Below are 57671 nucleotides of genomic sequence, written 5' to 3'. Positions count from 1 at the left end.
GATGCTTTATCACTTGCCAAAAAAACAATAGCATTGGCAACTTCGCTGGGGCTGGCAAAACGTTTAGCAGGAGTGCTATTTTTCATTGTCTCAACGACCTCCTCAACGGTAATGTTTTGCTGCTTAGCTTTGTTTTCAATAATTTCATGTAGACGTCCTGTTTCTGTAAAACCGGGCAATATATTATTAACTGTAATGCCAAAAGGAGCTACCTCTAAAGCTAGTGTTTTACTCCAGTTTCCAACAGCTCCTCTTGTAGTATTACTAACGCCTAAACCAGGAATAGGCTCTTTCACTGATGTAGAGATAACATTAACAATTCTACCAAACTCCTCTTTTTTCATAAATGGAATGGTGGCTTGTGCTAAAATATGGTTGCATTTGAGGTGCATGGTAAACGCACTTTCAAATTCTTCTATTGAAGCACTTAATAGGGCACCACCTTTAGGACCGCCTGTATTATTAATTACGATATGAAAGCCGTGATTGTTATTAATAAAATCTTGAATTTTTGTTTTTAAATCTCCTGGGTTTGAAAAATCGGCAACGATATAACTATGAGATCTCTGTTTTGGTAATTCCTCCAATACAGCCTTTAACTTTTGTTCATTTCTCGCCATAAGGGTAACGTTTACGCCTTCTTCCGCAAGGGCTATGGCTGTTGCTTTCCCAATTCCCTGTGTGCTGCCGCATACAAGCGCATATTTATTGTTTATGTTAAGGTTCATTTTCTTAAAGTTTTTAATGCTAATTAAATAAAAGTGTTGCTGTAGAATTAGAATTTGGATCCATAGTGTAAAATCAATATTTAATACAAATATTTTTTTGTTGGGTAAAAAAACGTAGCGCTTCAAAACCACCTTCACGACCAACACCACTTTCCTTTATTCCTCCAAAAGGAGTTCTTAAATCGCGTTGCATCCAGGTATTTACCCATACGATACCAGATTGTAATTGTTTACTCAGTATCATTGTTCGTTTTAAATTATTTGTCCATAGGGTTGCCGATAACCCATATTTAACATCGTTAGCTAGTTTTAGAGCTTGTTCTTCCGTTTCAAACGGCATTATTGTTACAATGGGACCAAAAATTTCTTCCTGATTAAGTTTACAATCGTTTGAAGATACCTCAATTATTGTGGGCTCAAAATAGTATCCGTTTTCATAATTTTCTAAAGAAACTTTATTACCTCCACAAAGGATAGTGTGTCCTTCGCTTTTGGCAATTTTAATATAACTTACTACTTTTTCCAGATGTGATTTAGAAACTAGTGCTCCAATAGTCGTTTTAGAGTCTGCTGGATGCCCAATAACCAGTTGTTTTGTTTTTTCAACAAAATCATTTTTAAATTTTGAAAAGATACTGGCTTCAACAAAAATTCTACTTCCGCACAGGCATATTTGACCTTGATTGGAAAATGAAGAACGCAAAGTAGTTTCAAGCATATTATCATAATCGCAATCCGCAAAAATGATGTTGGGGTTTTTTCCTCCTAATTCAAGGGATAGTTTTTTAAATAGGGGGGCAGCGATTCTAGCAATATGAGCACCTGTTGCCGTTCCTCCTGTAAAAGAAATTGCTTTAATTTCTGGATGTTCAATTATGGCTTGTCCTGCTACATTTCCTAAACCATGAACAATATTTAAAACGCCTTTAGGTAATCCAGCCTCGTTACAAATTTCTCCTAAAAGATAAGCTGTTAATGGTGTAACTTCACTTGGTTTAGCAACGACACAGTTCCCAGCAGCTAATGCAGGGGCAATTTTCCATGTAAACAAGTACAACGGTAAATTCCAAGGTGATATACAGCCCACAACGCCAATAGGTTGTCGCAATGTGTAGTTAATAGCGTTTAAACCGGGCATTTCATGGCTTTCACTGGCAAATTGAGTTATGGCATGACCAAAAAAACGAAAGTTATCTGCTGCTCTAGGAATGTCAACTGTTTTGGCTAAACTAATTGGTTTGCCATTATCTTTACTTTCTGCTTCTGCAAAACGTTGTAAATTAGATTCTAACAATTCGGAAATTCTGATAAGAATCTTGCTTCTTTCTTTTAACGTGGAGTTAGACCAGTATTGGAAAGCCGACTTAGCTGCATCATATGCCAATGCTATGTCTTCTTTTTTAGAATCAGGAATTTGTCCGTAAACTTCACCATTTGCCGGGCAATAGTTATCTAACCATACGTTTTGTATTGGGTCTACAAACTTTCCGTTAATGTAGTTTTTAATTAGTTCCATTTCTATTTGGCTACAATTAAGCCGCAATTAAGAATCACTCAATTTTTTATAGGCTGTAACTTTAATTTCTATTAATAAATCAGGATGTGGTAATTGATGTACTGCAACTGTTGTTCTAGTAGGGCCTGTTTCTTTATCAAAGAACTCTGCATAGGCTTTGTTATAGCCTGCAAAGTCATTCATGTTAACCAAAAAGGTAGTAACATCTACTACATCTTTTAGAGAAGCTCCTTCATTTGCTAAGTTCTTGTCTATATTTTTTAAAACTTCTCTGGTTTGAACTTCTATATCCAGTTTTTTAGTCCCCATATTGTCCAGCGTATCAGCTCCCGCAATTGTGTTATCTGGTCTTCTTGAGCTTGTGCCAGAGACATATATAAAATCGGCAACGCGTTTTGTATGAGGGTATGCACCTCTAGGTGTTACTTTTTTATCCATAATTATAGGCCTATTATTAACGTTATAAATAGAACGTATGCTTAGTTGAGTATGTAAGACTCGTTATATTTTTTTTTACCCTTGTTCTAAACAAGGAAGAAGGATGCTTTTTTATCTTAGCTTTGCAATAGTGTCTTCCTCAAGAATATTTTGCGTTTCCTCTTTTATCTTTTCTAAAACGGTTTTTAAATTTTCATTTAAAGAGATATTGCCATCCGAAAGCATGTTTAAAATTGCTTTATCTTGAGCTCTTCCTTTTAGCATTGCTTCCGAATAACTCAAATTTTCATTAAAAGTTACTAATGAGTATTTTGACGAATATTCCAGTGGAAATTCTTTTTCTAATGCCATCTCTAATTTACGCTTTTCCTGAAAAATAGGATTGGCAACATGATCTCTCATTTCGAAATAATTATCTATGGCCAAATCTGCAATGGCATCGGTGTCTTTTTTGCGCTTTGTTTCGTAAGCTTTTAAAGTCTCTTCCCAATTATCGAGTTTAAGGTCTAAGATCTGGTCAAATTCAACAACATCTTCAAAACTAGCATTCATGCCTTGACCGTAAAACGGTACTATGGCATGTGCTGCATCTCCCATTAACAATGTATTTCCTTTGAAGTGCCAAGGAGAACATTTAACCGTTCCTAAAGGCGATGTAGGGTTGTTATTAAAATCTTCTAATAGGTTCGGCATTTGTGCTAATGCATCTGGGAATTCTTTTTGAAAAAATTCAAGTACCTTTTTATCCGTATCTAAATTGTTGAAATTATACTTCCCATCCGCATAGCTTAGAAATAGTGTTACCGTAAAGCTTCCATCTAAATTTGGAAGTGCAATTAGCATAAAACTCCCACGTGGCCATATATGTAAGGCGTTTTTATGTATTCTAAAACTGCCATCTCCTTTGGGTAAAATACTTAATTCTTTATAACCATGAGAGAGGTAGTTCTGAGAAAAACTAAACAGAAACTTTTTACCTAAGTAATAGCTCTTTCTTAAAACAGATCCCGCACCGTCGGTACCTATGATCAAATCGGCGTCTTCTATAAATTCAGATTTGGATGTGTAATCTTTAAATAGGGCGGTGGTTTTTTCAAAATCTACAGAAAGACATTTTTTGTTGAAATGAATGTTAACGTTTTCATGTTGTTCTGCTTCATCTAATAATAAAGCGTTTAAATCTCCGCGCGAAATGGAATTGATATACTCATGTTCTCTACCGCTATAATTAGATAAGAAGGTATTGCCCTTGGTATCATGGATCATTCGTCCATTCATTGGAATACAAAGTGCTTTTACTTTGTTTTCTAGTCCAACTAATTTCATGGCTTTGATTCCTCTGTTAGAAAATGCCAGATTTATTGAACGTCCTGCACTGATATCTACTTTACGTAAGTCTGGACGTTTTTCATAAACCGAAACATTAAATCCTCTTTGGGCAAGTCTTAACGCTAATAGGGAGCCGCATAAACCTGCTCCAATTATTAGTATGTTTTGTTGTTTTTCTTTCATTTTTGTCATCCTGAACTTGTTTCAGGATCTTAGTTTATTGTTTATGCCTAAGTAGATTTTATGGCATTAATTTAATATTTTTTTGAGCTTCTGAATTTCTTCATAACTAAGTCTAAAACTTCTTAAGCTTAAAGATTTTGCCTTGTTTTCAGAGTTTTCAAATTTAATATTATCATTATTTGAATTAAATTCAATATTTGAGAAATTATTATATTTCGAATTTAGTACTAATCGGTTTTTTACTAGGCATACAATTCTCTTATTTGTAATTAAGAAATAGTCCTTGTCTTTGTTTAGGATAAAATACAATAATCCAATCAAAGAATTGTCGATAAAACCGCGTTCTGAGGCTTTTTTTAAGAAAAACTTTTGTTCTTCCTTTTCTAGAATAGAATTAATATACTTAAAACTATTCATTCAAAATAGTTTTCAATTTTTCGACCAACACGTACACATCCTCAAACGAATTATAAAGAGGTACTGGTGCGCACCTTATAACATCGGGTTCTCTCCAGTCTGTAATGACACCAGCTTCTGTTAATTTATGATGCAACGTTTTATCTGCATTTTTTACTTGAATGGATAATTGGCACCCACGTTCTTCCGGATGTTTTGGAGTAATTATTCTAATTATATCATCGCCTAATTCTTTTAATAAAAATTCGAAATACCCCGTAAGTTGTTTAGATTTTTCAACTAAAGCATCAATACCTACTTCATGAAAAATGTCTAAAGAAGCTTTTATTGCTGCCATTGATAAAATTGGCGGATTACTTAATTGCCAGCCTTCTGCACCTGGTAGCTGATCAAATTCATCTCGCATAGTAAAACGTGTTGCCTTATTGTGGCTCCACCAGCCTGTAAATCTATTTAAGTCTTTGTTATGCGCATGTCTTTCATGTACAAAACAACCTGCTAAACTCCCAGGTCCAGAGTTTAAATACTTATAGGTACACCAAACAGCAAAATCGGCTCCAGAGTCGTGTAAATTCAGTTTTACATTGCCAGCGCCATGAGCGCAATCAAAACCTACTTTGCATCCATGTTTATGGCCAAGTTCTGTAATCCGTTTTAAATTAAAATATTGTCCTGTGTAGTAATTAATCCCTCCAATCATAATCAGAGCAATCTCATCACCTTGTGTATCAAGAATTGCTTCTAAGTCTTCATATCGCAATAGCTCTTCATTGTCTCTTGGTTGCCAAAGTATAAGCCCTTCGTTATGATCAAATCCGTGGTGACGTAATTGTGATTCTACGGCATATTTATCAGAAGGAAACGCGTCACTTTCAATTAAAATTTTGTAACGCGTTTTAGTAGGTTTATAAAAGGAAACCATCATTAAATGAAGATTAGTAGTAAGGGTGTTCATTACTACAACTTCAATAGGCTTAGCGCCCACCACTTTGGCCATGCTTTCGGTTAAAAACTCATGATAGGGTAACCATGGGTTTTTAGCTTCAAAATGTCCTTCTACACCTAAAGCAGCCCAATCGGTTAATTCCTGATTTATATAGTGCTTTGTAGATTTTGGTTGTAGACCCAAAGAATTTCCGGTCATATAAATAAGATTGTTTCCGTGCTTGTCTTTGGGAATATAAAATTGATCTTTATAAGGTTTTAATACGTCTTTTTTATCTTGTTCTAGCGCAAAATCTAGCCCTAACATATATACTGGCAATGTGAAAAGTTTATCGGTTTCTAACAAAAATAAGAATTATAAAAATGACCTTATTATCAAATTCGAAGATAATTTTAAAGTGATTTTTTTGTATTTTTAGTAAAAACAAAAGGTATGGCAAAAACAAAAGAATATTCTAATGGTGAAGTTACAGTTGTATGGAAGCCTGAGATTTGTACACACTCAGCTATCTGTGCTAAAGGCCTTCCTGAGGTTTTTCAGCCAAGAGAGCGACCATGGGTAAAGGTAGATGCGGCTTCAACAGAGGTAATTGTTAATCAAGTTAAAAAATGCCCTTCTGGAGCATTAAGCTATTATATGAATGCATAGAAGTGCTTAAAACCTAATTTAAATGTAAAGGAAAAGGGCTTTAACCATTGGTTAAAGCCCTTTTCATATATATAGGCGCAAATGCGGAAAATTATTTTTTATTTTATATACGGTTTTGGTCGGACAAAAGATGTTTTCTTTACAACTAAAACCTATTTTTTTTCTTCAATAATTAATATGCAAATGCTATGCCAAAATTTATTCTAAAGTAACCTTTATTTCAGATAGTTTTACAATTGGTTTTCCATTTTCCCTTGTATGATCTGTTGCAATTTTTATCCCGTTGAAATCTTGAAGGTTTTCGAAGGTGTTAATTAGGTTAGGTTCTGGGCTATTCCCTCTTCTAAATATCCATTCTTTAATTATATAGTCATCATTATAAAAAATATCATAGGCATCTCCAGGTGTGTAACCTCCTTCATTGGAGTAGGTTATGGTTATTTTATGCATTGTAGTTTTAGCAACAGGAGCAGTAGCTTCAATAGGCTCTGAAATACTAGCTGAAGTATCCCAAACTAATTGAAACGGAATTAGTAGCCAAAACTTATCATTAATAAATGCTTGATCAGCTTTATAAGACGTTGTATCAACAGATTTAGTGTTATAGGCAATAGTATCGGTATCTGTAGTAAGTTTTACATCATTTGTTTTTGGGTTCCAGTTCCAAAGGCGTTTTTTTCCAAATCTAAACTGTATTTCAGAAACTTTATCCCAGTTTTGGAAGCCATGGGCATTGGCGATTTTTTCGGCTACTGTTAGCTGAGGTTCTGAGATAACTTTACGCTCTTTTTGTTTACAAGAAAAGGAAAGTGCTAATAGGCTTAAGATTAGTATGGTTTTTTTCATATTTTTAAAATTTTAGTAAAGATAAGATTTAGTAATGAGTAAAAATGAAACCTATTTTAAAACTAACAAAGCAACTTGGAATGAAAAGGTAAAAGTACATTCTAAAAGCGAGATGTATGATTTGGAGGCTTTTAAAAATGGAAAATCTTCATTAATGCCTTATGAACTAAATGCCTTAGGTGATGTAAAAGGTAAGTCCTTATTACATTTACAATGCCATTTTGGACAAGATACTCTAAGTTGGAGTAGGTTAGGTGCTAAATGTACAGGTGTAGATTTGAGTGATGAAGGTATAAGTCTAGCTAAATCTTTAAACACTGAATTAAAGCTTAATGCTGAATTTGTGTGTTGTAATGTTTTAGATACGTCCCAATTTGTAAATGACACCTTCGATATTGTGTTTACAAGTTATGGTGTTATTGGATGGTTACCCGATTTAAAACCTTGGGGGAAAATGATTGCTGAAAGGCTAAAAAACGGTGGTGCTTTTTATATGGTTGAGTTTCATCCAATAGTATGGATGTTCGATTATTTAGAAGGAAAACCTTTAATGCGATATGGGTATATGCAAGATGAGGTTATATATGAAGAATATGAAGGCACGTATGCCGATGAAAATTCAAGTATGATTAGTAAAGAATACGCTTGGAATCATGGTATGGGCGAAATAATAACAGCTTTAACGGATGCCGGCTTACATATTGATTATTTAAAAGAACATAATGAAAGTCCCTATAATGTATTGCCAGATTTAACTAAAAATAGTAGAGGCATGTACGAGACAAAAGATAAACTTTATCCACTTATTTTTGAATTAAAGGCAACTAAAGTTTAAAAAAACAAAAAACACCCTACTAAATGTGTTATACTAATACTTAATAAAGCCATTTCTTTCCTAATTGTGTTTAGATTTATTCCTAAGGTTGAATAGTTTTTATAATATTGTCCTCAATTTTCGTTAGGAGAAATTATTCGGCCTAACAATTAGCCTATTTTATGAGATTAAATAACTTTCATGCCCATTTTGTAAAGGTTTTGTTTCTTGGTTTTGTAGTGATTAACTTTTTTAACCTATCATGTAAACCAAAAGAATTTGAAGAACCTTTTATTGCTCTAGATGACTATCATGTTGAAGAAGGATTCAATCTTGAAGTTGTAGCTTCAGAACCATTTATTGAAGCTCCAGTAGCTATGGATTTTGACAATAAAGGAAGAATGTGGGTTGTTGAAATGAAAGGGTATATGAGAACATTAAGTGGCGCTGGTGATGATTTACCAAACGGCACGATTTCAATTTTAGAAGATTTGGATAACGACGGCGTTACAGATCATGCTAAGGTGTTTTTAGATAGTTTGATTTTACCGAGAGCCATAGCGCATGTATACGGAGGCCTGTTATACGCAGAACCACCAAATTTATGGTTTGTAGATATTGAAAACGACAAACCAAAAAATAGAGTTTTAGTTGATTCTCTATATTCTGATGGGGGCAATGTTGAGCATCAACCCAATGGATTGCTTATGCACATTGATAATTGGATTTATAATGCTAAATCTAATTTTAGGTATCAAAGAAAACAGAATAAATGGATAAAAGAACCAACCTCTTTTAGAGGGCAATGGGGCATTAGTAAGGATAATTTTGGAAGGTTGTATTATAATACCAATTCAGTGCAATTATTAGGCGATTATGTTCTTCCTAATACACTTATTGAGAATAAATTCTATAGACCTAAAGCAGGTTTAAACAAAAAGCTAACACCAACTCAAAGAGTTTACCCTTTACACGCTACCTCTGTTAATAGAGGTTATGTAAAAGGTGTTTTGGATGCCGATAGTATGTTGGTTAATGTAACTTCTGCCTGTGGACCATTAATTTATAGAGGGGATACCTTTCCTTCAGAATTTAATGAAAATGCCTTTGTTTGTGCTCCCGAAGCGAATATTGTAAAACGCAATATTTTATCTTTTGAAGCAGACAAAGTAACGGGACATCAAGCTAAAGCTAACCAAGAATTTATAGCTGCAACCGAAGAGGGGTTTCGTCCTGTAAATCTTAATAATGGGCCAGATGGAAATTTGTTTGTTGTAGATATGCATAGAGGTATCATACAAGATAAAGCATTTATGACACCATATTTGTATGACGCCTTAGAGCGGAAAAAAATGGACACCCTAATTGGTATGGGACGCATTTTAAAGGTTACTAGAAATGGTGTTACTAAAGTTTCTCAAAGCATTGATTTAGACGCCTTGAATACAACAGAATTAGTAGAATTACTTAAAGATAATAATGGCTGGTTAAGAGATAGAGGGCAACAATTGCTCATTCAAAGGGATGATAAGAAGTCAATTTCTAAATTAAAAGAACTACTTAAGACTTCCCAGAAAGAAGTTACACAGATGCATGTGCTTCATACCTTAAATGGATTAAATACCTTGACCTTTGAAGACATAAAAGCCTTGCTTTTAAATAGTGGCAATACAAAAACGAAATGTCATGCTCTTGTACTAGCTCAGGAATTTGCAACTAAAGAAAACGTGTCTATTTTTAAAACGGTATTGGAACATCTGATTAAGGAAAATAATCCTGAGGTTGATTTGTACGTGTTAAGTTCATTACAAAATTGGATGCAACTAGATACTAGTTCTTTCTTTCCATTAGTTTACCAATTATCGTCAAAATACAAAGAGAAAAAATTGTATCAAGAGGCATTAGTAAGTAGTCTTGGTGGTTTAGAATTGGATTACTTAGCGTTTTTAAAGGATAAAGAAACCTTGGTTTTAAAACCTATTTTAGACAATGTTGTTTTAAACAGAAAAAACAAAAAGCAAAATTATATTTATACCAGAAAAACCAATGGAACGGACTCAAGAACGGCTGGCTATAAAATTTACAAAAACATCTGTGCAACGTGTCATGGTATTGATGGAGAAGGTATTGAAAGTCTAGCGCCTCCGTTATTAAAGTCCGATTACATTACAGAAAATTCAGAGAAAAGACTAGCTCTAGTATTACTGCATGGGTTGTCTGGTCCTGTTCATGTAAATGGAAAACGTTATGAGTTAAATACAACCATGCCAGGATTGGCTAATAATGCAGATTTTACAGATAAAGATATCTTAGATATTATTAGATATTTAAAAAGTGCTTTTGCAGGAACTACTGAAAAAATTACTATTGATGAGTTAAAGATGCTGAGGAATCTTAAACCTAAAGATGGTACAGTGTTTACTGAAAAAGAATTGCACGAGCTAACTCAATAGAAACCTAGTTTTTAATCAGAAAATAATTAGGCATGTCTTCTTTAGATATACTGCCAAAAGTTTTCCCGTTAAAGGTCGCATTGGGATCAATTTTAAAGGTCATCGTTTTTTTAGTGGCAAAACCAGAAATAATTTTTTCTTCGGAATTGATGTTATTGTTGCCTTTTATTTTTAAAAAGCCTTTGCCATAACCAATTGCAATAGCGTGTTGCTTACTATGAGTAATGGTGTTTCCATCTAAGGTAATATTGCTTGAGCCAAAATCAATTTTCTCATCATTAGGGATTTTACGCCCATTGCCATGACCTGTGTAACCTGTTGAAAAAATAATAATAGCGTTTCCAACATCGTTTTTCATGGTGTTGTTTTTTATGAGCACATCTCTTGTGTCATGTTCAATATGAATAGCCTGAGAATATTTTTGTAAACCACCGTCCATTCTGGAATTGTTTTTTATAATAGCATTCCTTGTATTAGCAAGGGCTATATTAAAGCGTTCTGCAACGTAGAATATACAATCATCGATTACAATATTGGAATGGTCTATTAAATTGGTATCGGCAAATGCGTTGTCTATACTTATTTGATGATCACCACCTTCAAAAGTACATTGCCTAACTAAGAAGTCTTTTAGGACAACAGAATCAAAGGTCTGCAAACTAAATTTGCAGTCTTTAAAATAGGTGTTTTCAACATTTACATGGGTAAAGTCACCTCTGAAATCTACACCAGTGTACCTGCTGTTTAAAAAATAACATGCCTTTATAGTTATGTTAGAAAATACGTTTCCTTTAGTCTCAATTCTAAGTAAGTTGACAGCGTTTTCGAAACGGAGATTTTCGAAATGTGTGTTGCTAGCCTTTAGTAAAACTAAGTTGCCTTTTTTTTCGGTTTTATAAAGTCTGAATTTTTGATTTTTAGAACGGTTTTTCCCCTTAAAAGTGATACCCTCTTTAGTAATAACAAAAGGTTTATCGCCATTCTTAAATTCAACATCTAAATCGACTAAAATAACATCTCCAGATTGCGCTTGTTTGTAAGCTTTATAGAGTTTTTCCGAAGACGTTCCTTTAAATGAAGATACTTTTATGGTTTTAGCTTGAGCAGTAATACTGCCTATAATTAATAAAATAGAGGCTAAAAGCTTTAGCGTTGCATGCATACTTTAATTTTTATGTCAAAATTAAATACTAAGCGTCATATTAGATGTTACGTTTGAGTTTATGTTTAAGACAAATGATTTTTTTGAAGAGAAATAGGAGGGGTTGGGGAGTTTGTTTAGTGATTTGTGTATTGCATATTGGGACGCGCCCCAGGGAGAGCCATTGTTAGGACACGTTATTTATTCCAGTTATTAATTGTTTTATTTACAAATTCGGAGATATGCTTCGAATCGCTATTCTTGAAAGTTAGAATATATTTCTTTGCTTTAATCCCTTTTAATTTTGATAATGCTATTAGATAGTAATAACAGTTTCCATCACTTCCTTCTCTTTCTTTTTCACTTATCTCAATAATTCGGTCAATTGAACTTTTATCATTCAAGCTTGCAAGTCCAATAGATGCATTTCTGTTCATTGAAAAACCCGAATCTTCATTGTAGATAACATCTTTGAAAATTCCTTTATGTTCTTCTCTTGGAAAATTAGACAAATATTCAATCGCAGTTCTTTTCCATTCAGAGCTTTTATATGTATTGTAAATATCTACATAAACAGTTTGAAGTGAATCGACATTATTATTGACTAGGATTTCCGTAATGGGTGAGACGCGTTTTCCTGGTTTTTTAAGTAATTCGACAAGCTTCGCTATTACTGTTTTGGATTTAGTGTTTCTTAATGCATCTACAGTCCAATATCGAACAGATGAATCCTCGTTGTCCATGTAGTTCAGAAATATTTCTTCTGAAATAGAATCTTCTCGATTTTCAAGAACTCTAATTAATTCTTTTTGAATAGTTAGATGTTTTGTCGTTTTCAAAGCAGTTTGAATATCACTCAACAAATCATCAGAAAATAAAAGAGGCTTTCTTAAAGTATTGAAATAGTATTTTTCAGGGATTTCTCTGCTTGAAATAAGATTAAGCCAATATTTGACACTTTCAGGGTTCTTTGATTTTAAAAATCCATTTAAAATGTCTTTGTTGACAGTTTCTTCGGAATTAGCAAGTTCTTTTAAATAGTCTACATCTTCTTTTGTAGGACTATTTGCTAATGCTTCGATAGCAATAGCACGAGTTTTTGTACTGTCTAACAAAGGAATAAAAGTTTCCTTTAGATTTCCCATTTGTAATTCTTTTACAGAATATATTGCATAGCCTTTTTTGTTATAGTCCCAATTCTTTACAGCATCGAGTAATAGTTGTTCAGTTTTTTCATTCTTTCCAGTTTTTGAAAGTAATTGTGCGGAGAGAACTTTGGCTTTTAAATTCGTATTATTTATTCTGCTGTAAGCTGTATTTTGAAGGGAGTCCTTGTTTAGCTGGAAATACATAGGAATCATATGACTATCTCCAAAATTCTCGTTCTCAATTAAGAAGTCAAAAAGAGGCGTTGTATGATTTGTTTGTAAATACATTAGCGCCATTCCACACCAAATTAGGTTTCCTTTAGTTTTTTCTGTTTTCAATTTTTCTAAAAGTACCTTTTCGAAACTTTTATCCCCAGCTCCTGCAATTACGAGGTAAGAAAGCAACCTATGGTTTGGATTGTCTGAATTTAGTAAAGTTGTGATACTGTTTTTATAATCATCAGTATTTTTAAATTCCGAAAGCGGATATTGGACTATTTGTTCGTTTTTTATACTTGCAGTTAGTTGAGTTATGTCACTATGAGGCGTTAGTAAATTAGAATAAGTTCTAAACATTTTATTCAAATCGGATTCGCCAAATTCTGTTTCTGTAGCATTTATAAAATCCCTTTTAAAATCGTCAATATTCTGTCCGAATGAAGCGATTGAAATTAAAAATGTCACTAAAATTATGATGAGTTTCTTCATTACGTTCTAATGTACTCTAATGATCTTATGTACATAAACAATTGTATACTATTTATATCCAGCTACAACGAATGTAGTTGAAAATATTTACAAAACAAAGAAAGGTACTACAAAAAAGGCTTAGTATACACTAAGCCTTCAATCTAAGTTCTAACAGGAATCATGTTAGACGTGTCAACAGGAAAGCTGTCGTATTTGTTATAGAGCTTTAAGTATTTTTCTGGATTAATGGGGACTTCGCCTAAGGTTTCATGAAGGCCTCTAAAGAAACCCTCTCTTTTTTGCGAAGGATTAAACAATAGGGTAAGTTCTACCTCTTCATTAGTGTCATTTTTAAAACCGTGAGGTGTAAATCGTGGTACGTAAGCTATAGTTCCAGCTTTAGCGGTGTATTCTTTATCTGCTACTTGAATGGTAAGCGTACCTTTATCTACAATAAAAGTCTCGTCCATAAATCTATGATAATGCAATTTTGCTCCAATAGCCATTGGCGCCAGTTTAATTTTGTAAACCCCAAGTTCATCGTTAGAAAGTTCACTGGTTACTTTAAATGTTAAAGAGAGTCCATTCATAGAGAACGTTTCTCCCTCATTAGGTTGCAATATTGTTGCGTTATCTTCTAATTGATCGTTAAAATAATCGGGTGTCATAAGGCAAAACTTTTAAAGGTGTTTAAAATATTATCTTGTTGAATCTTTAAATTGTTTTCTGAAATATCTGGATGAGCGGTACCTTCTAGAGAGAACAAAGCTTTTAACTCAATACCAAGAAAGCCCAAAATAGTTTTTAAATACGGTTCTTGAAAATCTAAGGATTCCATAGGTGTACCTTTATAAACAGCGCCTTTTGTTGTGATGGCATAGGCAGATTTGTCTTTTAACAACCCTACATAACTACCATCAGTATCAACTTTAAAAGTTACTCCAGAGCGTATTACATGATCTAAGTAAGCCTTTAATTTTGACGGAACATTTAAATTGTAGAGCGGACTACTAATTAAGATATCATCTGCAGATTTTAGTTCTGCAATTAACGCGTTTGAAAATGCGAGTGCTGTTTTATGCGTTTCAGAAATGTCATTTTCTGGTATGTAAAAGGCGGTTACTGTTTCTTGACTTAAATGAGGCATGTTTTGTTTGGTAAGGTCTCTGTGTATTACGTTGCCATTTGGGTTGACTTCCTTCCATTGTTTTACAAAGAAATCTGCTAAAGTTTTAGACTGAGAGCCTTCAGTCCTTAGACTAGAGTCTATTCTTAAAAGTGTTTTCATCTTGTATTTGTTTTGTTCAAGAGTAAAACAAATAGACGTTTAAAAATGTGACTAATTTTAATTAAGAAATGCGTTTTATTTTTTCAGGGTCTAAAATGGCATATATATTTTTAATGACTTGATTCTGAATTTCAAAAACTTGACAAGCCACAAGTTTATTGCCAGAATAGAATAATAACGCAGGTTGAAAATTTATTCTTGAAACTTTAATACGTTGCTTAGATTGGAAGGTTTTAAAGACGTAAAACAATAGATCTGATGTTTCTTTTTTACCGAGCGTCTGTTTTTTAACCACTTTAATTGATGCGCCTCCATCTGCAACTAGAGATACGTCTTTTGACAGTAATTGTTCTAGTTTTTTAGCATCACCATTTTTTATGATTTCAATATAATTGCCCATAAAATTGGTATAATCTGGAATTACATTGGCATCTCTATTAATGTTTTGCGTTTCTAATTTTTGTTTAGCCCTACTAAGTAGTTTTCTTGAGTTTTCTATAGAAATTTTAAAAATGTCAGCAATCTCTTTATGAGAATAGTCAAAACCATTTTTTAAAATGAAAACGGCACGTTCTTTTGCATTTAGTTTTTCTAATAGTATTAGAAGTGAATAGGATAAGGCTTCCGTTTTACTTATATCTTTATCTGCATTTTCGGTTGAAATTGGTTCTGGTAACCAAATGCCATACCTAGTATTTTTATTGCGTTTTCTTTTTAGGTTGATGGCACTATTTATGACTGAGCGAATAAGATATCCTGTTTTGTTTTGAATATCTTTTTCTTGTAGTGATAGCGATTTTACAATAACATCCTGAACGATGTCTTTAGCATCATCAACCGAACCTAAGATGTTATAGGCGTATGGAAATAGTTTCTTTTGATAGTTTTCCAATGTTTATAATTTAAGATTTAAATTATAACAAACAAGATATGGAAAACGTGACAAGATTTTAAGATTTAATGTTTCGTTTTAGAAATTTCCTAAGGAACTTAAATGTAATTCTGTTATTAGTTACAGTTTAAGGCATACGAATCATCAGAATCTTTAATCCAATTATCGGGTATATCATTTAACTGCGTCTGATTTACTTTAATACAGGTCAAAGGGTTCTCGGAGGACTTAAAAGATATCAAACGCGTTATACCACTAATATCAATGTGAGCAAGAAGATTATCGGAAAAAAACAAAGTGCCTAAATTTAAGTTGTTACTAACATCTAAACTTGTTAATTGATTCTTATCACAATACAATTCTTTGAGTAAAACGTTGTTACTTATATCTAAACTTGTAAGTTGATTGTCAAAACAAAACAGATGTGTTAAAGCGGTATTGTTACTTATGTCTAGACTTGTAAGTAAATTGTCGCCACATCCAAGTGTAGTTAGTAGAGGGTTATGGGTAACATCCAATTCTGTTAATTCATTTTGCGCACAAGTAAGCCAATATAATTCGGGGTTATTAGATACATCTAAACTAGAAATACCGTTTGGGGAACATGATAAAACGCTAAGCAAAGTGTTTTTGGTTACGTCTAACTGCGTTAAAAGATTGTCTCCACATCCTAAATTTGATAAATCAGTGTTTAAACTCACGTCTAAATTTGTTAGTTGGTTACCTGCAACAGCTAAAACACTTAGGGCAGTATTAGAATTCACATCTAATTTGGCTAATTGATTGTAACTACAATTTAGCCATGTTAAACTTAAATTAAGACTTACATCTAAACTGGGTATGCTATTAAAACTACAATCAATTTTAGTTAAGGCAGTATTCTTTGTTACGTCTAAATACGTTAGTTTATTGTCATTACAGATTAAGTGGGTCAACGCCGTAAAATCTTCAATGCCTCTTAAATCGCCTATGTCCAGAAACGCTAAGTTCATTTCCGTGACATCCTTAATGTTTTCGGTTAAAACATAATTGTCTAAAACATCATCAAAACCTAATTCAATTAATTTAGTCTCAAAATTATCATCAGGGACAAAAGTTGTTTGTAAATCGGGCTTGTTGTTGGCAGAATCATCTTCATTACAGCTATAAGTGCTAATTAATAAGACTGAAAGTATTAAATATTTAAGATGAAAAGGACGAAATGGTTTCATGAAACACTTAATAATTTAGTTAGTGGCTTTTGCAGGTATTGTTAAAGTTTATCTTTCAATATAGGTGAAAAATTTTACAAAACAAAATAGCAATGCTCACTATTCCAGCCGTTTATTCTGAATGGGAAAACTAAAGTAATGGATTAAGGCGTTTCGTTTTGAAGTGTATTTTCGATACTCCTCTTATGTTTTAAAAGTAAATTTCCATTATTGTTGTTGCTGTTGCTGCTGTTGGATGAACTCCAAGTTTTGGCGGTAGCTGTTTTTTTCAGTATTTCTTATTTGGGCCTTTGACTTTTCGGCATCTGTTGTTGGGCTAATAACTATAGTACCATTAGTTTTGGTAGTGCTTACATGTACTTTTACAAAAAGACTATCTGTAACACTACCTTTATATACGCCTTTAACAGGAGTACAATCTTTATAATTTCTACCTACGGCCAATTTTACGTGGAATTCTGAAGCTATTAAATTATTAGTGGGGTCTAAACCTAGCCAACCGTAGTAAGGAATATACACTTCAATCCAAGCATGGGTGGCACCTTCACCTCGGGTTTTAGAATCACTTGGGCAAATATACCCGCTAACGTATCGGGCTGGAATACCTGCCATTCTAACCATTTGCAACAGTATATTTGTAAAGTCTTGACAAACCCCTGCTTTAAGCTCCCAAACAAGATCCAGTTTAGAATCTACATTGGTAATACCCTGAATATATTTGAAATTGGTATATATGAATTCGCAAAATTCTAATGCTAGTTTATATGGTGAAATATTGGTTTTGTCTTTGGATTGGATTAGGTCTAATATTTCAGGAGTACCATCAAAAGTGATGTATTTAAAGTAATCTATAAACTGGGTGTCCTCTCTTAATGAATCTAAAAGGTCCCACTGGTTTTCTGGTGTAGCCGTGTCCTCTGGAAATTGAACTGGGTGTGTAATAACTTCAATATCCGATTCAATAGAAAGAAAGTTATGAGGCTCAACCAACATAAAAGTGCCGACCATATTCCCAAAAAAATCTTGATAGGAGTTCACATTTGGACTGCCATTAATTGTTATTCTTTGGGAGGTTACTTTTTGATATTCGTTGTTAAATGGATATAGTCTAATTTGGTTAGCACCATCAATAACGGTTCCACTGTAATTATATTTGGTGATGTGTTTTATGTAAAATAAAGCCATTAACTTAAGTGCTTTGGGTAGAAAAATACACGTTGTTTATACTCATTGAAATATCTCTAATGTCGCCTTTTATGCTTTCAATAAAATTTTCTAATCCTTGAGCGTTAATATTATCTGTTGTCGTGTATTTTATAGTACTTTCCAGTTTACCTAATAAAAACTCTAAATCGTTTTTTACAAGCTCATTGGTAAGTATGAGATGATTAATATGTCTGCTTAATTTGTTAATGCAATAATACAGGGATTTTGGAAATAATTGCTCTTTAAAAATAACCTGAATGATCATGTCTGATTGAAATATAGGCTTATATTTCTTGGTATAAAGCTGATAGGCTCCAACCGAATGTAGCAGATTTTTCCAATGAAAACTTCGTTCTAGGCTATCGGAGGTCTTTGCAATTTTCTTGAGTTTTATAGAAGTAATATCTGAAATTTGAATAACCCGTTCCAAAAACTTACCAACATCCATAAAATAATAGGCTGGTCCACGCTCTTGGGTAATATCTATATTTCCATAATATAACAACTGATACATAAGAAGTTGATCCAGAAAAAAGACGGGGTCATTTTGCTTTAAATCTCTTCTAGTCCTTGAGTCATTGAGATAGAGGTAATAACTGTTTATGGCAAACCAGATTTCCCTGGGTATATGCTCTTGAACACTTCGTGCATTTTCTCTAGACTTTGTGACTAAATTGGTAATGGAGTTAGGGTTGTCATTATCAAAAACCATATACTCAATACAGCCAATTGTGTCTTTATAATCTACACTACTATTTGGGTCACCGTAATTGGTTATTATAGGTTTCCAAGAAAACATATCTGGAGAATCTTGATATGCCGAATAGTTTGTTTTTAAAAGGCTTAAAATGTTATAACCGCGTTCCATATAACGGTTCATCCAAATCAGATTATTTGCTACTCTACTTAACATGATTTTATTTTATTACCCAAGTATCCTTACTACCACCACCCTGAGAACTATTTACAACTAAAGACCCTTTTTTTAGCGCTACTCTGGTTAAACCACCAGGACAGATTTCAATACCATCTGGTCCGTAAACGGCAAAAGGTCTCAAGTCAATACATCTTGGGGTTAACTGTCCGTCTATAAAACAAGGGGTTGTAGATAATTTGAGTATAGGTTGTGCTATAAAAGCGGAAGGGTTTTTGTCTACATTTTTTAAATAATCGCTAATTTCTTCATCAGTTGCTTCATGCCCCATCAGCATACCATAACCACCGCTACCATCGGTTTTCTTAATGACCATTTTAGATATATTCTTCTTAACATACTCCAAATCTTCAGGTCTTCCCAATTGGTAGGTCTCTATATTTTTTAGAATGGGTTCCTCGTTGAGGTAATACCTTATCATATCGGGAACATAAGTGTAAACGGCCTTATCATCGGCAATTCCAGTTCCAGGTGCATTGACTATAGTTACATTCCCCTTTCTATAAGCAGACATGATTCCTGCTACACCCAAAACACTATTAGCGTTAAATTCCATAGGGTCTAAGAAGTCATCATCTACTCTTCTATAAATAACATCTACACGTTTTAGCCCAAAGGTGGTTTTCATATAAACTATATGATCCTTAACAACTAAATCTGAGCCTTCAACCAGTTCTATGCCCATTAATCTGGCCAAAGTGGTATGCTCAAAATAGGCCGAGTTGTAAATTCCGGGTGTTAGTAAAACGACATTAGGATTATCCTGGTTGCTACACAAGCGTAACTTTTCATAAAGGATATTCGGATAGTCGGATACCGAAAGTACACTGCACTTTGGCAAAATACCAGGGAAAATTCGTTTGGAAATTTCACGATTCTCTAGCATATAGCTTACGCCAGAAGGTGTTCTTAAATTGTCTTCTAGAACATAAAATTCGCCATCAGTATTTCTAATTAAATCCACACCAGTGATGTGTACATAGATGTCAAAAGGAGGTGTTACACCTTTCATCTCCCTAAGAAAGTAGGGACAATCATAAATTAATTTAGCAGGTATTATCTCATCTTTAAGGATAAATTGCTCGTTGTAGATATCTTTAATAAAGAGATTCAACGCGGTAATGCGTTGTTTAATACCATCCTCAATTTTTTTCCATTCTTCTGAAGTGATAATCCTTGGAATGATATCGAAGGGGAAAATTTTCTCAATACCTTTTGAGTCGTTATAGACAGTAAAGGTTACTCCTTCTTTTATAAATAATTGTTTAGATAGTTCCTCCTTTTTCGAAAGTTCTTCGATAGAGGTATTGTTTAAATAATTACTTATTGTTTCGTACTGCCTTCTTAACTTTAGGTCTTTGGTATACATTTCATCCCAAGTGCCAGAAGATAAGTCGTATGAGGAAGCGATTAGTGAATTATGCATACTTTATCCTTTGAGAGTCATTCAACCAAATTTAATTATTGTTGAATTATTTTCAAAGAATATTGATTTTGTATGAATAATAATTATCAATATGCGTAAATATGTAAATATTTTGTATGTATTTAATAATTTACGTTTGAGAAATTATGATTTTATCATTTTTTTAATAGAATTTCTTTGGATTAAACTGAAAATAAGGACTTAATGAGCCGTCTTAAGTAATTCTTTAGGGAATTTAGCTTTAAATCGATTTAATCTTGGTATTGAAATTCGTCTTATATAGGGATGATCTGGATGAAGACGTTCAAAATTTTGGTGATAGTCTTCGGCAATCCAAAATTTTTGAAACGGGTATACTTCAGCAGCAATTTCTGCATCAAGCTGTTTCGCTAAGGCTTCTTTTTTCTTAAGAATAATAGCTTTTTGTTCATCATTTTGATAAAAAATAATTGAGCGATATTGAGAGCCCTTATCAGGTCCCTGACCATTAACTTGGGTTGGGTTTTGAGAGGCAAAGTATACATCAACCAGCGTTTCAAAGCTTACAACCTTAGGGTCGTATATAATTTCTACAGCTTCGGCATGTCCTGTACGCCCTGTATTACTTGCTTCGTAAGTAGGTCTTTTGGTATGTCCACCAGAATACCCAGAGATAGATTCTTTAACACCTTTAACACTTTCATAAACGGCTTCTACACACCAAAAACATCCACTGGCAAAATAGGCTTTTGCTAAACCATTTTCTAAAGGAACCTCTATGGGTTTCGCATCAAGAACTTTGGCTTTTTGTTTTTTTGTTTGCGCTGAATTTTGACAACTGAAAAAAAGCGCTAAGGCTAAAAGTGTTATTACTTGCTTCATAAGATATTTTTTTAATAAGACGTATAAAATTACAAAACCTTAACGGGAGATGTAAATAAAAAAAGCCTTCACAACGTGAAGGCTTTCAGTATATATTATTTTAATGGATTTAAAGTTTAGCAAACATTTTTTCCATTTTAGCTTTTTGTTCTTCAGCTAAAACAGCGTCAACTAAAATTCTTCCACTATGTTCATCTGTAATTACTTTTTTTCTTGAAGCAATTTCCACTTGAATTTGAGGTGGAATAGTGAAGAAAGATCCTCCAGAAGCACCTCTTTCAATAGGTACAACTGCTAAACCATTTTTTACACTGCCTCTAATTCTTTCGTAAGCAGAAACTAAACGATCTTCAATTTGAGTCTTGTAAGCCTCAGATTTTTCTATTAAAGCTTGTTCTTCTTTTTCAGTTTCAGCTAAAATATCATTTAATTCACCTTTTTTGTGTTTTAAATGTGATTCACGTTCTTTTAAACGTTCTTTAGTTTCAGAAATAACTTGTTTTTTCTGTTCAATTTGTACTTTGAATTCTTTAATATGCTTTTCAGCCAATTGAATTTCTAATTCTTGAAACTCAATTTCTTTAGATAAAGAGTTGTATTCTCTGTTATTTCTAACATTTTTTTGCTGCTCGTTATATTTTTTAATTAGAGCTTTAGACTCTTCAATTAAATTTTTCTTAGAACTAATATCATTGTCTATTACCTCTAAACTAGCAACAAGTTTTTCTAATCTTATGTTTAGTCCAGCTACTTCATCTTCTAAATCACGAACTTCTAAAGGAAGTTCTCCACGTACATTTCTAATTTCGTCTATACGAGAATCTATTAGTTGTAAATCGTATAAAGCTCTTAAACGCTCTTCTACAGTTACTTCTTTCTTTTTAGCCATACTTTAAAAATACTTAACAGGATTGGTGTTGGTGTTTGATAAAACGACTGCAAAATTAGTGATTTTTTTTGTAAGATACGTTACTAAAAGGTTTTTTGTGAACTGTTCGCTTTCATAATGTCCTACATCTGCTAGTAATATTTGGTTTTCGGCAGTAAAAAAATCATGATATTTAAGATCTGCAGTAACAAATACGTCTGCCCCCGCAGCCTTTGCGGCATTTATAGCAAAACTACCAGAACCACCTAATACAGCTACTTTTTTTACGGTTTTATTCAGTAATTTAGAATGTCTCACACAGTCCGTTTGCATAGATGTTTTTAAATGAGATAGAAAATCGGTTTCGTTCATGTCCTTTTCGAATTCACCAATCATGCCCATGCCAATATCCTTATTTTTATTTTCGATAGTTATTACCTCATAAGCAACTTCTTCATAACTATGTGCGTTTAATAAGGTATTAATTACCTGTGCTTCTAGGTGTTTAGCAAAGATTACAGAAATTTGCGTTTCTTCTTCACTATGCATTGTACCCTTTTCTCCTAAAGTAGGATTGGCATTGTCATTACCTTGGTATGTACCTAGACCATCTGTATTAAAACTACAATTACTATAATTTCCAATATGTCCTGCGCCGGCATCAAATAAAGCTGCTCTTAAATCTTCCGCTTCATTTTTTGGAACATAAGTGGTAAGCTTTTTTATAGTTTGCGATTGCGGCATTAAGATCTTTTTATTGGTCAATCCTATTGTATTGCAAATCATATCGTTTACACCTTGAATTGCATTGTCTAAAGCGGTATGTATGGCATAAATGGCTATATTATGTTTTATAGCTTTGAGAACCACACGCTCTACATATGATTTACCAGTAATTTTTTTCAAACCTTTAAAAATAATAGGGTGGAAGCTAACAATAAGATTACATTCCTTTTCAATAGCCTCGTCTACAACGGTTTCTAAAGTATCTAGAGTAACAAGAACACCTGTTAGCACCTCATTTTTATCACCTACTAAGAGTCCAACGTTATCAAAGTCTTCTGCATATGCTAAGGGAGCAAGTGCTTCTAGATGATTAATGACATCTTGAATAATCATATTTATTTTTGCGATTTGATTATTAAACAAATATAAAATATTTACTTTGCCTTGGTAAAACATCTCATGATAAACTTAATAGATGAGTACTTGCAGCGATTGTAGTGTTGCATTGAACTTGTAATAGTTGAGAAACAGTAAATACATGACATTATTTAGATATATAGCATTTCCTTTTGTGCCATTTTATTATCTAGCCACTTGGGTTAGGAATAGATTGTATGATAATGGTATTAAAAAGTCTTTGTCTTATGAATTTCCTGTTATTTGTGTTGGAAACCTAAGTGTTGGCGGGACGGGAAAAACGCCAATGATTGAATTTTTAGTTAATGCTTTAAAAGATGACTATAAATTAGCAACATTGAGCAGAGGTTACAAGCGTAAAACAACAGGTTTTCAATTGGCAAATGACAAAAGTGATGCTGAAAGTATTGGAGATGAACCTTTTCAGTTTTATTCAAAATTTAAAGAAGCTATTCAAGTAGCTGTTGATGCAGATAGAAATAATGGCATTAAAAACTTAATGTCTCTTAAGAATTCTCCTGAAGTGATTTTGTTAGATGATGCCTTTCAGCATAGAAAGGTAAAGGCTGGATTTTATATTCTGTTAACCACTTATAATAACCCGTACTGTGATGATATTCTTCTACCGACAGGAGATTTAAGGGAGCCAAGAAAGGGCGCCAAAAGAGCTGATGTTATTATAGTTACAAAATGTCCTGATACTATTAGTGAAGTTGAAAAAGAGACTTTAAGACAAAAACTAAAGCCAGAGAAATATCAAGATGTATTTTTTAGTTCTATTAGTTATGCTGACAAGGTGTACTCTCAAAAAGACGCTATGGCGCTAGAAGGGTTAAGGGAGTTTACTTTAGTTACGGGAATAGCAAATGCCATGCCTTTGGTAAACTTCTTAAAGGCTAAAGGATTAAAGTTTCGGCATTTGAATTATAAAGATCATCACGATTTTTCTAATTTGGAGATAGAAAGCCTAAATAAAGAAGCTTTGATAATTACTACCGAAAAGGACTTTATGCGTTTAAAACAATATGAAGTTTTAAAGTCTAAGCTTTACTATTTACCTATTGAGGTTAACATAGATAGGGAAGCAGTTTTTAATGATTTGATAAAAGCCTATTTAACTAAGCACTAGCTGTTCTATCTTGTTTTGGAGCTAAGGCATTATACAGTTTTTTCTCAAACTCTTCTTGCTTAAAAGGTTTCGGAATGATATCTGTGAAACCAGCTTCTTCAAATTCATGCATTTTATCTTCAATGGTAACAGCTGTAAGCGCAAATATGGTTAATTCTTTATCAAAAGATCTAACACGTTTTGTGGCTTCTATACCACTAATACCTGGCATATGAATATCCATTAAAATGAGATTGTAGCCATTAGTTTTAATCATTTCTACGGCATCTGTACCATTATCTATGATATCACATTTAAGTCCCATTTTAGTCAAAATCTTTTTGGTAATCATTTGGTTGATTTTGTTGTCTTCAACCACCAAGATTTTAACATTAGTAAGGTCTAACTCCGTATTTTCCTTATCAAAGTAACTCGATTTTTTCTCTTTGGCTTCTTTCTCACCAGTGAATTCTAATGGTATGTCAAAGAAGAAGGTTGTTCCCACTTCTAACTTACTTTTTACATGAATTTCGCCTTTTAAAATATCTATTAAACCTTTTACAATAGATAGACCTAATCCCGTACCACCATATTTTCTGTTGATTTGAATTGAACCTTGATTGAAACTTTCAAACATGTTATCCTGTTTCTCTTGGCTAATTCCAATTCCATTATCTTCAACTTCAAACCTTAAGGTATACATTTTATCCTTAATTTCCATTTGGTATACTCTTATCCATATATCACCATCTTTAGTGAATTTGATAGAGTTACCAATTAAGTTAATTAGGATTTGCGAGATTTTAATTTGATCCGCGATAAAGTTTTCAGGAAGATTTTTATCGTATTCAAAATGAATTTTTACGTTATTATCTTCTGCCGAATTATTAAGCGCTAGAATAATATTATTAATCTTCTTTCTTAGATTAAATGGTTCTGGCTCTAATTCAACTTTATTAGCTTCAATTTTATTTATTTGAAGGATATCATTAATGAATGTTAATAGATAATCTCCAGAGAATTTTAAAGATTTTAAATGCTGAATTTGCTCTGGCTTAGGGTTTTCTTCTAAAAGCATATTACTTAAACCTGTAACAGCATATAGGGGCGTTCTTAACTCATGAGTTACAGTAGATAAAAAGTTAGCTTTAGTTTTTGAAGCAAGTTCTGCTTTTTCTTTAGCAATAATAAGTTCTCCATTCTTTTTATGAAGCATATTATTGGTTTTCAATCTTATATTATTGTTCTTATATAAAGATAATGTTAAAAGGGAAAGAATAGTAATAAGCGCAACGCTTAAAATTGTTATCAGATTTCTTACACCATCGTCTTCTTCTTCAGCTTTAGCTTGCTCTTTCAATTTCTCATTTTCTGCTATGGTTGTTTGCAAAAGGTCTTGAGTTTCTTGATCTTTTGTAGAGCTAAACCTTGTTAAGTCTCTAATAGAATCTTTTAATTTTACATGGCTTTTTAAATAGTTTCTAGATAACTGATAATTCCCAATATTGTTATGAAGATTACTAGACATTAAGTAGCCTTCATTAAGTATGGCCATGAAGTTATTAGCTTTGGCTATTCGTAGTCCTTCATTAGAAAGCTCAACAGCTTTTTCGTTATCTCCTAATTTGTTATACACAAAGGCATGAGTTAACAGACCTTCACTTTGTATTTTTAGTAATTCGGATTTTTTTGCATAGGCTGTAGATTGTTCTAGCACCGACCTAGCTTCTCTGTATTTTTTTAATAGGATATACGTTTTTCCCTCAAGTAACAACGTTTCAGCAATACCTTTATCGACACTTTCTTGTTCGTATAGGTTTTTAGAAGATTTTAAATAGTCCAACGCCTGGAAGTAATCTCCTTTACTAATGAAAACTTCACCTAAAGTTCTATAGGCATCTGCTAAATGAGCATCGTCCTTAATTTCACTTAATATTTTTATAGCTTTATTTAAAGTGTTAAAGGCGTTATCTTTTTCCTCTATTATAAGTTGTAGTTTACCTTTAAGTGTATAAATAATACCTAGATTTTTCTTCAAGTCATTCTCCTCAGCAATTCTAAGCGCTTCATCTAAATTTCTTTGAGCTTCCTGGTAGTTAAACTTTTCTAGGTAGTTAGCAAACTGTTCAATGCGACCATTAATGTTGCTTTGAACTATTTCGGGATCATCGTTCATGCCCTTTTGCGCCCAAGTAAAGGCACTAAAAAGGAAGATAAAAACGAGAGTATATAGTTTGGTTTGGGACATTTTGGTTCAATCTTGTCAACAAATATAAACATTTTATCGACAAAAAGTGCTTTTTGTCCGATTAATTGCATATTAAATCAATAATTCTCTGAGAATATCCCGTTTCATTATCATACCATCCTATAATTTTCACCATATTATTAATTACCGATGTCATTTGAGAATCAAAAACGCATGAATGTGTATTCCCAATGATATCTATGGATACTATTGGGTCTTCGGTATACTCTAAAATACCTTTATAATTAGTTTCTGAGGCAGTTTTGAATGCATTATTAATGTCTTCAATAGAAACGCTTCTTTTTACATTAAAGGTAATGTCGGTTAAGGAGCCATTTATAACTGGTACTCTAATACCACACCCACCAATTACATTGGATAAATCTGGAAAAATTTTTGTCAAAGCCTTGGCGGCTCCTGTTGTAGTGGGGACGATAGATTGTCCTGCAGCCCTAGATCGTCTTAAATCTCTATGAGGTTGATCGTGAAGACTTTGATCTGTTGTATACGAATGCACTGTTGTTATATAGGCTTGATCGATGCCACATAATTCATTGACAACATCTATCATTGGAGCGGCATTATTAGTAGTACATGATGCGTTAGAAATTATAGTTTCGCTACCATCTAACTGATGGTCATTAACACCTAGTACTATGGTTTTGATGTCATCTTCAATGGGAGGAACACTTAAGATTACTTTTTTTGCACCATTTTTTAAATGATATTGAAGTTCTGAAGATAATTTGAATTTTCCCGTAGATTCAATTACATAATCTACTCCAAAAGGCGTCCAATCAATGTGTTTTGGGTGCTGTTCTCTTAATAGGGCAATTTTTTCATCATTAACTATGATGTTGTTTTCCTCTGATGATACAGCGCCATTAAAAAGCCCGTGAATACTATCATACTTAAGCAAGTGACTAAGAGTTTTGGCATCGGCTAAGTCATTGATAGCAACAACTTTTATGTTTTTGTAATTTTGAAGTAATCTAAAAACACGTCTTCCTATTCTACCAAAACCATTTATGGCTACAGTAATCATGTTCTAATGAATATGTTTTTGAGCTCTATAAGATGAACGCACTAAGGCACTACTTTCTACATGCCTGAAACCAAGACCAAGTCCTACTTCTTCAAATTCTTTAAACTCATCGGGAGTAATGAATCGTTTTACGGGAAGGTGTTTCTTGGAAGGTTGTAAATATTGCCCAATGGTAACCACATCTACATCATTTTCTTTTAGGTCATGTAGTGTCTCTATGACTTCTTCTTTAGTTTCTCCTAAACCAAGCATAATTCCAGACTTGGTACGTCTTTGACCTGCCTGTTTTAAATATTTTAAAACTCCCATACTTCTGTCATATTGCGCTTGTATCCGCACTTCTCTGGTAAGACGTCTTACAGTTTCAATATTATGTGATACCACTTCTGGTGCTACATCTACAATTCTATCAATATGTTGTTCTATACCTTGAAAGTCTGGTATTAAGGTTTCTAATGTCGTTTCCGGGTTCATGCGTCTTACGGCTTTCACAGTCTCAGACCACATAATACTTCCCATATCTTTTAAGTCATCTCTATCTACACTGGTTAATACCGCATGTTTGATTTTCATAATCTTAATGGAGCGCGCAACTTTTTCTGGTTCATCCCAGTCCACAGATTCTGGTCTCCCAGTTTTTACACCACAGAAGCCGCAAGATCTTGTACAAATGTTACCTAAAATCATAAAGGTTGCCGTTCCTTCTCCCCAGCATTCTCCCATATTAGGGCAACTACCAGATGTGCATATTGTATTAAGTTTATACTTATCTACTAAACCTCTTAACTCGGTGTATTTTTTTCCTGTTGGAAGTTTTACACGAAGCCATTTTGGTTTAGGTTTTCTTTCTGGTAATATATTAGATGAAATTTCTTTTTGCATAGTCAAAAAATGAAAAGCAAAGATACAAAGTATTCTTTATAAAGTAGTGAGATACCAAACACTAAAACCAACTAGAAAAGTTATGCCGCACCAACTTAAAATCTTCATGTTTTTGTTAGGGTGCCATTCTTTTGGTGTATGCTTTCCTGATATTAGTTTAAAATTTATATAGGCAAAAAACGGCGCTGTTATAAATGAAAGAATCGTAGCAATTCTTATAAGTAACCCCATTTCTGAGGCAAGAAATAAAAAGATTAAAATGGTACCGAAAAATAAAACGACAATCCAAAAGCTATATTTAGAAAATGTGTTTTTGTTAAAAAGCAATTCACTTGCTTTAGCCATTGTTCTTGGAGAAGCATCTAATGTTGTTAAGGTGGTACTAAACATAGTGGTAAAAGCAGCTATGGCAATTATAATATAAGCCCAATCTCCTAAGCTTTGTTTGTACATATTAATTAACTGACCTGCAAATTTACCTGCAGAATTGCTAAATGTTTCACCGCTGTTAAACATTACTAAAGCCCCTAAAAGCAAAAAGCCAATTCCCAAGATAATCGTACTGATATAGCCAATATTGAAATCAAATAATGCCGATTTATAGTTCTTGTTTTCTTGTTTTTTCTCTACAGCCCAAAGTGAATGCCAAACAGCAACATCTAAAGGTGCAGGCATCCAGCCCATAAAAGCAATTAAAAAAGTAATTTCTAATGTGTTTTTTGGTAAGATTTGTGAAAATGAAAGTGGTGCTTCGTTATTACCAAATGCAAAACTCACAGCAATAATTGTACTAATAGTAAGGGTAATTATTATGAGCTTCATTAGTCTATCTAAGAGGTTATATTTACCAATAATGAGAAGCAATACGCAAACCAATGAAATAACAATTGTCCAGGATTCTATACTTGTAATGGTTCTGTTACCTACGGTGAAGGGCGCAATATTTCCAAATAAATTAGAAGCTAAACCGGCCGTAACAATAGTAACAGCCGTTTGGATGGTAAACATCGTGCCAATACTCAACACATAGTATATGCCCAAAATGCCTTTGCCAAGTTTTTTGTAGCCATCAATTAAACTTTCTCCTGTGGCCGCTACATATCTTGGGCCGTACTGAAAAAATGGATATTTAAATAAATTTACAAGTAATAATGCCCAGAGGAGACCTAAACCAAAATCGGCACCAGCCCTAGTAGATTGAACAAGATGAGATACTCCAATGGCGGCGCCAGCAAATAACAGACCTGGACCTAAATGTTTTAGTTTAGTAATCAAAAATTGATGCTGTTTTAGTTCTAAATTTACTTCTTATGATGCTAAGATGTAAATTGTCAATGTAATAATATTCTAAGACTTTAGTAACATCTCGTTTGCCTTTTCCTCTTTGAGTAATTACAATGTTATCTATTGTAATTAAACTTCTGGGTTCTGTTTCAGAGCTAAAAACGGAAATTTTGGAATGCCTTAAACCATCACCTCTTTTTAAGTTTAATATCGCCTCAGATGGATTTTGGAGTAACTCTTCAACAAAACTCTTTTTATAAACTACACGTTCAAAGTCAAAATCTAAAAGCTCTTTTTTAAACCATTTATTATCTTTTTCAGAAAAAGGAATAGTTTCAAAATTTAAATAATGCTTAACAGCTATATAGATGATTATAGCAGCTTCACCTAACCAAATGGCCCATAATAAAACGCCTTTAAGTGTTGTTCCGTTTGAAGCACCAATAGACCATAGACCAACGTTACTAATATCTATCATTGTAGAAACAAAAATATCGGGTCTTATTAATAGGTTGAAGAAAAAATCCCATTCTTTAAATAGGAGCGCAGGATCTAGTTCATCGAAAGAAATAATAAAGATATAGCTTATCCATTGAAAGTAGATTGCTAATAGAGCTAATATAATGGTTATAACTATAGATTTTTTTCGATTTCTTATTTTAAAAATCATATTGAAGGCTCTACTGGTATAGCATACTATAAAACCGTAGGCAGCAACAATTAAAAAATTTAGATAGATAAAGGAAAGGTTTGCAATTAGAAGGCTGTAAAAGAAACTACAAAAAAGTAGTATTATGGCGCCGGAAAGAATAGAAAGTGATATGCTTAGGGGAGAAGCAATGCCTGATTCTTTATAGTAAAGATTTAGGGTACTCATAGTTTATTTACTTTCCTGAATAATATCGGCTAGTAGCTTTTTTGCTCTTAAAAGCTTTACCTTAATATTATTAATAGGCTCATTAAGTTCGGCTGAGATTTCTTTATAGCTTAACTCTTGAAAGTAGCGAAGGTTTATTACTTTTTGATAATGAGGTTTAAGCTTCTTAATATCTCTTAGTAGTTTTGCTAAGTGCTGCTCTGTAATGAGTTTGTCCTCGGCTGAAGGTGATTCATCTAAAATTTGATAAACCGATTTGTCATCATTTGAGATAACTTGGGTTATAGATTTTTTCTCTTTTCTTAATAAGTCTATATGGATGTTTTTAGAAATGGTGATTAGCCATGTTCCAAATTTATAGTTTTCGTCAAAAGTTTCAATTCTATCAAAGGCTCTCGAAAACGTTTGTATGGCAATATCTTCAGCATCATTTTCATTTTCAATGCGTCTTAGCTGAAAGCCATAAACATCATCCCAAAAGGTATCTAGTAAGAAGTTAAAAGCTTTTTGGTCGTTGGATTTAGCGCGCTTAATGGCTTCGTTTATTTCCAATGGTTAGGTTTTGAAATAAGATTGTTTATAAATATAGTTAATTGAATGATAACTAAAAAGACTTCTAAGACAGGAAGTAAATAAACAAGATCTTTTTCATGTAATTTTTTTGCAGAATAGTTGTAAACGATAATCTGAAGTATTGTTTTAAAGAGGAATATGCCTAATACTATTTGCCAATTAAATGTAGTTACAAACAAAATAGTAGCAAGTAGCCAAAACAAAAAGTTACAAGAGTAAATTAAGCTTAATAAAAACTTATGAATGAACTTATAATGCTTAGCAGTAGATACATGCCTTCTCTTTTGTATAAACCAAGATTTAAATGTTGTTTTGGGGATGGAACTGGTAAAGCTTTCTTCCGAAAAACTAAGGGCAGTATTCTTTTTTGTCGCGATTTGATTTATAAATAAATCATCATCCCCAGAACGCACTTTCATATGGTTTACGTAACCGTTAGCTTTATAAAACGCTTCTTTGGTATAAGCCAAGTTTCTACCAACACCCATATAGGGGAGACCTATTTTGGCAAAAGAGAAATATTGAATAGCAGTTACTAAAGTTTCAAATCTTATAAGTTTGTTTAAAAATGACTTTTTGATTTTTTGATAAGATCCATAACCCAAAACAATGGAAATCTCATTGTTGAAGTGGGAAGTCATTTCACTAATCCAAGAATTTGACACAGGCTTGCAATCGGCATCTGTAAAAAGCAAGTAATCATGAGTTGAAGCCTTAATTCCTAGTGTTAGCGCATATTTTTTATTGCCCCAAAAAGCTTCAACATTTTTTACATCAACAATTTTAATGTTATCGTGTTGTTTTGCAAATTGTTCCATAATTTCTGGTGTATCATCATACGAGGCATCATTAATTAAGACTACTTCAAAATTTGGGTAATCTTGATGAAGTATTGAAGGCAAAAAACTTTTTAAATTTTTGGCTTCATTCTTTGCGCAGATAATAATAGAAACAGGAACTTTTTTACTAGGTTTTTTTTCAATTTTGGAAAAAGAAAACCTACCAAAGAAAAAGGTGTAAAATATAACTTGAATAAAGACTACAGCAATAAATGCATAGTAAACTATTTCAAGTAAAATCATATGATGTTAAGAGTGTTGTGGTTCACTACAATCGGCGTATTGATCTGGAGTTCTTCCACAAAAGCCACAATTTTCGCCTTCTTTATTTAAGGCAGGGTTTTGGCTAGCACAGGTACCAGCAAACTTACCATCTTTTTTTGCCCAAATTTTTATAGCTATTCCAGCAATAGCAACGGCTAAAAACGCAACTGTAATTAAAAAAAGTTTCATCTTAAAATTTTATACAAAGGTAACACTTTTATAGATTTTAGATTTAAATATTAAAAATAAAATAAATGTGACAAAAAAATAATATTGGTGTCGTACTTTTAATTGAAAATCAGAATACTAACTAATTAAATTGAAAATTATGAAAAAATTATTTGCAGAGTTTTTTGGAACATTTTGGCTCGTTTTTGGTGGTTGTGGTAGTGCAATATTCGCAGCTGGTTATCCTGATCTGGGTATTGGTTTTGTTGGCGTTTCTTTAGCTTTTGGTCTTACTGTATTAACTATGGCTTATGCTGTAGGTCATATTTCTGGAGGGCATTTTAATCCTGCGGTTTCTTTTGGATTATGGGCAGGTGGAAAATTTAGTGCTAAAGATTTATTAGGTTATATTGTTGCACAGTTAATAGGGGCCATTACAGCTGCTGGAGCCTTATATGTAATAATTTCGAATAAAGCTGATTTTACTTCTGTTGGTGGATTTGCAGCTAATGGTTTTGGTGATTTATCACCAGACGGTTATTCCATGACAGCAGCTTTGATAGCTGAGTTTTTATTAACAGCGTTCTTTTTATTGATTATATTAGGAAGTACTAATGAAAGAGCTCCAAAAGGTTTTGCTCCGATTGCCATTGGTTTAGGTTTAACCTTAATTCATTTAATTAGTATTCCAATTACGAACACCTCTGTTAACCCTGCTAGGTCTACAAGTCAGGCATTGTTTGCAGAAGGAGAATTTGTTTCACAATTATGGCTGTTTTGGTTGGCTCCAATAGCTGGAGCTATAGTTGCAGGTTTTATACATAAAACATTATTTGATAAAGAATAAGTGTTTATGCTTTAAAAAAGTAAAGCCTCATTTTAATTTAAAATGAGGCTTTTGTTTTAAGTGTTATACTATATTACTGAAGGCTTACTTCAGCAACTTTATTTTCTAAAGAGGCAATGTCATTTCCTCCTTTTGGCTCAATTGTAATGTTTAATGCTAGCGCATTTTCAGTGTATGGAATAGATCTTAACTGTCTGTCAGCTTCATTAAGTACGCCTAAATTTATCATTTCCCCTTTCATCTCAGCCCAAATTTGATAGCATTGTTCTTCGGGCAATTCTGGTAAAGAGACTACATCTATCATCGATGTCTTTTCTTTAGGGTTAATATAGGCTACAGTTTTTAAATCTTTAGCTCTGTCATTACCATTAATGATGTACTTAGCAGTTTCTGGGTTGTTAAGCTTCATTAATTGACGCATTACTTCATCTAGAGTTTTTCTGTTTTCAGCAATGTCATCACGTAAATCAAAAATTTCTTCATCAACTACAACAGTATCGCCTTGTAGTTTTTGATTTTCACTGTAAAAGTAAACGGAGGTTGCAGCAAAAAATAGAGCAGCAACGCTTGCTGCGATACTAAACTTATACCATTTTTTGTATCTATTAGTATCAGCAATTTTTATTACTGGCGCATCATCTAATTCATCTAGAATGTTATCTAGAAGATTTTTAGGAGCTTCAATAGCATTACTTTTTGCTACAATTTCTAAATTGTACTGTAATGTGTTATACGTATTCTGTACTTCGGGGTATTTGGCAATATAAGTTTCCACCATTTCCGTTTCGCCAGAAGTAGTTTCACCTATTAGATATTTTTCTAAAAGGCCAGAATTTAAGAATGTGGTAATCTTATCATTCATGACTTTATTGGTTTTGCGGATCGTAAATCTTTTTTAACTCACGTAATCCTATTTTTAATCTCGATTTTATAGTACCTAGCGGAATATTTAATTCATCACTAGCTTCTTGTTGTGTCATGCCCTCAAAAAATAGGGCGTTAATAACAATCTGATATTTTTCATCAAGTGTTTTAAGGTGTTTTCTAATATCTAAAACGTCTTGATTAATACTATCAGCTGTAAAAGTATATACGGTAGAAGTCTCGATTTGGACTTCTTTTCCGCTTTTATTTTTTTGCGATCTAACTTTATCTATAGCTGTATTATAGGCAATTCTATAAAGCCATGTAAATAATTTTGCTTTAGCTGGATCGTATTTTTTGGCGTATCTCCATATTTTAACAAAACATTCTTGAAGTACATCTTGGGCAGTCTCGTCGTCTGTAATGACCTTTTTTATAACACCAAATAGCGCGTCGGCGTAGTTTTCGTAAAGCAAAGAAATGGCTTTTTTATCTGCTTTTTGCAGTAGGGCAACGATTTCTTTTTCAATTGATGTTATCAAGGTTAATTAGTTTATAAGCCAGTTAGTTATTCCAAATTTAGACATTTCTTTTAGATTAGAGTAAGTTTACTTCAGCTTCAATATGGATATTGAATAATCTAAAAATCGTTTTCTGTATTAATTTTGAAAGCTTTAAAATATCTTCTCCTTTGGCATTACCATAATTTACCAAAACTAATGCTTGTTTTTTATGAACGCCATATGCACCAAAACGTTTACCCTTGAAACCAGCTTTTTCAATTAGCCAACCAGCAGGAACTTTTACCTCTGCATCTGAAACTGGGTAACTCGGTATATCTTCAAAGTTATCTTTTAAGCTTTCAAATAAGGTTTTGCTTATTACCGGATTTTTAAAGAAGCTTCCACTGTTTCCAATATCTTTTGGGTCTGGTAATTTACTTTGGCGAATAGCAATTACAGCTTTAGAAATATCTTGAATAGAGGGTGTATTAACCCCCATTTCATTTAGTTGAGATGTAATAGCGCCGTAATTAGTGTTTAATAGGTGTTTCTCCTTAGTTAATTTAAAAGTCACGCTAGTTATAACGCGTTTTCCTTTTTCTTCTTGTTTAAAAATGGAATTTCTATATCCAAAATTACAGTCCTTTTTATCGAAGACTTTTTCTGTTTGATTTTCAATAGAAACGGTTTCACAAGACACAAATACATCTTTTAGCTCAACACCATAAGCCCCAATGTTTTGAATAGGAGCAGTGCCAACATTTCCCGGAATTAAAGACATGTTTTCAATCCCTCCATAATTATTAGCTAAACACCAAAGCACGAATTCGTGCCAGTTCTCACCCGCAGCTGCTTTTACGAAAACATGATTGTGATCTTCCGAAATAACTGCGATTCCTTTAAGGTTTAGGTGAATAACAAGTCCGTCAAAATCCTTTGTCAGCAACATATTGCTTCCGCCTCCTAAAAGTAATTTATTAGGGTAATTAGAAGAATTAAGAACCTTTTTTAGTTCAGAAACATTAGAAATAGAAACAAAATGCTTAGCCTTAACATCAATACCAAATGTATTGTAAGGCTTTAAAGATGTATTTTGTTCAATGTGCACTAGTCTTTGTAAACTTTTAAGGCTTCCTTGATTATGTTAGCCGCTTTAACCAAGCTTTCTTTATTAAGTACGTAAGCAATCCGTATTTGGTTTTTTCCTATACCTTCGGAAGAATAAAAACCACTAGCCGGTGCTACCATAACAGTTTCATTATCAAGGTGAAAATGCTCTAATAACCATTGTGCAAAATTATCTGCATTCTTAATAGGTAATTCAGCAATACAATAAAAAGCGCCCTTAGGAGTAACTACTTTTACCCCTTCAATTTTATTTAATTCCGCTATTAAAGTATCTCGTCTTGTAATGTAGATGTCCTTTATTTCTTCAAAATAACTCGATGGTGTTTCCAAAGCCGCTTCACTCGCAATTTGTGCATATGTTGGAGGGCTTAATCTTGCTTGAGCAAATTTTAAAACAGTATGTCTAATGGTCTCGTTTCTAGTAACCAAGCAACCAACTCTTGCTCCACACATACTATAACGTTTGGAAACTGAATCTATCATAATGGTATGTTCATCCAGTCCATCCAATTCCAAAATAGAAAAATGGGAATGGCCATCGTAAGTAAACTCACGATAAACTTCATCAGAAATTAGAAAAAGATCATGACGTTTTACAATATCAGCCAATTGTCTTATTTCTTCTTCAGAATATAAACATCCCGTTGGATTCCCCGGATTACAAATCATTATAGCCTTTGTTCTAGGGGTAATTAATTTTTCAAATTCCTCTATAGCTGGTAAAGCAAAATTATCTTCGATGCTCGAAATAATAGGAACAACTTTAACACTAGCAGCTGTTGCAAAAGCAATATAATTGGCATAGAAGGGTTCACAGATGATTACTTCGTCATCAACATCCATAATGCTACCAAAAATAAAGGCAATGGCTTCGCTTGCTCCAGTAGTAACAACGATATCTTTATTTGAAACAGAAATGTTATGCTTGCTGTAATAATTAGCCAGCTTATTTCTGTAAGTCTCGGAGCCTTCTGAACGCGAATAGGACAAAATCTCAACATCATTCTCTTTCACCGCTTTTAATGCCACCTCAGGAGTCTTAATATCGGGTTGTCCAATATTTAAATGGTAAATATGCTTACCGTTTTTCACAGCTTGTTCTGCAAACGGTACCAATTTCCTAATAGGTGATTCTGGCATTAATTGCCCTTTTTTAGATATTGTTGGCATCTAATTTTAATTTAGTGTGCAAAAATGAGAAAATTATCTTAAAGTTTTTTTAAAAAAAACGCTTAACTGGTAAGCATTATCAAAAGATTTGTAAATTCATCTAAATGATACATATCTTTTAATGAAAAAGTTTAAATTTTTCTTTTTTCTATGTTTTTGTTGGCTTAATTCAATATCTGCACAGAACAAATTCATCTTTCAAAATAAAAAACAATCGGATAAGATAAACTTCAAACTCATTAATAACCTCATGGTTATTCCTGTTGAAGTAAATGGTGTAGAGCTTTCATTTATTTTAGATACCGGAGTTAGTAAACCAATTATATTTAATTTTTTAAATGTATCGGATACTCTAAAAATAAAAAATACAGAAACCATATACATTAGAGGTCTTGGAGATGGCGAAGCTATAGAAGCACTACGATCTAGAAATAACATTTTTAAAATAGGAGATGCCATAAAATTACGGCAAGATTTATATGCAGTTTATGGTTTAGATATAAATTTTGGACCCAGATTAGGGATACCAATTCACGGTATTATAGGATTAGATTTGTTTAAAGATTTTATTGTTGAGATTAATTATGCTGCTAAATATTTGGAGTTACATGACCCCAATACCTATAAATATCGGCGTTGTAAAAACTGTGAAGCCTTTAGGTTGGAGTTTTATAATGATAAACCTTATTTGAATGCCCATGTTAAATTGAGAGAAAAGAAAATACCAATTAAGCTTTTAATTGATAGCGGAGGTAGTGATAGTTTGTGGTTGTTCGAAGATGATTCGTTAGGGATTAACTCTGGGGATCGGTTTTTTAATGATTTTTTAGGTCATGGATTAAGTGGTAGCGTCTATGGTAAGCGAGGCAAAGTTGCGTCTTTTTACTTAAAAAGTTTTGAGCTTAAAAAAGCCAATGTGGCTTACCCTGATTCTACGTCTATTGTATTTGCAAAGAAAATTAAGGATAGAAATGGCAGTATAGCCGGAAATATATTAAAACGTTTTAACGTAATTATGGACTACCCAAACTCTTTAATAACACTACGGAAAAACTCAAATTTTAGAGAACGTTTCAGTTATAATAAAAGTGGTATTGAAATAGCTCATAATGGTGTACGCTTTGTTAAAGAATATGAACCAGCCAAGTATAGAACACTAGGCAATGAGGAGAGTAGTTTAAATAGAAATGGTGTAAGTGTAGTATTGAATAGAAGGTATAAAATGACCTTAAAACCTGCTTATGCCATAGTAGAATTACGAGAGGGATCTCCAGCACATAGAGCAGGCTTAGAAAAAGGAGATGTAATATTGAGTGTAAACGGAAAGTCTACGCACCAATTAACACTTCAGCAAATAATGGTTATGTTTTATGGTAATACGGGAAAGTTAATTAAACTTAAGGTAGAACGAGGAAATAAAGTCCTAGGTTGTAGTTTTAAACTGGAGAGCTTATTGTAAAAAATAAAAAAAGGTCTAAACAATTGTTTAGACCTTTTTTTATTTTTTTAAGTACTGTTACTGCTGAACTATACTTTTAGATTTTTTTTCTAGAATACTCGCTTTGTTAGCATTAGAATCTACAACTAAACCTTTTATCTTTAAACCAATAGTCGGTCTTTCTGCATTAGAAATTACCGTAATTGTTTTTCTAATTGGGTTTACTCTATTCGTATCATACTTAACTTTAATCTCACCAGTTTTACCAGGCATAATTGGTTCTTTAGGCCAATTAGGAACTGTACATCCACAAGATGATCTAACATTACTTATAATAAGAGGAGCTTCTCCGTTATTTGTAAATTCAAACACGCGCACACCATTTGATCCTTTTTCAATAGTGCCGTAATCTATAGTTTCAGCTTTAAATTTAATTTTTGCTTTTTTCTCTTGTGCGTTAATAGATAAACTTATTAACCCGATAAATAAAATTGTAATTAATTGTTTCATTACGTTATTACTTTTTTAATTCTTGGTAAACATAGCTACTTTTTCCATAATCTGCAAAAATAACAGATGAAATGCATGTATGTTAACATATTTGACTTAGTTAAAGGTACGTATAACTTTTTCAGGTGACTTTAAAAAATCGTTAAAATATTAAGCTTCCAAATGAGCGCAATAGTTTTCACAGAAAAAGAAATATAAGTACTTTTGCAAACTATAAGTCAAAAACTGTTCCAAAGTATGCAAATTCCTTCTAAATATAATGCTAATAAGGTAGAGACTAAGTGGTATGATTACTGGATGAAACATAACTATTTTCATTCAACGCCAGATGAAAGAGAACCTTATACAATTGTAATTCCACCACCAAATGTAACTGGGGTTTTACATATGGGGCATATGCTTAATAATACAATTCAAGATGTATTAATTAGAAGAGCGCGTTTACAGGGTAAAAATGCATGTTGGGTACCTGGTACAGACCATGCTTCTATTGCTACAGAAGCTAAAGTTGTAGCTAAATTAAAGGAGCAGGGTATAGACAAAAACGATTTGTCTAGAGATGAATTTCTTAAACATGCTTGGGATTGGACGCACGAATATGGAGGTGTTATTCTTGAGCAATTGAAGAAATTAGGATGTTCATGTGATTGGGAACGTACCAAATTCACCATGGACGATGATATGAGTGAAGCGGTTATTAAAGTGTTTGTTGATTTGTACAACAAGGGCTTGATTTACCGTGGGTATCGTATGGTAAACTGGGATCCTGAGGCAAAAACAACCCTTTCTGATGAAGAAGTAGAATACATTGATAAGCAAGGGAAGTTATACCATATTAATTATAAAATTGAAGGTTCTGAAGAGGTATTAACAATAGCTACCACGCGTCCTGAAACTATTTTAGGAGATACAGCTATTTGTATCAACCCTACAGATGAACGTCATTTTAACTTAAAAGGAAAAAAAGCTATTGTACCAATATGCAACCGTGTAATTCCTATTATAGAAGATGAGTATGTTGATGTGGAGTTTGGTACAGGGTGTTTAAAAGTAACGCCAGCGCATGATGAAAATGATAAAGTTTTAGGAGATAAACATCAACTAGAAGTTATTGATATCTTTAATGAAGATGCTACTTTAAATAGTTATGGTTTACATTACGAAGGTAAAGACCGCTTTGAGGTTAGAAAAGCCATTGTAAAAGAACTAGAGGAATTAGGACTAATTTCTAAAATTGAAGACCATAATAACCGCGTGGGTATTTCTGAAAGAACTAAAGCTATTATAGAGCCAAGGTTGTCAGACCAATGGTTTTTGAAGATGGAAGATTTAGTAAAACCTGCTATAAAAGCGGTTTTAGGAGAAGATAATGATATTCAATTATTTCCTAAAAAGTTTGAAAATACCTATCGCCACTGGATGGAAAACATTCGCGATTGGAATATTTCACGTCAGTTGTTATGGGGACAACAAATTCCTGCATACTACTATGGTGACGGAAAAGAGGATTTTGTTGTTGCTGAGTCTATTGACGAGGCTGTTAAACTAGCACAGGAGAAAACTTCTAATTCTGAGCTTAAAGCTTCTGACTTAAAACAAGAAACTGACGCTCTAGATACATGGTTCTCATCATGGTTATGGCCAATGAGTGTATTTGATGGTATTAGAAACCCCGAAAACGACGATATCAAATACTATTACCCAACCAATGATTTGGTAACAGGACCAGATATTCTGTTCTTCTGGGTTGCTCGTATGATTATTGCGGGTTACGAGTATAAGGATGCTAAACCTTTTAAGAATGTATATTTAACAGGTTTAGTTAGAGATAAGCAACGTCGTAAGATGAGTAAGTCTTTAGGTAATTCACCTGATGCTTTAAAACTAATTGAAGAATACGGTGCTGGTGGTGTACGTGTTGGTCTATTATTAAGTGCGGCAGCTGGAAACGACTTATTATTTGACGAAGCACTTTGTCAGCAAGGAAAGGGTTTAGGAAACAAAATTTGGAGTGCCTTTTATTTAACAACCTTATGGGAAGTGTCTGAGACTATTAAGCAGCCTCAATCTAGTAAAATTGCCTTAGAATGGTATGAAGCTAAGTTTCAGAAGGCATTAGTAGAAATTGAAGACCATTTTAGTAAATACCGCTTAAGTGATGCTATAATGGCTATTTACAAATTAATTTATGATGATTTCTGCGGATGGTTACTAGAAATTGTAAAACCTGCGTATCAACAACCAATTGACGCTACAACATATAATGGAGTTATCAAGTTGTTAGAAGATAACTTAAAGATATTACATCCGTTTATGCCATTTATTACTGAAGAAATTTGGCAATTAATAGCAGAAAGAACTCCAGAAGAAGCTCTAATAGTAGCGAAATGGCCAGAATTAAGGTCTGCTAGTGAAGATTTAATTGCTGAATTTGATTTTGCAGCCGACGTGATTTCTGGTATAAGAACCATTAGAAAAGAAAAGAATATTGCCTTTAAAGATGCTATTGCATTTTCAGTTATTAATAACGAAAATGTAGCAAATACCTTTGATAAGGTTATAAAGAAACTGGGTAATCTTGAAGGTATTGCATACGTTTCTGAAGCTATTGATGGTGCTTTAACTTACCGTGTAAAATCTAATGAGTATTTTATACCAATGGCTGGTGCTATTGATGTTGAAGCTGAAATAAAAAAGCTAACAGAAGAGTTAAACTATACCGAAGGTTTCCTTAAGTCTGTACAAAAGAAGTTATCTAACGAGCGTTTTGTAAACAATGCACCAGAACAGGTTGTGGCCAGTGAAAAGAAAAAGGAATCTGACGCTTTAGCTAAGATTGAAACGTTAAAGGCTAGTTTAGCAAGTTTGGGATAAGCTCACAATTCACAATTCAAAAGGGATTTTGGAATGCTAATCCTTTCGTTTAGATGCTCTCCATTGGCGTAGTTTCTTCTGAGCCGGAATTTCCACATAATTGTAGGTTATATAGGATGATGCTACGATTAAACTAAAGAGTATTAAGAACCATAAAGTTCTTTGTGCTAAGTCAGGTGTTGTTGTGGTGGAAGGTATAAAGTATAAATCTATCCACATTACCCATGTATATATCCAGAAAAGATGGATTAAATAAATGGAGTATGAAATATTGCCAATAAAAATTAACGGTTTCGTATTTAGTAGTTTATGCGGTAGGCCTTTGTTAAGCGCTGCGCAAAGAATAAGCACTGCAAAAAGAGGGATGATGATAACATCATATAAGCCAAAATGCAACACTAAAATAGAGCTGACTAATATTACAAAGAAAAGCCAATCTTTGGTCCATATCGTTTCTTTATAGATAAGATATTTGTAAGCTTGGTACACAACAATACCAACAGTAAATCCAAAAACACATCTAAGCGTGCCCAATGCGTAAAACTCATCAAGGGTAAATTTTGGATTTTGACTTGTAATGAAAATGTATCCTAACAAGGATAGTATTACCGAAATAATTCGCAATACCATGTTGCCCTTATTTAATAGTGGTATGAGTATAATGGCTAATATGTATGTCCACCATTCTGCAGCAATAGACCAAGAGCCTACGTTCCAAACAGGACGATCAACAATACCACTGGTTTGTAAGAAGAACAAATGATAAAGGAAATCGGGTAAAGATCTTGTCCACAACCATTTTTTTTCTGCGTATTCCGGAAATAACCATAACAATACGATTATTTGCAATACAAAGAGTAGCATTATAAAAACATGCAAAGGGTAAAGTCGTGAGAATCTCGCCCATAAATAGTTCTTTACCGTTGTTTTGGTTCTATGTTCTAGCTTTTCGCTATATACATGACAGATTACGAATCCGCTTAGAATAAAGAAAAAATCTACCCATACATAGCCGTTATTAATTATAGAAGAATATTCTAAATCAATTAATCTAGGAAACCCACGTAACATTAACCAAATGTCGAAATGAAAAAACACGACCAGAATTGCAGCAATTCCTCTTAAAGGTGTAAGTGAAGGAATATATCTAGTTAGTCGTTGTTTCATGGTCTTGCCGTTGTTAGAAAGAAAATCAATCAGGTTTAAAGTGCTTTATTATAAACACTGAAAATAAATCAATATGAACGACAAAAGAGTTGAACAAGTTCAATATGGGATGAGATTAAAGTTTTTAAGGTTAGTTTGGGGTGGTTTTGTTTAACGGTAACTCATAAGAATAGTAGCGGATTTTTACGCACTTACCATTCCGTTTGGTACTGTCTTTTGATTTATAAATTTTACTTACGTTTTAGCGATTAAACCGCTTTTATTTTTCTACAATGTTGTGCGTTGCATTTTTTAATCGCTCGTGCTCCAACCGTGCTCAATTCCATTCCAACCGTAATGTTTATTGTGATATTGTTCCATAGCTGCTTTAAATTGAGCAATAATTAATACAGCGTCACTATTGGTTGGTAAACTTTCTTCATCAAGTAAATCAAGAAACTCAACAGTTGGGTCATCTTTCAAAATTGTCTTGACTTTACTTAATATTCTGTTAGTCATTTTTACCTTAAGTGCATTTAGAGCACCATCTTGTTTTTTCTTTGATAATTCTTTAATCTCTTCATAGACAGAGTCTAAAATTGGTGATAGCATATCAAATTGTTCTGCATTTGCTTTTGTTGGTTTACCAGTTGTTGGAAATTTCTTTTTACTCATTTATTTTTCTTTAATAATTTTAGGCATTACTGTTCTAATATCAGATAGCTTTCCATTAACTATCCAAAACCAATGTTGAGGATAAGAATCTTGTTTTTTGACGTTATCTGACCTTAATTTCTCAAAGCAATTTATATATTGAGTTAACATCATTGCAACATCACTATTTGTTGGCATATCCTCATCTTCAAAAATTTCAAAGTCATTAAATGGTCTATAACTACTACCAAGCAACTTATTCGCATCAACAAGTATCTGATTCACAAACTTTAATTTGAACTTATTCAAAGCATCGTTTTGAGATTTTTTAGATAGTACACTTATTTCATTATGTAAACCTTGTAATTGAGCTTGCAATTTTTCAAAAGTATCTACTTCTTGTTTTGTCATATTCTGTTTTTTAAGCTGGACAACTTCTTGTAAATTCTACATATTTTCGTTTAATAACTTCTATAGGAAGTCGTTGTTTACTCTCATAAACCTCACACATTAGTTTTAAATCTGTGTCATCTAATACAAGAATGCATCTTCTTTGACCTGCCCATAAATCAATAGTATTTTTAAATATACTTTTAGGAACCTTATTTCGTGTGAAAATAATTCCAAATCGACCAAACTGTTCAGTTAGGTATCTGTTTAACTGATTTATATGTTCTCTTTTTACTTCTTTGACATTTTTTAATTCTATCACAAGCTGTTTAGAATCATACGTATCATATATGTCGGCTAAAAAGTCAAAGGACCGATTATTATAAAAAATTAAATCTCTTATTTGAGTTCCAGAATCGATTCTACTTTGCTCTTTTGCAAAATCTAAATGGGGATACAACATAGAAGACATTATTTGTACCATTAAATCTTCGTATTTCATATCAGCATTATCTGTTTTTCCAGTTGGTAACTTTAAAATAGTATTCTGTTTTCTTTTTACAGATAAAACTGGAATTTGGGTGAAAAGTGGGTCGTTAGTTAGCTTTTTATTGTCTTGTTCTTTTAAGGAAATATAGGAACTAACCAAGTTGTAATTATTCCTATTGAAATCAAGAATTTGAACACGTTTTAATTTACCATCGTACTCCTTCTCGATATCTTTTATATAGTAATTATTGAAATAATCTTCATAGTTAATCCAAGGAACGAATTTTAACCATCTTTTTGGTGTTAGAATTATTGGTTGCCCATTCTCAGGATTAATAGGAAGATAGGTTTCCTCGATTTTTATTTTTTGAGATTTGTAATCATAAATAGGAATTGAACATTTCTCAATAGGGATTTTGTGTTTTTGACATTGGTCAATAGTGAAATCAACAAGAAATGATTTGATAAGACAACAACTAATATCACTTACTCTATCCTTTGATACATTATCTACTAGTAACTGTATTTCTTCAAAATGTTGAAATCCTTGTTTGTTAATTTGAGGAATTGATTTGAAAAGGTTTAATATTTCATTTGCTGTTTTTACCCCTATTTTTTTTCCTTGTCTTGTTTTCGAATTTCCTAAACCAATTTCATTACATTCTGACAATTCAATTAATATTTCTCTAGCTTGTTGTTCATTTCCCTTTACAAATAAGTGCCCTAATTGATTGAATGAATTAACAATTGAAGTGTGCAAAGAATTATCCTGTTGGGATTTGATTTTCCACATTAAAAAAGGGTCAACATATAGTGGAATATCTTCATCCAAGAACGGAATTGCAAAATCAACTTCCTCTTGTAAAAAAGGAAGATTATGATAGTCATTTAATCTTGGTCTTATTATTGCCATTCAGTTTTCAAGGTTACGCACAACATCTCTTGTATGTTGCGTTTGCCTGCCGAAGGCGGCATATGCAATATACAAACTGTTGTATACAGTTTTATTTGTTTTTTTTCCAAAATTCCCACCACTTGTTTCCATTATCTTTTAGATGGTCTGAGTTTTTAGAATCGTTCAGTTTTATTTCTTGTTCAATTTTTGAAACCTCTTCTAATCCAATTTTTTTCTCCAAAATGTCTTTTGAAAAAGCTTTGATTTCTTGGTGCGGATCGCCCATAGCTTCTTTTAAAAGTTCAATAGATTCGTCATTAGAACAGTACCTTAATCCTCTAGTGGCGTGGTATCTTATTGGAGCTAGTTCATCTTGTTTTGGATCGTAGTTCCTGGTGTCTAAACTTTGGATTCCAATATTTATTAAACGTTTTATCTCTGGAATTGCTTCATCTTTACTTAATTTAGCTAAGGTCTCGACAGCTAAACCGACAGTAATAATTCTATTTCTCTTAAAAGGATTTTTTCCTTTTGGTTGGGTAAAAGGATCAAAATTGGAAATTCTCTTAAGCGAAGGAATAGCTCTTTTTTCCTCCAACTTCCCAACTTGGGTTATTACTTCTTCATCCAATCCTCTTCCAATAGGATATTCATTAATTGGAATTTCTTCTATTTTTCGCAAAAGTTCAATTAGTGAATCTCTAGTATATTTATTATCAGGAGATTCAACAAGAATTTCTCTGTCATCTCCTGAATATACTGGACCAAGAGGTGTTTCTATTCTATTTGGGTTATGATGAGGATGGTTAATACAATATGTATAAAATGGATCATCTATTTCTAGGTTTCGGATCTGACAGACTACAGTTCCTTCTTTAGTTGACCCATGATAACCCGGTTCTCCTTCATTTTTTGAATTGAACCAACAGGTTCCACAACAATCTGATCCTCCATTTGGCATATTACATTATTTTTTCGAATTGTATACAACGTATGTATATGATTACTAAGGTAATCATATATCTACTATAGAAGCACTAAAATAGTAAATATTTTATGTCAGAAAAATTGTTAAGGGCTACATTCGTGTATATTTTTGTTAGTTGGGCAACATTAGACTTAAGCGTTGCTTTATATGTCTTATATCTGCGACATTTTCTAACAAATGAGTAAGTCACTATGCCTTAACCTATATGGTGTCACACGATCTTTAATATCAGCTTTTTTGACCGTATCAATCGTAATGCAAAGCCAAAGCTCTACTTCAACCGTAAAACAAGTTTAGCACAAATGAACTTTACTGGTGGCTAAATGAACGTAGTTGAAAAATTCTATTTTTTAAGCTCAGCAAAAACATCAGTACTCACCCAATAGATATCTTGGTTACTGGTATAAAAAAAGTATTTGCCGTCTTTGGTTACAAAAGGACAGTATTCATAGTTTGAAGTATTTATTGTATTGCCCATATTTACAGATGGTGTCCATGTGCCATCTGAATTTTTAAAGCTTATATATAAATCACCACGCCCAAAACCATTATTTCTTTCAGAACAGAAAATAATATAAGATTCATCGGGTGCTATGAATACATCGGCTTCATAAGCATCAGTATTTATGGCGTTACCAAGTTTAACAGGCTTTTGAAATTCGCCGTTATTATTTTTAGAGTAGTAGATATCATGTAGGGCATTATCTTTTTCAGAATGCCCATTAGAAGAAAAATACATGGTACCGCTATTTGTAAAAGACATATAATATTCGTTTCCACTTGTATTGATGTTTGTACCTGCGTTAATAGGTTGAGACCATCCGTTTTCTTGTTTTTCAATGTACCAGATGTCTATATCTTTAGGTTTGCCAGTACCGTTTAAAGTATGACTAGAGATAAAGTAAAGCCTCTTTTCATCTGGAGATAAAAAAGGATCGTTATAGCCGTAACGTTCATGAGACAATAAAACCTCAGGTTTACTCCAGACACCATTAATTAGTTTAGTGTGTCTTATTTCATTTCTGCCACCCATATCTACGGCAAAATAAAACGCAGTGCCCTCAGCATTAAAGCAACAGCTAAATTCCTGCTCTTCGGTAGAGATAAAATTAGGGGCAAAAAGTTGAGGGGTCAAACCAGGATCAGGCTGTCCCAAATATGTCCCTTTGAGTTCATATGTTCTAACCTTTGTTCTATCTGCTCCTAAAGACACTAGGAGTTTTGAAGCCTCGGTTAAGTTCATCCTTTTCGCAATCTCTAGCGCGGTACTCCCGCGTTTATTGGTAGCGTTAATATCTACACCATGGTTTACTAATTTTGTGATAAAGGTTGTACGATTCATTAAGGTAGCCTTTTCTAATAAAGAACCTCCATATTCACCAACCCAAAGCTTATTTGGCTGCAGTTCAACCAACCTATCAAAAAAGTCCGCTACATCATAATGAACGGCTACATGTAACGGCGTTCTCTTCTGCTTGTTTTCCATATTAACATCTAAACCTTTTTGAATTAGATAATCAAATATTTCCTTTTGTTTACAACCTACAGACCAATGAAGTAATGACATGCCGTTGTTGTCTTTAATCTCAATGGGATTATGTTGTAGGAGACTGTCTAATCGTTTCATTTTTCCTTGGCAGACCGTTCTAAAAATATCTTGTCCGAAAGAAGCGGATATAGATAATAAGAATAAAATTGACAGTGTTTGATAGCGAAATTTCATTTTAAGAAGATTGGTTAATTTGATTGACGATGAATAACTTAAGTACGGATTTTTTCTGATTATATTGTTATTTCAATTAAATTTCCTTCCAGATCTTCAATGACACTTTCATAGTAGCCATCTCCTGTGGTTCTAGGTTCACCAACAATTTTATGTCCGCTTTCCCTAATTTTTTCAGTTAGAACATCTACATTTTCCCTGCTTCCAACCGAAATTGCAAAATGAGCAAAACCTAAAGGAGTAGTATTCAGAATTTCCGAAACATCTGGTCGATGCATAAGTTCTATTCTTGCTCCATTTTTAAAAGATAAAAAGTAAGAACTGAATTGTTTTTTAGGATTATAATACTTCTCGTTAGAATTTAAATCAAAAAACTTAAGATAGAAGTTTTTCATGGCTTCAATATCTCTAGTCCAAATAGCTATATGTTCAATGGTCATAGGTTGGTATCATTTAAAGATAAACCCAATAATTTAGTTGAAATAGCATTTAATTCTGAAGGTGTAGAAGAGAAGTGGTAGACTCTATGCCAATGCGAGGTTGTTGCGTTAGGCCGTAATTCCTTTAAAGGTGCATTACTTTCCAGTTCATAAAAATCTGAGCCATTATTATAAATGGGAATGGCTTCGCCTTTATAAGGTTTATCCTGAATACTAACATAAGAATTAGAATATAACGTGTCTTGTTCTTTCTTATACTGAATAATGGTGAGTCTATGATTAGTTTTGGAATAACACCCGTAAATAGAAGGAGCGTATTGCGGAGGTACACCAATTTTACTTCGGTATTGTCCATCGCCTTTAAATAACACGGCATTGTTTTTTACAACAAACCTTGTACTGTCTAATGCTGCTAAATACGTTAAAACATCTTGTTTCCTACCATTGTTTTTAAGAGGAATGATAATCACAGAATCATCGCCGGGATACATGCCAGCACTCCACAATCCTGCTAAACCTTTATCTTTTGTCCAAGCTATGGTGTCAAGGTTTTTTAATTGATGTTCAGTTTCAAAAGCAACAAATTTGGTGGCGCTTGAAACATTTATGTTTAAATTATTCTGAATGGTCTCTTTAGACAGGTTAGATATTTTTCGGTTAACTTCAAGGTTAAACGTTGTGCCAATAAAATTAGTGAGATGCATCTTTTTTGATAACTTCACGTAATTAGGTGTTGTTTGAACTACTTGATATGGTTCCGCCTCCATGGTGGCAGGTACCTTCCAGTTGTCGTCATGAATTGGTGCTAATTGCTGAAAATAAAAAGAAAATTGCGAGCCTAATGGTCCGATCCATAGGCGTTCTTCTCCACCGATACTTTTAGTTGAATCTTTCAGAGCAATTTCGTTGATCCAACCATTGCTCATACCGTTTAGGTTGTTGTAAGTTGAGGTTAAAATGCGTCCTTGATGATAGGGCGAAACCAGAATTCTAGAGTTACCCTCATTTGAAACTAGTTCAATAACCTCATGTTGGTTTTCAACAAGGTTTAAATAATAGTTGTAATTTTTTTTTGAAGAATTTGAACAGCCCAAACATAAAAAACAAAGAAGTGAAATAGAGATTAAATGTTTCATATAAAGGCTTATTAGAGGTTATTCTCGGTATAAAAAATATTTGTTAACCAAATCTATATATTTCTCTTTGGCTTCAGCTTCAGTAAGGCTTTTAGCCTGAAATAGTGCATTGGTTTTAAATGCATTTATCAATGCTTCTCTACTTCTTGGTCTACCATAATCGTTGGTAGCTTTTTTGTAGTAAGCATATAGTTTTAGGAGCGTGTCTGCAGGAAAAGGTTCTTTGTGAGCATTTACCCTTGCAACCGCTTCTGTAAATTGTTTATCTAATTCTTCGTTAGTCATTATTTTTGGGCTATCACAGTTTCCCCGCCTCTAACTTTCTGATTTAATTCTACTTTAATATTGGTATCTAATGGTAAAAATAAATCTACTCTAGATCCAAATTTAATAAAGCCAGCATCAGCTCCTTGTATGGCTTTGTCATCAACCTTAGCATAATTAACAATGCGTTTAGCTAAAGCTCCAGCTATTTGTCTATAAAGAACTTTACCATAAGATTGATTTTCTACAACAATAGTAGTACGCTCATTTTCCTCACTGGCTTTAGGGTGCCATGCTACTAAATATTTGCCTGGGTGATATTTACTAAATAATACATTACCGCCAATTGGGTAACGTGTAACATGCACATTAATTGGAGACATAAATACACTAACCTGTAGGCGTTTTTCTTTGAAATATTCTTTCTCAAAAACTTCTTCAATAACCACAACTTTACCATCTACAGGCGATATAACCTGCTCTTCATTTAAAATCGTACGTCTTTTTGGGTTTCTGAAAAATTGTAAAATTAATACAAGAAATACAAGTAAGGTAAGCATGATTAGCATTCGTAACCAAGCAATGGAAACAAAATAATCCGTTAATAGTGTTCCTGCAATTACAATTAAGAATGTTATTAATATGATTTTATGCCCTTCTTTATGAAACATAATTTAGTAAACTTAAAAATGAATAAATAAATGGTGCTGCAAATATAATACTATCTAGTCTATCAAGTAAGCCTCCATGACCAGGCATAATAACACCACTGTCTTTTACACCAGCTTGCCTCTTAAATTTTGACTCTATTAGATCGCCCAGTGTGCCGAAAACACTAATAATTATACTCAAAACAAGCCAGTGGGTAAAATTTAAAGTATGTGTAAAATTGGCAATAAAATAACTGGCTACACAAGCAAAAAAGAGTCCACCCAGAAAACCTTCAACAGTTTTTTTAGGTGAAATTTTTTCGAACAACTTCTGTTTGCCAAAGTTTTTTCCAACTAAATACGCAAAGGTGTCATTAACCCAAATAAGTATAAAAGAGCCCAGTAAGATGTTGGCGTTATTAGAATCTTGATAGTTGCCAATTAAGACCATAAAGACAAACGCACTTGATAAATAAAAGGTGGTAAGTATAAATCTTTTGGTGGCAAAAAGAGGAATGGTTTTTTCTGAGAATAAATCTTTAATAAGAAACAACTCTACAAAGATGGTAATGACCATTAGAATTTGAATGGCCTCATCTAAACCAAAATTGGTATTTAAAACTAATTTCCAGTAAACAAAGACAAAGTATAAGATTACAAAGATTATATAAGGGATAAAACTCTTTAGCTGAATAAGCTTTTTAAATTCCGCAAGTGAGACTAAACCGAAGATAAAGAATAGAATAATTAAAGCGTGTTCATTTTGAAAACAACCAATTAAAATTAAAATATAGAGTAGTCCAGAAAGACTCCTTATAAGTGTTTCTTTCATTTATAAATCTTCTAAAAGGAGTAGGTATAAATTTTTAGCGCTACTGCCGTAACTTAAAAAGTCATTGTTGTCGTCAGATTTGAAATGCTTTATGGTAGTAATATTTGTTGGTATTTTTTCTCTGTTTTTTGACTTTATACCTCGTAAACCTTCACCAATGTTTTCAACAATTTGACTAGTAGTTGCAAAAACAACAAAACTTAAAGGAAGTTCGGGTAGTTTTTTCTCAAAGATTTGTTTTGAGGATATTAACAATGAACCATCATTTGCAATTAAGTTTTCGCAAGTTGTTAGGAAAAATGCAGATTCACTTATCAGTTTAGAAGGTGTTAGGTCAGAATTTTTAAACTTACTTTTTAAGTTTTCATCAAGAAGTAAGACTTTGTCATTATTCCATTGATTTTCGGCAATAATGTTTTCTAAATTCTGATAAACTTCATTTAAATCTTCGCAATACAAGAACTTTCCACCATTAGCTTTAAAGTTTATGGTAAACTTTTCATCTATTGGCAGCTTAATTTCAGGCATGTATTTGCCTCTTTCTTGGGATTTTAGTTCCTCTGTTGGCTTTTCTGATTTAGAACCAAAAAGTTTTCTAAAAAGACTCATTTAAGTAGCTGCTATTAACCCGTTCTTGTTGTCGAATATCAAATATAAAAAATCTTAAATTAACCTTAAGGTTAATTTAAGATTTTTACTAAAAGCTTAACAAAATAAGCTGATTTTGGATTATTTTTCTGAATCTTCTATCGATTCAGTTTTATCAGCTTGTTCCGTTTCTGTATTTTCTTCAGTAGATGCTTCGCCAAAATCTCGCTTACCAAAAATTCTTTCTAGGTTGTCTTTAAAGATAACTTCTTTATCTAAAAGTTCTTCGGCAAGTTCAGTAAGCTTGTCTTTGTTTTCCTCTAAAAGTTTAATAGCTCTTTGGTACTGCTCTTCAATGATATCTGAAATCTCTTTGTCAATTAATTCAGCAGTTTGTTCACTATAAGGTTTAGTGAAACCATATTCGCTTTGACCAGAAGAATCGTAATACGTTAAATTACCAATTTTATCACTTAATCCGTATACGGTAACCATAGCTCTTGCTTGTTTAGTAACCTTTTCTAAGTCACTAAGTGCACCAGTAGATATTTTGTCGAAAATCACTTTTTCTGCTGCTCTACCACCTAAAGTTGCACACATTTCATCTAGCATTTGCTCAGGACGAACAATTAAACGTTCTTCTGGCAAATACCAAGCAGCTCCTAAAGAACGCCCTCTTGGAACAATGGTAACTTTTACAAGGGGTGCAGCATGTTCTAACATCCAACTTACAGTAGCGTGGCCTGCTTCGTGATAAGCAACTGCTTTTTTCTCACTAGGCGTTATGATTTTGTTTTTCTTTTCTAAACCACCAATAATTCTATCTACAGCATCAAGGAAATCTTGTTTATCTACTTCCTTTTTACCATTTCTTGCAGCAATTAAAGCTGCTTCATTACATACATTAGCAATATCGGCTCCAGAAAAACCTGGTGTTTGCTTAGATAAGAAATCGGTGTCTAACCCTTTAGCTTTTTTAAGAGGTCTTAGGTGTACCTCAAAAATTTCTTTACGCTCACGCAGGTCTGGTAAGTCTACATATATCTGTCTGTCAAATCTACCTGCACGCATTAAGGCTTTATCAAGAATATCTGCTCTGTTGGTTGCAGCAAGTACTATAACATTAGTATTTGTGCCAAAACCATCCATTTCGGTTAGTAGCTGATTTAATGTGTTTTCACGTTCATCATTACTTCCAGACATGGCATTTTTACCTCTGGCTCTACCAATAGCATCAATTTCATCAATAAAAATGATTGATGGTGATTTCTCTTTTGCTTGCTTAAACAAGTCTCTAACACGAGAGGCACCAACCCCAACAAACATTTCAACGAAATCAGATCCAGATAAAGAGAAGAAAGGTACTTTAGCTTCACCTGCAACGGCTTTTGCTAAAAGTGTCTTACCAGTACCAGGAGGACCTACTAATAAAGCTCCTTTTGGTATTTTACCACCAAGTGTAGTGTATTTCTCTGGGAACTTTAAGAAGTCTACAATTTCTTGTACTTCTTCTTTTGCTCCTTCTAATCCAGCCACATCTTTAAAGGAAGTTTTTACCTCTGTATTTTGATCAAAAAGTTTTGCTTTAGATTTACCAATGTTAAAAATTTGTCCACCAGCACCGCCACCAGCGCCTCCAGACATTCTACGCATTATAAAAATCCATACACCTATAAGTATAATAAAAGGGAGTATTCCTATTAAAATATTACCTAGGGTATCTGTTTCCGTATCAAATTCAACGATAGGCTTAGTATCTAAATCTTCAATGATTTCATTTAACTTGTTTTCAAAGTTTTGAAGGTCACCGAATTCAAATTTATAATTTGGTAAAGCACTTACAGAGGGAATAAAGGGTTGCTGTTTTGAATTCTTATGAATTTCTTTTGATTCAGCATCTTTGGTAAGGTATACTCTTGCAACTCTGGTATTCTTTACGATATCTACTTTTGCAACATCTCCATTTTCTAAATATTTAAAAAAGTCTGATGTAGTTGTTTTAGATCCGCTATTAGAACTATCGCCTCCAAAAAGTTGAAACCCTAAAAATAGGGCAATTAGAATACCGTATATCCAATACGGGCTAAACTTAGGTTTTTTGTCTTTTATATTTTTTTTGTCGTTTGCCATCTATTTTTAATAACTAGTTTCTATTACTGTTGTTTTTGCATCTCCCCAAAGACTTTCAATATCATAATATTCTCTAACATGTTTTTGAAATACATGTACAACAACATTAACATAATCTATCAAAACCCATTCTGCATTATCTTCACCTTCGGTATGCCAAGGTTTGTCTTTAAGTTCTTTACTTACTTTTTTTTGTATGGAATTAACTATGGCATTAACTTGTGTATTAGAAGTACCTTCACAAATTATAAAGTAGTCACAAACAGTATTATCAATTTCTCTTAAATCTAAAATATTTATTTCTTTCCCTTTAACATCCTCAATACCACTTAAAATTACAGATATTAGTTGGTCTGCGCTTATTTTTTCTTTCGCCATTAAATTTATTTAATTTGTACAAAGTTATTATTTTTTTAGTTCTTTGAGCTTTAAAAAAATCATAAGATTTTTAAAGCGGCTAATAACTTATTCATATGTCTATAATCAAACTTGATGCCACCGATTCTACAAATAGCTTTTTACGTGGGTTAATTAGTGAAGAAACTGTGGCAGACCTTACAGCTGTAATGGCTAAAAAACAGACTAATGGTAGAGGGCAAATGGGAACTGTTTGGAATAGCGAAGCTAGTAAAAACCTTACGTTTAGTGTGTTTAAGAACTTAGAAGATGTACAAATAGAATTTCCATTTTATATAAGTATAGCCACTTCTTTGGCACTTTTAAAAACACTTTCTTTTTTTTCTATTCCGAAACTAAAAGTAAAATGGCCAAACGACATTTTGTCAGAAGACAAGAAAATCTGTGGTATTCTTATTGAAAATGTCATAAAAAATAACAAAATCACGGCATCGATAATTGGTATCGGGTTAAACGTAAATCAGACAAATTTTAAAGATTTACCAAAAGCGTCTTCTCTTAGAATTATTTCTGGGAGGTTGTTCGATTTAGAAGAAGTTGCGCAACAAATTATAAGTAACTTAAGATATTATTTTAACCTTTTAAACTCAGGGGATCTGGCACTTTTAAAAGAGGAATACCTTAACTATTTATTTAGAAAAAATAAACCTTCAACATTCAAAAATGCTGAAGGTAATTTATTTTCTGGTTTTATAACTGATGTCTCGGACTCTGGAAATTTAGTTGTATTACTAGAGGATGCGATTGTACAAGAATTCGATTTAAAGGAAATTCAGTTACTCTATTAGATGGCTTTAGGAATGCTTGTAGCTAGAGTTTCTATAAACTTACTAATAGGACCTTTAATCATCATAGACATCATTGGATTGAAGTCGCCTGAAAATTGTAGTTGTACTTCACTAGAACCATCTCCTGTATCAACAATGTTTCCAGTAAGAGCAAAGTCTAATTTACCACCGGCTGCTCCTAAGACAATTTTGTTAGGTGCATTTACCTCTTTTTTCTTTAGTATGATTTCTGGCATTCCCTTAAGGGCAAATAGAAATTTGTCTTCCTCTAAGACTTCAAATTTACTAATGTTTTCAGGCATTAAAGATTCAAAATTCTTAACATCAGATAAAAAGTTAAATACCTCTTCTGGTGATTTCTCAACGTTTATTTTTGGAGATTCTAAATTCATTTAAATAATTTTTATTTCAGACTTAGTATATCAAATAGCGTTCCATTCACTAGGATTGATATTCCATTCAGAAAGTGTCTTTAACTGATCTTCTGTAATGTAGTTCGTATCAAGGGCTTGTTTCAGTAAACTGTCATAATTACTTAACGTTTGTAGTTCTATATGCTCCTCCTCGAAATTTTTGGCAGCAATTTCAAAGCCATAGGTAAAAATAGCAATCATACCTTTAACATTGATTTCGGCATCTTTTAATGCTCTAACTGCATTTAAACTACTTTTTCCGGTACTAATTAAATCCTCTACCACAACGACATTTTGTCCCTTGTCAATAAAACCTTCTATTTGGTTTTTTCGTCCATGCCCTTTGGCGTCAGGTCTAACATAAATGAATGGAAGACCTAGGTATTCTGCAACTAACATTCCAATTCCAATAGCTCCCGTTGCAACACCTGCAATAGCGTCAGGTTTACCAAAGTGTCTATCTATTTGTTTAGCCATGGTTTCTCTAACGTAGTTACGTATTGGGGGGAATGATAAAATAATGCGATTGTCACAGTAAATAGGAGATTTCCATCCTGATGCCCAGGTAAAAGGTTCTTTTGGACTAAGTTTTATAGCATTAACTTGCAATAGAACTTCTGCGGTTTTTTTGGCTGTATTTTCATTAAAAATCATGGGTCAAAAATACGGATTAATTTAAATTTATGTAAGAGGAAGCTTATTAATAAAAATATTTTTTTCAACAATAATCTGTACATGTAAAAAAAAGATATTTTTACTATTTTACAAATCACAAATGTTAATTGGAGTATATGTATAAAGTATTTGTTGGAGACAAACCTATTGTACTAACAACTAAGGTAGAACAAGAGACAAATTTTAAAAACTATTTAATAGACACAGTAAATATAGGAAAGGTTATTAAAGAGCTGTCTAATACCAAATTGGAAGAGGTAAGGTTAATCCATAAAAAGGAAGATAAACTGCTTCCCAAGTTTTTAAAAATGCTTCCCAATGTTGTGGCAGGAGGAGGAAAGGTCTATAATAATGAAGGGGCGGTATTGTTTATCTATAGAAATGATAAGTGGGATTTACCCAAAGGAAAAGCGGAAAAAAGTGAAACTATTGAAGAAACATCCATTAGGGAAGTAGAAGAGGAAACAGGAGTAACTGGATTAAAAATTACTAAACCCTTAGAAACAACATATCATATTTTTAAACGCAACGGAAAGCACAAAATAAAAGTGACCTATTGGTTTGAAATGGAAACAGATTTTTGTGGAGAACTGTTTCCTCAGGAAAACGAAGGGATAACCAAAGTAGCATGGTTAAATAAAAAGGAGGCTACTGAAGCTTTAATAAATTCTTATGCTAATATTAGAATATTGGTTTAATGTAAAGGAAGTCTAAATAATTAATTTGTAGGTTTTTATGTAGAAAAAGTAGGTTTAAGGGATAAATTTTCGACGAACGGTATGATTTTTTTGTTTAACAAAAAATTAAAAATGTTAAACAAAATGTTATTTTGTTTAATTTTACACATGAATAATTAAACAAAAAATCATGGAAGCAGCACTACATCAACTAAACCCCAAATTTAGACACCTTCTTACTTCATTGTTTTTGTTATTAGCAGTTCAGGTATTTGCAGATACGAATTGCGGTGAAATTAATAGTTTTGAGCTTACTAATGGTCATGAGACCGTCAGTTTAATGAATAACAATAGTTATATTTTATCCGATTTACCATCAGGATTTTATATAAAAACTAATGTTAGTGGAAATATTAAAAGTGTTAAGTACACTGTTGAAAATTTAGACACAGGAAAGGTCTATAGAATTACAGAAAATATAACGCCATATACATTTCCTGCTGGGAATAATGCATGGCATTATGGAACTGGTAATTTTCGTATTACAGCCAAAGCCTTTAAATATTACTTGGGAATTGGAGAATGTGATTCAAAGACCATCTACTTTTCTTTTAAACCGCCTTGTGAA

The 57671-nt window shown here is 33.0% G+C and carries 58 protein-coding genes (1 of these 58 cut by a window edge); 10 read left to right on the top strand and 48 right to left on the bottom strand.

Annotated elements, in window-relative coordinates; genetic code table 11:
• From FUA24_RS05475 to kynU, 6 genes are all read right to left on the bottom strand, one after another.
• Positions 1 to 728 carry the 5' portion of an SDR family oxidoreductase gene (locus tag FUA24_RS05475; protein WP_148540371.1) on the bottom strand. It extends 55 nt beyond the left edge of the window, so only the first 728 of its 783 coding nucleotides appear in the window; it begins with the start codon at positions 726 to 728; the stop codon falls past the left edge of the window.
• A gap of 73 nt (positions 729 to 801) precedes the next feature.
• Positions 802 to 2244, bottom strand: coding sequence for an aldehyde dehydrogenase (locus tag FUA24_RS05470; RefSeq protein ID WP_148540369.1), 1443 nt, complete (start codon positions 2242 to 2244; stop codon positions 802 to 804).
• A gap of 27 nt (positions 2245 to 2271) precedes the next feature.
• Positions 2272 to 2682, bottom strand: coding sequence for a RidA family protein (locus tag FUA24_RS05465; protein WP_187388181.1), 411 nt, complete (start codon positions 2680 to 2682; stop codon positions 2272 to 2274).
• 111 nt (positions 2683 to 2793) lie between these two features.
• Positions 2794 to 4194 (bottom strand): FAD-dependent oxidoreductase, encoded by a 1401-nt coding sequence (locus tag FUA24_RS05460; protein ID WP_148540365.1) that lies wholly within the window; start codon positions 4192 to 4194, stop codon positions 2794 to 2796.
• A 66-nt stretch (positions 4195 to 4260) separates the two neighbouring features.
• Positions 4261 to 4611, bottom strand: a complete 351-nt coding sequence (locus tag FUA24_RS05455) for a hypothetical protein (protein ID WP_148540363.1) — start codon at positions 4609 to 4611, stop codon at positions 4261 to 4263.
• Positions 4604 to 5863: a kynureninase gene (kynU, locus tag FUA24_RS05450; protein ID WP_148541084.1), complete on the bottom strand. Its 1260-nt coding sequence runs from the start codon at positions 5861 to 5863 to the stop codon at positions 4604 to 4606. Before kynU ends, FUA24_RS05455 begins: the two co-directional genes overlap by 8 nt.
• Before the next feature lie 126 nt (positions 5864 to 5989).
• On the opposite strand from kynU, the gene FUA24_RS05445 reads away from it, so the two are divergent.
• Complete coding sequence (locus tag FUA24_RS05445; protein WP_148540361.1) at positions 5990 to 6205, top strand: (4Fe-4S)-binding protein; 216 nt, start codon at positions 5990 to 5992, stop codon at positions 6203 to 6205.
• Positions 6206 to 6403: 198 nt separating this feature from the next.
• Here FUA24_RS05445 and FUA24_RS05440 read toward each other — a convergent pair whose 3' ends face one another.
• Positions 6404 to 7051: a hypothetical protein gene (locus tag FUA24_RS05440; protein WP_148540359.1), complete on the bottom strand. Its 648-nt coding sequence runs from the start codon at positions 7049 to 7051 to the stop codon at positions 6404 to 6406.
• A 34-nt stretch (positions 7052 to 7085) separates the two neighbouring features.
• Between FUA24_RS05440 and FUA24_RS05435 the strand changes: the two genes are divergently transcribed.
• Both FUA24_RS05435 and FUA24_RS05430 read left to right on the top strand, forming a co-directional pair.
• The gene (locus FUA24_RS05435) at positions 7086 to 7886 is read left to right on the top strand and encodes a class I SAM-dependent methyltransferase (protein ID WP_148540357.1); all 801 of its coding nucleotides are present in this window, start codon (positions 7086 to 7088) and stop codon (positions 7884 to 7886) included.
• Between the two features lie 161 nt (positions 7887 to 8047).
• Positions 8048 to 10318: a DUF7133 domain-containing protein gene (locus tag FUA24_RS05430; RefSeq protein WP_148540355.1), complete on the top strand. Its 2271-nt coding sequence runs from the start codon at positions 8048 to 8050 to the stop codon at positions 10316 to 10318.
• A 4-nt stretch (positions 10319 to 10322) separates the two neighbouring features.
• Here the strand turns inward: FUA24_RS05430 and FUA24_RS05425 are convergent, their stop codons facing one another.
• The 12 genes from FUA24_RS05425 to FUA24_RS05370 form a co-directional block, all read right to left on the bottom strand.
• Complete coding sequence (locus FUA24_RS05425) at positions 10323 to 11480, bottom strand: right-handed parallel beta-helix repeat-containing protein (protein WP_148540348.1); 1158 nt, start codon at positions 11478 to 11480, stop codon at positions 10323 to 10325.
• 176 nt (positions 11481 to 11656) lie between these two features.
• Positions 11657 to 13315 carry a HEAT repeat domain-containing protein gene (locus FUA24_RS05420; RefSeq protein WP_148540347.1) on the bottom strand — a complete coding sequence of 553 codons (1659 nt, stop codon included), beginning with the start codon at positions 13313 to 13315 and terminating at the stop codon, positions 11657 to 11659.
• Positions 13316 to 13458: 143 nt separating this feature from the next.
• Positions 13459 to 13965: a cupin domain-containing protein gene (locus tag FUA24_RS05415; protein ID WP_148540346.1), complete on the bottom strand. Its 507-nt coding sequence runs from the start codon at positions 13963 to 13965 to the stop codon at positions 13459 to 13461.
• Complete coding sequence (locus tag FUA24_RS05410; protein WP_148540345.1) at positions 13962 to 14585, bottom strand: FMN-dependent NADH-azoreductase; 624 nt, start codon at positions 14583 to 14585, stop codon at positions 13962 to 13964. The genes FUA24_RS05415 and FUA24_RS05410 overlap by 4 nt, the downstream gene beginning before the upstream one ends.
• 61 nt (positions 14586 to 14646) lie before the next feature.
• The gene (locus FUA24_RS05405) at positions 14647 to 15477 is read right to left on the bottom strand and encodes a sigma-70 family RNA polymerase sigma factor (protein WP_148540344.1); all 831 of its coding nucleotides are present in this window, start codon (positions 15475 to 15477) and stop codon (positions 14647 to 14649) included.
• A gap of 116 nt (positions 15478 to 15593) precedes the next feature.
• The gene (locus FUA24_RS05400) at positions 15594 to 16688 is read right to left on the bottom strand and encodes a leucine-rich repeat domain-containing protein (RefSeq protein ID WP_148540343.1); all 1095 of its coding nucleotides are present in this window, start codon (positions 16686 to 16688) and stop codon (positions 15594 to 15596) included.
• Positions 16689 to 16895: 207 nt separating this feature from the next.
• Positions 16896 to 17873 (bottom strand): transglutaminase family protein, encoded by a 978-nt coding sequence (locus FUA24_RS05395; RefSeq protein WP_148540342.1) that lies wholly within the window; start codon positions 17871 to 17873, stop codon positions 16896 to 16898.
• Positions 17874 to 17877: 4 nt separating this feature from the next.
• Positions 17878 to 18807, bottom strand: coding sequence for an alpha-E domain-containing protein (locus FUA24_RS05390; protein ID WP_148540341.1), 930 nt, complete (start codon positions 18805 to 18807; stop codon positions 17878 to 17880).
• A 4-nt stretch (positions 18808 to 18811) separates the two neighbouring features.
• Positions 18812 to 20254 (bottom strand): circularly permuted type 2 ATP-grasp protein, encoded by a 1443-nt coding sequence (locus tag FUA24_RS05385; RefSeq protein WP_148540340.1) that lies wholly within the window; start codon positions 20252 to 20254, stop codon positions 18812 to 18814.
• A 201-nt stretch (positions 20255 to 20455) separates the two neighbouring features.
• Positions 20456 to 21115, bottom strand: a complete 660-nt coding sequence (gene msrA, locus FUA24_RS05380; protein ID WP_148540339.1) for a peptide-methionine (S)-S-oxide reductase MsrA — start codon at positions 21113 to 21115, stop codon at positions 20456 to 20458.
• Positions 21116 to 21224: 109 nt separating this feature from the next.
• Entirely contained in the window at positions 21225 to 22004 is a 780-nt protein-coding gene (locus FUA24_RS05375) for a zinc ribbon domain-containing protein (protein WP_148540338.1), read from the bottom strand.
• Positions 22005 to 22007: 3 nt separating this feature from the next.
• Entirely contained in the window at positions 22008 to 23102 is a 1095-nt protein-coding gene (locus FUA24_RS05370) for a Nif3-like dinuclear metal center hexameric protein (RefSeq protein ID WP_148540337.1), read from the bottom strand.
• A gap of 145 nt (positions 23103 to 23247) precedes the next feature.
• On the opposite strand from FUA24_RS05370, the gene lpxK reads away from it, so the two are divergent.
• Positions 23248 to 24255, top strand: a complete 1008-nt coding sequence (gene lpxK, locus FUA24_RS05365; RefSeq protein ID WP_148540336.1) for a tetraacyldisaccharide 4'-kinase — start codon at positions 23248 to 23250, stop codon at positions 24253 to 24255.
• On the opposite strand, the gene FUA24_RS05360 is transcribed toward lpxK, so the two are convergent.
• The 8 genes from FUA24_RS05360 to FUA24_RS05325 all read right to left on the bottom strand — a co-directional run bounded on the left by FUA24_RS05360 (position 24245) and on the right by FUA24_RS05325 (position 32435).
• Entirely contained in the window at positions 24245 to 26482 is a 2238-nt protein-coding gene (locus FUA24_RS05360) for an ATP-binding protein (RefSeq protein WP_148540335.1), read from the bottom strand. The genes lpxK and FUA24_RS05360 overlap by 11 nt on opposite strands.
• 61 nt (positions 26483 to 26543) lie before the next feature.
• Positions 26544 to 27527 carry a type I glyceraldehyde-3-phosphate dehydrogenase gene (gap, locus tag FUA24_RS05355; protein ID WP_148540334.1) on the bottom strand — a complete coding sequence of 328 codons (984 nt, stop codon included), beginning with the start codon at positions 27525 to 27527 and terminating at the stop codon, positions 26544 to 26546.
• 3 nt (positions 27528 to 27530) lie between these two features.
• A complete protein-coding gene (gene lipA, locus FUA24_RS05350) occupies positions 27531 to 28409 on the bottom strand; it encodes a lipoyl synthase (RefSeq protein WP_148540333.1) in 879 nt (292 codons plus the stop codon).
• A 36-nt stretch (positions 28410 to 28445) separates the two neighbouring features.
• A complete protein-coding gene (locus FUA24_RS05345) occupies positions 28446 to 29684 on the bottom strand; it encodes an NRAMP family divalent metal transporter (RefSeq protein ID WP_148540332.1) in 1239 nt (412 codons plus the stop codon).
• Positions 29674 to 30570, bottom strand: coding sequence for a hypothetical protein (locus tag FUA24_RS05340; protein ID WP_148540331.1), 897 nt, complete (start codon positions 30568 to 30570; stop codon positions 29674 to 29676). Before FUA24_RS05340 ends, FUA24_RS05345 begins: the two co-directional genes overlap by 11 nt.
• Before the next feature lie 3 nt (positions 30571 to 30573).
• Positions 30574 to 31122, bottom strand: coding sequence for an RNA polymerase sigma factor (locus FUA24_RS05335; protein WP_148540330.1), 549 nt, complete (start codon positions 31120 to 31122; stop codon positions 30574 to 30576).
• Positions 31113 to 32225: a glycosyltransferase gene (locus FUA24_RS05330; protein WP_148540329.1), complete on the bottom strand. Its 1113-nt coding sequence runs from the start codon at positions 32223 to 32225 to the stop codon at positions 31113 to 31115. Before FUA24_RS05330 ends, FUA24_RS05335 begins: the two co-directional genes overlap by 10 nt.
• A 6-nt stretch (positions 32226 to 32231) precedes the next feature.
• Positions 32232 to 32435, bottom strand: a complete 204-nt coding sequence (locus FUA24_RS05325; RefSeq protein WP_148540328.1) for a membrane or secreted protein — start codon at positions 32433 to 32435, stop codon at positions 32232 to 32234.
• Positions 32436 to 32574: 139 nt separating this feature from the next.
• Here FUA24_RS05325 and aqpZ point away from each other — a divergent pair, with 139 nt between their 5' ends.
• Positions 32575 to 33261: an aquaporin Z gene (gene aqpZ, locus FUA24_RS05320; RefSeq protein ID WP_148540327.1), complete on the top strand. Its 687-nt coding sequence runs from the start codon at positions 32575 to 32577 to the stop codon at positions 33259 to 33261.
• 73 nt (positions 33262 to 33334) lie between these two features.
• On the opposite strand, the gene FUA24_RS05315 is transcribed toward aqpZ, so the two are convergent.
• Genes FUA24_RS05315 through FUA24_RS05300 form a run of 4 tightly spaced genes read right to left on the bottom strand, consistent with a single transcriptional unit; the run spans position 33335 to position 36926 of the window.
• Entirely contained in the window at positions 33335 to 34123 is a 789-nt protein-coding gene (locus FUA24_RS05315; protein ID WP_148540326.1) for an anti-sigma factor, read from the bottom strand.
• Positions 34124 to 34127: 4 nt separating this feature from the next.
• Positions 34128 to 34667 carry an RNA polymerase sigma factor gene (locus FUA24_RS05310; RefSeq protein WP_148540325.1) on the bottom strand — a complete coding sequence of 180 codons (540 nt, stop codon included), beginning with the start codon at positions 34665 to 34667 and terminating at the stop codon, positions 34128 to 34130.
• A 55-nt stretch (positions 34668 to 34722) separates the two neighbouring features.
• Entirely contained in the window at positions 34723 to 35736 is a 1014-nt protein-coding gene (murB, locus tag FUA24_RS05305; RefSeq protein ID WP_148540324.1) for a UDP-N-acetylmuramate dehydrogenase, read from the bottom strand.
• A complete protein-coding gene (locus tag FUA24_RS05300) occupies positions 35736 to 36926 on the bottom strand; it encodes a pyridoxal phosphate-dependent aminotransferase (protein ID WP_148540323.1) in 1191 nt (396 codons plus the stop codon). The genes murB and FUA24_RS05300 overlap by 1 nt, the downstream gene beginning before the upstream one ends.
• Positions 36927 to 37176: 250 nt before the next feature.
• Between FUA24_RS05300 and FUA24_RS05295 the strand changes: the two genes are divergently transcribed.
• Complete coding sequence (locus FUA24_RS05295; RefSeq protein WP_246146960.1) at positions 37177 to 38385, top strand: PDZ domain-containing protein; 1209 nt, start codon at positions 37177 to 37179, stop codon at positions 38383 to 38385.
• Positions 38386 to 38442: 57 nt separating this feature from the next.
• Here the strand turns inward: FUA24_RS05295 and FUA24_RS05290 are convergent, their stop codons facing one another.
• Positions 38443 to 38874: a DUF1573 domain-containing protein gene (locus FUA24_RS05290; RefSeq protein WP_148540321.1), complete on the bottom strand. Its 432-nt coding sequence runs from the start codon at positions 38872 to 38874 to the stop codon at positions 38443 to 38445.
• A 237-nt stretch (positions 38875 to 39111) separates the two neighbouring features.
• Between FUA24_RS05290 and FUA24_RS05285 the strand changes: the two genes are divergently transcribed.
• On the top strand, positions 39112 to 41748 hold the full coding sequence (locus FUA24_RS05285) for a valine--tRNA ligase (protein ID WP_148540320.1): 2637 nt from the start codon (positions 39112 to 39114) through the stop codon (positions 41746 to 41748).
• Between the two features lie 36 nt (positions 41749 to 41784).
• Here the strand turns inward: FUA24_RS05285 and FUA24_RS05280 are convergent, their stop codons facing one another.
• The 14 genes from FUA24_RS05280 to rsfS form a co-directional block, all read right to left on the bottom strand.
• Positions 41785 to 42915: an acyltransferase family protein gene (locus FUA24_RS05280; protein WP_148540319.1), complete on the bottom strand. Its 1131-nt coding sequence runs from the start codon at positions 42913 to 42915 to the stop codon at positions 41785 to 41787.
• Positions 42916 to 43206: 291 nt separating this feature from the next.
• Complete coding sequence (locus FUA24_RS05275) at positions 43207 to 43569, bottom strand: hypothetical protein (RefSeq protein ID WP_148540318.1); 363 nt, start codon at positions 43567 to 43569, stop codon at positions 43207 to 43209.
• On the bottom strand, positions 43570 to 43959 hold the full coding sequence (locus FUA24_RS05270; RefSeq protein ID WP_148540317.1) for a hypothetical protein: 390 nt from the start codon (positions 43957 to 43959) through the stop codon (positions 43570 to 43572).
• A 10-nt stretch (positions 43960 to 43969) separates the two neighbouring features.
• Positions 43970 to 45340 carry a GxxExxY protein gene (locus FUA24_RS05265; RefSeq protein WP_148540316.1) on the bottom strand — a complete coding sequence of 457 codons (1371 nt, stop codon included), beginning with the start codon at positions 45338 to 45340 and terminating at the stop codon, positions 43970 to 43972.
• A gap of 91 nt (positions 45341 to 45431) precedes the next feature.
• On the bottom strand, positions 45432 to 46283 hold the full coding sequence (locus tag FUA24_RS05260; protein WP_148540315.1) for a HEAT repeat domain-containing protein: 852 nt from the start codon (positions 46281 to 46283) through the stop codon (positions 45432 to 45434).
• Between the two features lie 370 nt (positions 46284 to 46653).
• Positions 46654 to 48033, bottom strand: coding sequence for an ankyrin repeat domain-containing protein (locus FUA24_RS25700; protein ID WP_246146959.1), 1380 nt, complete (start codon positions 48031 to 48033; stop codon positions 46654 to 46656).
• A 59-nt stretch (positions 48034 to 48092) separates the two neighbouring features.
• Complete coding sequence (locus tag FUA24_RS05250; RefSeq protein ID WP_148540314.1) at positions 48093 to 48473, bottom strand: VOC family protein; 381 nt, start codon at positions 48471 to 48473, stop codon at positions 48093 to 48095.
• Positions 48470 to 49609 carry a DUF6786 family protein gene (locus FUA24_RS05245; protein ID WP_148540313.1) on the bottom strand — a complete coding sequence of 380 codons (1140 nt, stop codon included), beginning with the start codon at positions 49607 to 49609 and terminating at the stop codon, positions 48470 to 48472. The genes FUA24_RS05250 and FUA24_RS05245 overlap by 4 nt, the downstream gene beginning before the upstream one ends.
• Positions 49610 to 49627: 18 nt before the next feature.
• Positions 49628 to 49894: an acyl-CoA-binding protein gene (locus FUA24_RS05240; RefSeq protein ID WP_148540312.1), complete on the bottom strand. Its 267-nt coding sequence runs from the start codon at positions 49892 to 49894 to the stop codon at positions 49628 to 49630.
• Positions 49894 to 50544, bottom strand: a complete 651-nt coding sequence (locus FUA24_RS05235; RefSeq protein ID WP_148540311.1) for a phosphatidylserine decarboxylase family protein — start codon at positions 50542 to 50544, stop codon at positions 49894 to 49896. Before FUA24_RS05235 ends, FUA24_RS05240 begins: the two co-directional genes overlap by 1 nt.
• Positions 50534 to 51355, bottom strand: coding sequence for a phosphatidate cytidylyltransferase (locus FUA24_RS05230; protein ID WP_148540310.1), 822 nt, complete (start codon positions 51353 to 51355; stop codon positions 50534 to 50536). Before FUA24_RS05230 ends, FUA24_RS05235 begins: the two co-directional genes overlap by 11 nt.
• A complete protein-coding gene (locus tag FUA24_RS05225) occupies positions 51356 to 51964 on the bottom strand; it encodes an LUD domain-containing protein (RefSeq protein WP_148540309.1) in 609 nt (202 codons plus the stop codon). It abuts the gene before it with no gap.
• 120 nt (positions 51965 to 52084) lie between these two features.
• Positions 52085 to 54073 (bottom strand): ATP-dependent zinc metalloprotease FtsH, encoded by a 1989-nt coding sequence (gene ftsH / locus FUA24_RS05220; RefSeq protein WP_148540308.1) that lies wholly within the window; start codon positions 54071 to 54073, stop codon positions 52085 to 52087.
• 6 nt (positions 54074 to 54079) lie between these two features.
• Positions 54080 to 54451 carry a ribosome silencing factor gene (rsfS, locus tag FUA24_RS05215; protein WP_148540307.1) on the bottom strand — a complete coding sequence of 124 codons (372 nt, stop codon included), beginning with the start codon at positions 54449 to 54451 and terminating at the stop codon, positions 54080 to 54082.
• 95 nt (positions 54452 to 54546) lie between these two features.
• On the opposite strand from rsfS, the gene FUA24_RS05210 reads away from it, so the two are divergent.
• Positions 54547 to 55278: a biotin--[acetyl-CoA-carboxylase] ligase gene (locus tag FUA24_RS05210; RefSeq protein WP_148540306.1), complete on the top strand. Its 732-nt coding sequence runs from the start codon at positions 54547 to 54549 to the stop codon at positions 55276 to 55278.
• Here FUA24_RS05210 and FUA24_RS05205 read toward each other — a convergent pair.
• Both FUA24_RS05205 and pyrE read right to left on the bottom strand, forming a co-directional pair.
• Positions 55275 to 55670, bottom strand: a complete 396-nt coding sequence (locus FUA24_RS05205; protein ID WP_148540305.1) for an SRPBCC family protein — start codon at positions 55668 to 55670, stop codon at positions 55275 to 55277. The genes FUA24_RS05210 and FUA24_RS05205 overlap by 4 nt on opposite strands.
• Positions 55671 to 55700: 30 nt before the next feature.
• Positions 55701 to 56345: an orotate phosphoribosyltransferase gene (gene pyrE / locus FUA24_RS05200; RefSeq protein WP_148540304.1), complete on the bottom strand. Its 645-nt coding sequence runs from the start codon at positions 56343 to 56345 to the stop codon at positions 55701 to 55703.
• Between the two features lie 137 nt (positions 56346 to 56482).
• On the opposite strand from pyrE, the gene FUA24_RS05195 reads away from it, so the two are divergent.
• Together FUA24_RS05195 and FUA24_RS25040 are read left to right on the top strand one after the other, a co-directional pair.
• Positions 56483 to 57064, top strand: coding sequence for an NUDIX hydrolase (locus tag FUA24_RS05195; protein ID WP_148540303.1), 582 nt, complete (start codon positions 56483 to 56485; stop codon positions 57062 to 57064).
• A 169-nt stretch (positions 57065 to 57233) separates the two neighbouring features.
• A partial coding sequence (locus FUA24_RS25040; protein ID WP_187388180.1) for a hypothetical protein occupies positions 57234 to 57671 on the top strand: 438 nt, incomplete at its 3' end.

The organism is Seonamhaeicola marinus, from assembly GCF_008085455.1.
This window is presented reverse-complemented; position numbering and strand designations above follow the sequence as displayed.

Bases quoted from the DNA above. Each gene is read 5' to 3' on its own strand.
- FUA24_RS05470 (WP_148540369.1), bottom strand. From the start codon at position 2,244: ATGGAACTAATTAAAAACTACATTAACGGAAAGTTTGTAGACCCAATA.
- FUA24_RS05465 (WP_187388181.1), bottom strand. From the start codon at position 2,682: ATGGATAAAAAAGTAACACCTAGAGGTGCATACCCTCATACAAAACGC.
- FUA24_RS05460 (WP_148540365.1), bottom strand. From the start codon at position 4,194: ATGAAAGAAAAACAACAAAACATACTAATAATTGGAGCAGGTTTATGC.
- FUA24_RS05455 (WP_148540363.1), bottom strand. From the start codon at position 4,611: ATGAATAGTTTTAAGTATATTAATTCTATTCTAGAAAAGGAAGAACAA.
- kynU (WP_148541084.1), bottom strand. From the start codon at position 5,863: ATGTTAGGGCTAGATTTTGCGCTAGAACAAGATAAAAAAGACGTATTA.
- FUA24_RS05445 (WP_148540361.1), top strand. From the start codon at position 5,990: ATGGCAAAAACAAAAGAATATTCTAATGGTGAAGTTACAGTTGTATGG.
- FUA24_RS05440 (WP_148540359.1), bottom strand. From the start codon at position 7,051: ATGAAAAAAACCATACTAATCTTAAGCCTATTAGCACTTTCCTTTTCT.
- FUA24_RS05435 (WP_148540357.1), top strand. From the start codon at position 7,086: ATGAGTAAAAATGAAACCTATTTTAAAACTAACAAAGCAACTTGGAAT.
- FUA24_RS05430 (WP_148540355.1), top strand. From the start codon at position 8,048: ATGAGATTAAATAACTTTCATGCCCATTTTGTAAAGGTTTTGTTTCTT.
- FUA24_RS05425 (WP_148540348.1), bottom strand. From the start codon at position 11,480: ATGCATGCAACGCTAAAGCTTTTAGCCTCTATTTTATTAATTATAGGC.
- FUA24_RS05420 (WP_148540347.1), bottom strand. From the start codon at position 13,315: ATGAAGAAACTCATCATAATTTTAGTGACATTTTTAATTTCAATCGCT.
- FUA24_RS05415 (WP_148540346.1), bottom strand. From the start codon at position 13,965: ATGACACCCGATTATTTTAACGATCAATTAGAAGATAACGCAACAATA.
- FUA24_RS05410 (WP_148540345.1), bottom strand. From the start codon at position 14,585: ATGAAAACACTTTTAAGAATAGACTCTAGTCTAAGGACTGAAGGCTCT.
- FUA24_RS05400 (WP_148540343.1), bottom strand. From the start codon at position 16,688: ATGAAACCATTTCGTCCTTTTCATCTTAAATATTTAATACTTTCAGTC.
- FUA24_RS05395 (WP_148540342.1), bottom strand. From the start codon at position 17,873: ATGGCTTTATTTTACATAAAACACATCACCAAATATAATTACAGTGGA.
- FUA24_RS05390 (WP_148540341.1), bottom strand. From the start codon at position 18,807: ATGTTAAGTAGAGTAGCAAATAATCTGATTTGGATGAACCGTTATATG.
- FUA24_RS05385 (WP_148540340.1), bottom strand. From the start codon at position 20,254: ATGCATAATTCACTAATCGCTTCCTCATACGACTTATCTTCTGGCACT.
- msrA (WP_148540339.1), bottom strand. From the start codon at position 21,115: ATGAAGCAAGTAATAACACTTTTAGCCTTAGCGCTTTTTTTCAGTTGT.
- FUA24_RS05375 (WP_148540338.1), bottom strand. From the start codon at position 22,004: ATGGCTAAAAAGAAAGAAGTAACTGTAGAAGAGCGTTTAAGAGCTTTA.
- FUA24_RS05370 (WP_148540337.1), bottom strand. From the start codon at position 23,102: ATGATTATTCAAGATGTCATTAATCATCTAGAAGCACTTGCTCCCTTA.
- lpxK (WP_148540336.1), top strand. From the start codon at position 23,248: ATGACATTATTTAGATATATAGCATTTCCTTTTGTGCCATTTTATTAT.
- FUA24_RS05360 (WP_148540335.1), bottom strand. From the start codon at position 26,482: ATGTCCCAAACCAAACTATATACTCTCGTTTTTATCTTCCTTTTTAGT.
- gap (WP_148540334.1), bottom strand. From the start codon at position 27,527: ATGATTACTGTAGCCATAAATGGTTTTGGTAGAATAGGAAGACGTGTT.
- lipA (WP_148540333.1), bottom strand. From the start codon at position 28,409: ATGCAAAAAGAAATTTCATCTAATATATTACCAGAAAGAAAACCTAAA.
- FUA24_RS05340 (WP_148540331.1), bottom strand. From the start codon at position 30,570: ATGAGTACCCTAAATCTTTACTATAAAGAATCAGGCATTGCTTCTCCC.
- FUA24_RS05330 (WP_148540329.1), bottom strand. From the start codon at position 32,225: ATGATTTTACTTGAAATAGTTTACTATGCATTTATTGCTGTAGTCTTT.
- FUA24_RS05325 (WP_148540328.1), bottom strand. From the start codon at position 32,435: ATGAAACTTTTTTTAATTACAGTTGCGTTTTTAGCCGTTGCTATTGCT.
- aqpZ (WP_148540327.1), top strand. From the start codon at position 32,575: ATGAAAAAATTATTTGCAGAGTTTTTTGGAACATTTTGGCTCGTTTTT.
- FUA24_RS05315 (WP_148540326.1), bottom strand. From the start codon at position 34,123: ATGAATGATAAGATTACCACATTCTTAAATTCTGGCCTTTTAGAAAAA.
- FUA24_RS05300 (WP_148540323.1), bottom strand. From the start codon at position 36,926: ATGCCAACAATATCTAAAAAAGGGCAATTAATGCCAGAATCACCTATT.
- FUA24_RS05295 (WP_246146960.1), top strand. From the start codon at position 37,177: ATGGTTATTCCTGTTGAAGTAAATGGTGTAGAGCTTTCATTTATTTTA.
- FUA24_RS05290 (WP_148540321.1), bottom strand. From the start codon at position 38,874: ATGAAACAATTAATTACAATTTTATTTATCGGGTTAATAAGTTTATCT.
- FUA24_RS05285 (WP_148540320.1), top strand. From the start codon at position 39,112: ATGCAAATTCCTTCTAAATATAATGCTAATAAGGTAGAGACTAAGTGG.
- FUA24_RS05280 (WP_148540319.1), bottom strand. From the start codon at position 42,915: ATGAAACAACGACTAACTAGATATATTCCTTCACTTACACCTTTAAGA.
- FUA24_RS05275 (WP_148540318.1), bottom strand. From the start codon at position 43,569: ATGAGTAAAAAGAAATTTCCAACAACTGGTAAACCAACAAAAGCAAAT.
- FUA24_RS05270 (WP_148540317.1), bottom strand. From the start codon at position 43,959: ATGACAAAACAAGAAGTAGATACTTTTGAAAAATTGCAAGCTCAATTA.
- FUA24_RS05265 (WP_148540316.1), bottom strand. From the start codon at position 45,340: ATGGCAATAATAAGACCAAGATTAAATGACTATCATAATCTTCCTTTT.
- FUA24_RS05260 (WP_148540315.1), bottom strand. From the start codon at position 46,283: ATGCCAAATGGAGGATCAGATTGTTGTGGAACCTGTTGGTTCAATTCA.
- FUA24_RS25700 (WP_246146959.1), bottom strand. From the start codon at position 48,033: ATGAAATTTCGCTATCAAACACTGTCAATTTTATTCTTATTATCTATA.
- FUA24_RS05250 (WP_148540314.1), bottom strand. From the start codon at position 48,473: ATGACCATTGAACATATAGCTATTTGGACTAGAGATATTGAAGCCATG.
- FUA24_RS05245 (WP_148540313.1), bottom strand. From the start codon at position 49,609: ATGAAACATTTAATCTCTATTTCACTTCTTTGTTTTTTATGTTTGGGC.
- FUA24_RS05240 (WP_148540312.1), bottom strand. From the start codon at position 49,894: ATGACTAACGAAGAATTAGATAAACAATTTACAGAAGCGGTTGCAAGG.
- FUA24_RS05235 (WP_148540311.1), bottom strand. From the start codon at position 50,544: ATGTTTCATAAAGAAGGGCATAAAATCATATTAATAACATTCTTAATT.
- FUA24_RS05230 (WP_148540310.1), bottom strand. From the start codon at position 51,355: ATGAAAGAAACACTTATAAGGAGTCTTTCTGGACTACTCTATATTTTA.
- FUA24_RS05225 (WP_148540309.1), bottom strand. From the start codon at position 51,964: ATGAGTCTTTTTAGAAAACTTTTTGGTTCTAAATCAGAAAAGCCAACA.
- ftsH (WP_148540308.1), bottom strand. From the start codon at position 54,073: ATGGCAAACGACAAAAAAAATATAAAAGACAAAAAACCTAAGTTTAGC.
- rsfS (WP_148540307.1), bottom strand. From the start codon at position 54,451: ATGGCGAAAGAAAAAATAAGCGCAGACCAACTAATATCTGTAATTTTA.
- FUA24_RS05210 (WP_148540306.1), top strand. From the start codon at position 54,547: ATGTCTATAATCAAACTTGATGCCACCGATTCTACAAATAGCTTTTTA.
- FUA24_RS05205 (WP_148540305.1), bottom strand. From the start codon at position 55,670: ATGAATTTAGAATCTCCAAAAATAAACGTTGAGAAATCACCAGAAGAG.
- pyrE (WP_148540304.1), bottom strand. From the start codon at position 56,345: ATGATTTTTAATGAAAATACAGCCAAAAAAACCGCAGAAGTTCTATTG.
- FUA24_RS05195 (WP_148540303.1), top strand. From the start codon at position 56,483: ATGTATAAAGTATTTGTTGGAGACAAACCTATTGTACTAACAACTAAG.